This window comes from Mesorhizobium sp. M0701 (assembly GCF_040320365.1).
GTDB lineage: Bacteria > Pseudomonadota > Alphaproteobacteria > Rhizobiales > Rhizobiaceae > Mesorhizobium.
Genome location: NZ_JAMYPO010000036.1, coordinates 1 through 55,713 on the forward strand (window position 1 = coordinate 1; position 55,713 = coordinate 55,713).

Sequence of the window (55,713 nt, forward strand, 5' to 3'; positions counted from 1 at the left end):
CCCATCAGCCATCGCATCAAGAAATGCGCCTGGAACGACGACTATCTCATCAATGCCATCACTCATATGCGATAGCCCTGCCCTTAAGGGGGAGATGCCCGGTAGGGCAGAGGGGGGCGCTACGGAGTGCAAGGCCAATAGGGACCACGCTCACCGGCTGTTCTTCACCCGCCTTGCGTGGTGTTGGTGCCGAAATCGACCTTCGGCGGCTGCATCTTATCCTCCTCGATGGTGAAATTCGCAAACGGCTGGTTGCCGCGGAACCACAAGGTCGCCCAGATCACCGACGGGAAGGTCCTCAGCGTCAGATTGTACTCTCTCACTGCCTGGATATAGTCGCGGCGGGCGACCGTGATCCGGTTCTCGGTGCCTTCGAGTTGTGCTTGCAGCGCCAGAAAGTTCTGGTTGGCCTTGAGATCGGGATAGTTCTCCACCACCGCCAGCAGGCGCGACAGCGCGCTGGTCAGGCCGGCCTGGCTGTCCTGGAATTTCTTGAAGGCTTCCGGATTGTTCAGCGTTTCCGGCGTCACGGTCACCTGCGTCGCCTTGGCGCGCGCTTCGACCACGGCATCGAGCGTGTCCTTCTCGTGCGCCGCGTAGCCCTTGACCGTGTTGACCAGATTGGGGATGAGATCGGCGCGGCGCTGGTATTGATTCAACACCTCGCTCCATGCGGCCTTGGCGTTTTCCTCAGCTGTTGGAACGGTGTTGTAGCCGCAGCCGGCAAGCAGCGGCAGCATGACGGCCATAACCAGGAACGCAGCTAAATTACGGAAGATTGGCGGCGAAGAAAGGCGCTGGGCAAGCATGATAAGTCCCCTCGATAGCATTGGCAGGCGAAGCATTAGCACAATCCTTGCGTAAGAAAATGACTTCGGCCGAGAAGTGTTACTGGTTTCTGCCATTCGCCGTCGGGCCCTGTGACAGACGAGGCGAACGGGTTAAGCTCGGCATAAAACGGGACATCACCATGGCGAAACGCCACGACAGCGACGCGGAATCGCGCCGCATCATCGAACGGGTGGCGCGCGAGACCGACCCGGGGGGCACCTCGTTCCTTGCACGAACCACTAAAGGCGCGCGCGACCACGTGACCGCGGCCGATGCCGACCGGTCGGACCCGATCGAATATTGGGGCACCCGCATCGGTCGGGCAGCGGGCTTGCTTATTGCCATCGGCCTGTTGATCTGGCTCGTGTTTTTCGTCACCAGGGGCAGTTAGGAAAATCAATGAGTGCCGAAAAAACCGAGGCGCCGCGCGCGGTCATCGTCGTCTCCAGCCATGTCGCCCGTGGCTCGGTCGGCAACCGTGCCGCCGTCTTTGCGCTGGAGACGCTCGGCTTTCCGGTTTGGGCGGTACCGACCGTCATCCTGCCCTGGCATCCGGGCCATGGCCGGGCCACCCGCATCGTGCCGCCGCTGGACCAGTTCAAGGCGCTGATGGCCGACCTCGAGCGCGCGCCGTGGCTGGGCGAGGTCGGCGCCGTGCTGTCCGGCTATCTCGGCGAGGCTGGCCAGGCCGAAGCCGTCGCTTCGCTGGTCGGCGCAGTGAAGGCGAAGACGCCGGACGCCCTCTATATCTGCGATCCGGTGATGGGCGATTCGGGCGGGCTCTACGTACCTGAGCCGACCGCAATCGCCATGCGCGACCGGCTGATGCCGATCGCCGATATCGCCACGCCCAACCGCTACGAGCTGGAATGGATGGCCGGAGCGCCGCTGCCCGACTTGAAATCGGCAATGGCTGCAGCCCTGCAGGCTGGCCCACCGGCCATGCTGGTCACATCGGCGCCGGCGATGATGGCCGGCGGCACCGGCAATTTACTGCTCGCCGGCAGAGAGGCACTGCTTGCCGAACACCGGCTCATCGACAAGCCGCCGAATGGGCTCGGCGACCTAACGGCGGCCGTCTACCTGGCGCGGATCCTGTCCGGCCAGCCGGCCGCCAAGGCGCTGCAATCGACCACGGCGGCGGTCTACGAGATCCTGGCGCGGACCGCCAAGCGCGGCGGCGACGAGTTGCAGCTCGAGACCGATGCCCAGAGCCTGTCGCACCCGATGGCGATGGTGCAGCTTCGCCATCTCCTGCATCCGGAACGGGACCGCCGGGCGTGACGCAGGCCGAAGACGCCGTGCCCCAGGATGGTGCGCCCAAGGACGTTGCGCCCGACGATGTTATGCCCTGGGGTGTTGTGCTTGTCGGCGTCGACGGTTGCAAGGCCGGCTGGATAGCCGTCCGCCGCGATCCCGGTGCGGCACCGTCGACAGCCGTTTTCCCAAGCTTCGCGGCGTTGCTCGACCGACTGCCCGCCGACTCGTTGGTAGCGGTCGATATGCCAATCGGCCTGCCCGATTTCTCCCAAAGAGGCGGTCGCGGCCCGGAGGCGCTGGTGCGGCCGCTGCTTGGGGCCCGGCAGTCCAGTGTCTTTGCCACCCCCTCCCGCGCCGCGCTCTACGCGGAGATCGAAGCCTTCACCACGGTCGACGCCTGGTACGCCGCACATCGCAAGGCAAGTGAGGTAGCCAAGACGACCTCAGATCCGCCGCGCGGTGTCTCGATCCAGGCCTTCGGCATCTTCGCCAAGATCCGTGAGATCGATTCGCTGCTGATCGCGCGCCCCGAACTACGCAGCCGCGTGTTCGAATCGCATCCGGAAGTTGCCTTCTGCAAACTGAACGGCGACCGGGCGATGCGCCTGCCAAAGAAGATCAGGGGCAACATCAATCCGGCCGGCATGGCCGAACGCAAGGCGCTGCTTGCCCGGCATGGCTATAGCCAGGATTTTCTCGACCAGACGCCGCCGCGCGGCGCGGCCGCCGACGATTTCCTCGATGCCGCGGCGATGATGCTGGTTGCCGGACGCATCGTCAAAGGCGAGGCAATGCCGTTTCCGGATCCGCCGCTCGCCGATCGTTTAGGCATTCCCGTCGCCATCTGGGCCTGAGGACCAGGGCGTCAGGAGCGTGATCTGAGCGCCTCGTTGAGTGCCCACATATCCTTCTCCTCGGGCGCGGTCTCCAATCCGAGCACGGGAACTTGCTTACGCAAATGGTCGTGGTGGGTGCGCACGCCATATTCGAGATCGGAGAGGTAAAAACCTCCGAAGGCTTCGGACAGCATGGATTCGTTGGACCATATCGAAAGCTTCACGTCCTCGGCCAGCGTGTCGCGGTCGATGCGGTAGGATAGGTAGCGGGCTGCCGCCTGTTCCCTGGTCTCGTCGCGATAGCGGTAGATGGCGCCGCGCAGCAGCGTCTCACCCGTCGACAGCGGAAATTCCTGATAGAACTGCACCGATTCCGGCATGATCGACAGCACGTTGTTCGGGAAGATGCCGTAGTAGATCCAGGCCTTGCGCAGGTGTTCCGGCAGGTGCTTCGCCTCGGGTGCGAGCTTGATGTACTGCGCGACGCTCCAGCGCCGTCCGGCATGCGGATTGTAGGTGGCGAACGAGCGCGACACGCCGTTGACGAACGGCTCGTCGAAATAGGTCGCACCGTAAAGGTCCTGCAGCGCCGGATGCGCCATGGCGACGTGGTAGCCTTCATTGTCGACATCGCGCACCGACTTCCAGTTGACCGGCGTCTTTTGGGTCCAGATGCCCCAGGACGGCACCATCTCGGCGACGCCGTAATGGGCAATCTCGGCTTCGATCGGCTTCAACAGCTCGGCCACCGATGGCTGCGGCCCACCCTTGCGGAAACGGATGAAGATGAAGCCCATCCAGATTTCGAGCTCGAGCGGCATCAGGCCGAAATCGGTCTTGTCGAGGTCGGGGAAGGAACGGGGGCGGGCAGCACCGCGCAGCGTGCCGTCGAGATTGTAGACCCAGCCATGAAAGGGGCAGACCAGCGCATTCTTGCAAGTGCCTTGGCTGTCGGCAACGACGCGACTGCCGCGGTGGCGGCACATATTGTTGAAGGCGCGCACAACGCCATCCTTGCCGCGCACGATCAGCGCCCGCTCGCCGACCACATCCATCGTGAGATAGTCGCCGGCGTTCGGCACGTCGCAGACATGGCCGGCGATCTGCCAATGGTTGCGGAAGACGTGCTCTTTCTCGAGTTCGAACAAGGCGTCGGAATGATAGCTCCAGCCCGGCAGCCCCCGCCGATCCCAATCGTTGGGGATTGCCACGTCACGCAGATGCGGGTTCATAAAAGGCTCTTCATTTATTGAATGATCGTTCAATAAAAGCATATTTTCCGTTGAAATGCAATGGCTTGGAAAAACGGGGCGAATTCTTGACGGGAAATCGAGCGGGATTCGAGAGCCCAGTCCGAACGATCGAAGCCGGGAAAATCCCGGGAATTCCAGACGTTAATCCCCTTACGCTTGTTGAGCGCCCGACGCTCTGTGGGCCTGGAAAGGCGACGTGGATCTGGTGCCGTGGGTAGCGGAAAACGAGAATGCCACCGGTGCTGCCAGCTACGCCGGATCGGTTTGCCCAGGAATGGCCGCGGGCTTGGTTTCATGCCGGTTACACAATCGTTAATCCATCACCGTTAGCCGGTTACAAGGTGCGATTAAGTTCGTTTCAACAGGGAAAAGAAGAAGACCGAAGGAAACGACGATGCGTACGAAAATCCAGATCACCGATACCGACCTTCGCCAGCAGGGTCCCCAGCGTAACGACCGACGCCCGAAGCTGGCGCTGCGCCAGCGCGCCAGTGATCATCCGATGGCGATGTTCATGCTGCTGGCGGCTGCCGCATTTGCCGGCATGGCGTTGACGCCGACCGTCGGTCCGGCCTTCGCCTCACTGAACCCGCCGGCCAACCTCATCGATGGCGCGACAACCACCACCAAGACGGCGCGCCTGCCGATGCCGGAGATCGATTTTGCCTGCAAGGGGCAGGCCTGGGGCGCCGAGAGCCTGGATTGCCTGCGTGTCATCGCTGCCCAGTCGGGCAAGGCACGACCGGTCCGCATGATCGCCAATACCGCCCCGTTGGCTGATACGCCGAACGTTTTTTGATTTTTTTGCGAGCGCCCTCCAGCACTCCAGTCAGGCTCCCGCCGCAATGTCGGCCGGGAGCCTTTTTCTTCCGGGGCGAGATCGCGGAGTCTAGCCGCCCAGAGCGGCCTGCTCGGCAATGGCCGAGAGCACGCCGCGCACATCCAGCGTGCTGAACGGTTTTTCGAGGATCGGCGGTCGCTGCTGCGCCGGCAGCGCTTCGATCTCGCCTTTCGCGCCGATCAGATCGCCGGTGACAAGCACGAAGCGCCGCGCCAGACCCGGCATTTCGGCGAGTAGCTCGCGATAGGCGGCTATGCCGCTGCTGCCGGGCATGCGCAAATCGGAAAACACGATGTCCGGCGGCACATGGCCGCTCAGCGTCGCGGCGGCCGAGATCCAGGCCGGCACGACCCGCGACTTGATGCCCATCAGCTCCAGAATATCGGACAGCGACGCGGCGACATCCGGCTCATCGTCTATGATCAGCGCGTGACGCAAGCCGCTGGACCGCGACGGAGCTTCGCCGGCGGCGGCCGCGCCGGCAGCGATCGCCGGCAGCTGCACGACAAAACGCACACCTCTCGGCGAAACCTCCTCGAACCAGATATTGCCATTGTGCCGCTCGATGATCGATTTCGAGATCGACAGGCCGATGCCGGTACCGACACCGACCGGCTTGGTGGTGAAATAGGATTCGAATATGCGTGAGCGTATCGCTTCCGGCACGCCTGGCCCGTTGTCCTCGACCGAGAATCCGGGATTGCCGCGGTCGCTGCGAAACGTCCGGACCTTGATCCTGCGGTCGCCGGCAACGCCGGCCAAGGCGTGCTGGCTGTTGATGAGGAAGTTGGCGGCCACCTGCGTCACGTGATCGGCATCGGCCATGGCCAGCAACGGGCCGCCGGCGAAATCGGTGTCGATGATGATGCCGCTCGACCGTGCACCATAGGCGGTCACTTCGAGTGCGGCGCGGATCACCTGGTTGAGGTCGGTTTCGGCTTGTGCGGCCGGGTGCAGGCGGACCATCGACAGGAAGCTCTTGACGATACGGCCGCAGCGCTCGGCAGCGGCGCGCACCTTTTCGGCGCGCACCTTGGTCTGGGGATCGGCGGCGAATTCGTGCAGCAGCGTCGACTGGGCGACAACCACGGCCAGCGGATTGTTGAGCTCGTGCGAAACGCCGGCAAGCAGCGAGCCCATTGCCGCCATCTTCTCGTTCTGGTGCAGTTTTTCGCGCTGGCGGTTGATTTCCTCCTCGGCCCGCAACTTGTCGCGCAGGTCGCGGATGGAGCCGAAGATCAGCTGGCGATCGGCGACCCGCATCTCGGTTGCCGTCAGCTCGATCGGAAAAACCTCGCCGGCGGCATTCTGGGTGACCGTTTCAAGCCGTTGGCCGACCATCGGCGCGCCGCGGCCCGACATGTATTCGGCACCCGACGCATAGCCCTTGCGGTAATATTCCGGCACGACCGTATCGAGCAGGTCCTTGCCGAGGATATCGCTGCGCCGATAGCCGAACATCTTCTCGGCGGCCGGATTGAATTCGATGATCGAGCCGGTCTCGTCGATGACGATGATGGCGTCGAGAGAGGCCTGCAGCATGGTGCGGCGAATGACGTCGCTGGCATGCGCGTCGGAGGGCGACCGTTCGATGGCATCGCCGATGGCGAGTGCCACCATGTGCAGCGCCGCCTCTTCCTGGTCGGTCCATTCGCGTTCGTGGATGCAGTCGTTGACCGCCAGCGTGCCCCACAAATTGCCGTGCGAAAAGACCGACACCGACAGGAATGACTTGATGTTCTGCTTTTCGAAATCGGTCCGCAGAAAGCCTTCGAGATCGCGTGTGTGCCCGGCGAAGATCTTGCCTTGACGCTCGTCCTCCGCCAGCCGTTCCAGCAATGGGTCCGAATCGACGACCGACTGCACGATGACGGTAGGTGATGCCAGCTCGCCGCCAAACCGGGGGGCGATCCAATAAGCGGCGACCGACTGGGCGAAGCCCTGGCCGGGCAGTTCGCGCAGGCGAAACAGGATGCCGCGGTGACAATCCATGGCTTCGCAAAGCGTTTGGAGAATACCTTCCATCTCGCGCTGCCAATCGCCGGCTTCGCGCAGCCGGCGAACCACATGCACGGCCGCCATCGCCGCGCCCTGCCTGGCGCCCTGCGTGTCCGCGCCTGCTGTTTCAGCCGTCATGGTCATTTCCTGGCCGTGGCTTGCTCAAGCCGCCAGGCCTCAGTTATTTTCACCGACCGGCAGCGAGAAGATATAGCCTTCGCCGCGCACCGTGCGCAGGAATTTCGGATTGGCTGGGTCCGCTTCGATCTTCTTTCTCAGCCGCATGATGCGGATGTCGACGGCGCGGGACGATTCCGGGTCCTCGACGAAACCGATCGCCTCGGAGATCGCCGCCCGCGTCAACAGCCGGTTGGCGCGCGTCAGGAACACCTCCAGCACGTCGAACTCGCTCTTGGCCATGTCGATGACCGCGCCGTTGGCGCCGGTGACGAGCCTGCCGTCGAGATCGGCGTGAAAGGGTCCGAAGCTCACGGACCGGCGGCCGCCGGATGTTTCAGCCTTGGCCTTTTGTGGCTCGGTCGGCTCCGGAACGCGGCGCAGCACGCTGCGCACCCTGGCCAGCACTTCGCGCAATTCGTAAGGCTTGACGATGTAGTCGTCAGCGCCGAGCTCCAGTCCGACGATGCGGTCCAGCGCGGTACCGGCCGCCGTCGCATAGATGATGCCGATCGGCATTTTCGACCGCATCCAGCGGCCGAGCGACAGGCCGTCCTCGCCCGGCATGGCGATGTCGAGAATGGCCAGATGGAAGGACTGGGTTTCCAAAAGGTCGCGCGCCGCCGCCGCACTTTCGGCCGTGGCCACATCATAGCCGCTGGCGCCGAGATACTCGGCGACCGCATCCCTCAGGTCGGGCTCGTCCTCGACAATGACAATTCGTGCCCGCACGATGCTTTCGCTCCCGCTTTCAGCGGAAAGTAGATTGGGTATAAACATGATGTCCAGCACTCTTCTTGGGTTGCCGTATGCGGGGTAGAAAAACATGGCTGCACGATCCGTTATCGCGCTTGTTTCCGTCGCTGAAGTAATTGCGACCGATCTCGCCGATCATCTCGAGCGGCGCGGTCATGACGTCCGCGCGGCGCGACAGCCGTGGGAGGCCGAATCGCTGCTTTCGGAAAAGGGTATCGATGTCGTGGTTGTCGGCGACAGCGTCAGCCAGGCAGAGGGGCGCGACCTGCTCAGGCGACATGGCGGCGAAGGTGGACCGGATTTCATCCTGATCTGCCGCCCGGCCGATCTGGTCGACAAGGTTCTGGCGCTCGAACTCGGCGCCGCCGACGTCGTCGAAAGCCCGCTCAATGTCAGGGAGCTTGCCGCTCGCGTAGGCGGCCTTCTGGCTCGGCGCGGCAGGAGCGCCGGGGAACTGATCGTGCTGGAGAACGCGACCGTCGATCTCCGATCGGCCATCGTCATGCACCGCTCGGGCACGGAAGAACAGCTGTCCCCCGGGCAGGTGGCGCTGCTCAGGCTGTTCCTGGCCAGCCCACGCAAGGTGCTGACGCGGGACGACATCATCGCCGCCGCGCCCGCCGAAAATGCCGAAGCCTTCGATCGGTCGATCGATTCGCGCATCGTGCGGCTGCGCCGCAAGCTCGATACCGAAACCATCACCACCATACGGGGTGCGGGTTACCGGTTCGATCCGCCGACGCAATTCGCCGATTGAAGGCAGGACGGCCACCCTCTTGTCTTGAGCATCGGGTTTTCCCAAAACCGGTTTCCACTTTGGGGTCCGATGCTCTTCAGCGCACCACGAGAAGCGACGGGCCGGACGGCATGTCACCGTTCGTGCTGACCTCGCCGGCATGGGCACGTTCCTTCAGCAGCACGGTGGCGAGGCCGGCAATGCCGAGCAGCCCCTGGACGTAGAGCAGGGCGGAAAGCACGGAAGCGGCGAATTTCGTTTTCATCCTGTTCGTTCCTCAAAATTGGAATTTGCGGGCACCTCAGGGGAACCCCCGAAGCGCCCGCGCCGCCAGCGGAGCCCCCCGTTGCGGCGCGGGCCTTCGGTCCTCTCGGCTGCAAGTTGCCGGAGGCGCCGCGCATCCTCAACGGCCCTAAGCCGCCCCCGCCAGAGGGGCTTGAGCCGGTCGACGCGCAGGCTGGAAACTGTCCAGACCAATCCAGACCGTAGCGAAAACAGTGTTGGCTTCCGATCGTTCGTTGACCGCTGTTTTCGTTAGGTCAACTTTGCCTGTTCGCTGTATCCGGATCATGCCGCCGAGGCTGCGCTTTGTTGCAGCTCGGTTTCGGAGTCAGGTGAATTCCTATCAAACGAAAGGCAATCGCGTATTCACGCCGCGGTTTGGCCGATCCGCCTAGGCAAACACGCCACCGTCATAACGACGTCGTGCAACTGCAAGCTGCTTTGCACGGACCTTTTCTGTTAATCAGGGGAAACAGAACCGAAACACAAACGAGCATTTAGCGAAATCGGCTTGAAACATGACGCCCCGATAAGCCGGTCATCGAATTGAGCCGGCCCCGACCGGCAGAATAGGGGAGACATCATGTACACTGCCATTTCCGCCAAGCTCATCAACATCGCCGCCGCCGTCATCACCGGGGCTGCCTTGCTTGTCAGTGCCGGCAACGGCGCAGCCCACGCCGCCGCCAACAAGATCGTCGCGCGTGTGTCGCTATCGCAGCAGACCATGGAAATCCTGGTCGACGGCCGGCCGACATTCGCCTGGAAAGTCTCGACCGGCGACAGGACGCACGTCACGCCGACCGGTTCGTTCAAGCCGACCCGCATGCATGAAATTTGGTATTCGAAGAAATACGACAACGCCCCGATGCCGCATTCGGTGTTCTTCAGCGGCGGCTACGCCGTACATGCGACAAGCGCCATCAAGCGCCTCGGCCAGCCAGCCTCGCATGGCTGCGTGCGTCTGCATCCGGACAACGCCGCCGATTTCTACCAGCTCGTCGAGGTCTTCGGCCCGGCCAACACCAGCATCGTCATCGTTAAATGAGCGATGCTTCGTCGCTCTCAGGAAAGGGCCGGATATTAGCGCAATCTAATCCGGCATTACCGGCATCAGCTTCGGATCCGGCTTTTCAGCGTGATGCGGCAGGTCCTTGCTGGCGATAAAGGTGTAGAACATCGGCACCACGAACAGCGTGAACATGGTTCCGACCAGGATGCCGGTGAAGATCACCAGGCCCATCGAATAGCGTGCCGCGGCACCAGCGCCGCTGGAGATGATCAGCGGCACCACGCCGAGCGCCATGGCCGCCGTCGTCATCAGGATCGGCCGTAGCCGCACCCTGGCCGACGCGATGATCGCATCGCGCCGCCGCATGCCGTGCATTTCACGCTGCTGGTTGGCGAACTCGACCAGAAGGATGCCGTGCTTGGTGATCAGGCCGATCAGCGTGATCAAGCCGACCTGGGTGTAGATGTTGAGTGTCGCGGGTGGAATGCTGAACTGCAAGCCGCTGATCATGAAAATCAAATTGAGATTCGGAATCATGTTGAGCGGCAATATGGCGCCGAAGATCGAGAGCGGCACCGACATCATAATGATCAGCGGATCGCGGAAGCTTTCGAACTGCGCGGCCAGCACCAGGTATATGACCAGCACCGCCGCCGCGAAGGCGATCAGGATGGTGTTGCCCTGTTCCTTCTCTTGGCGCGATTGGCCGGAATAATCGATAAAGAAAGTGTCCGGCAGGCTCTCCTTGGCGATATCCTCGATTGCTTTCAAACCGTCGCCGGTGGTGACACCAGGCAGCGGCAGGGCGGAAATTGTTGCGGAATTCAACTGATTGAACTGCTCGATCACAGCAGGCGACGCGTTGGTCGAGATCTTCACCACCGCCGAGAGCGGCACCATCTCGCCAGACACACTGCGCACGAAATACTCGCCCAGCTTTTCAGGGTTGTCGCGAAAGCTCTGCGGCACCTGCGGGATGATGTCGTAGCTGTTGGATTCGCGGTCGAACTGCGCCACCTCGGCACCACCGACCAGAAGCGTCAGCGTCCGGCCGATGTCGGCGATCGGCAGGTTAAGCGCGGCGGCGCGGTCGCGGTCGATCGTCACCGTCACTTGCGGCGCGTCGTAGGACATTGAATTCTGCACGGCGAGGAAGCGACCGGAGGCCTGCGCCTTGTTCTTGATGTCCTCGGCCGCCTCGTACACTCGGGAGGCCTCGCCGGTCGAGCGCACCACCATTGTGATTGGCAGGCCGCCGCCCGAGCCGGGCAGCGTCGGCGGCGCGAAGACGAAAGCATCGACGCCTGCCACCTTGGCAAGGCGGGCAGTGATGTCTTCCTGAAGTTCCTTCGAGCTGCGCGCGCGCTCGGCCCAGTCCTTGAACGCAAAGCCGACGAAAGCGCTGTTCGTCGGGCCTTGGAACGCGACGGCGGAGAACCGCGCCCTGGTTTCGGGGATATCATTCACCAGCCCGAGAATCTGGTTCACATAGGTCTCGGTGTAGTCCGAGGTCGCATAGCGCGGCGCGTTCACAATAGATAGCAAGAAGCCCTGGTCTTCTTCCGGCGCCAGTTCGCTCGAGGTCTTGGTGAACATGAAACCGGTCGTGGCGACCAGCGCGAGGACGATCATCAGCGTCACCGGGCGATATTTCAGCGAGCCGCTGACCAGCCGCTCATAGATGTGTTCGACGCGCCCGAACGTATTGTCGACAATGCGCTGGAAGCGGCTGTGCGACCCGGACCTCAGGATACGTGCCGACATCATCGGTGTGATGGTGAGGGCGACGACACCCGAAAGCACCACCGAGCCGGCAAGCGTCACCGCGAATTCGCGAAACAGCGCGCCGGTCAGGCCGCCGGTGAAGGCCAGCGGCGCGAACACGGCGGCCAGTGTTATCGTCATGGCGACGACGGCGGAAGAGATCTCCCGCATGCCGTTGAAGGCTGCCTGCATCGGTGACAAGCCGTCTTCCTCCATGTGGCGGTGGATGTTTTCCACCACCACGATGGCATCGTCGACGACGAGGCCGATCGCCAGCACCATGGCCAGCAACGACAAAAGATTGATCGAATAACCCAAAGAAAACAGCAGGAAACAGACGCCGATCAGCGACAGCGGAATGGTCACGATCGGCATCAGCACCGAGCGGAACGAGCCGAGGAAGAGCAGAATAACAACGATGACGATGGCGACCGCCTCGCCGATGGTCTTGAACACCTCCTCGATCGACGCACTGATCTGCTCGGTTGAATCGTAGACGATCTCCATCGTCATGCCTTGCGGCAGCGTCTCCTGGATGGTCGGCACGATCTTGTGGATTGCCGCCGCCGTGGTCAGCGGATTGGCGGCCGGCGTCGGAAAGATGGCGAGAAAGATGCCGGGCTTGCCGTTGAAGGTGACCCTGGTGTCGGTGTTCGCCGCGGCGAGCTCGACGCGGGCCACGTCGCGCAGTCTCACGACATTGCCGTCCTTCGAGCGGAGCGGAAGGGCAGCGAAAGCCTCCGGCGTCTGCAGGGTCGAGCGAACCGTGATCGAGGAAGCCACATATTCGTTTTCGGTATCGCCGGGCGCGGAGAGGAAATTCGATTCGTTGATGGCGGTCAGCACTTCCGCCGCCGTCACGCCGCGCGCCGCCAGTTTGATCGGGTCGATCCAGACACGCATCGAGTATTCGGCGGCGCCGAAAATCTGCACGTCGGCAACACCTTCGACCGTCGAGATACGCGGCCGCACGACGCGCTCGATATATTCGGTGAGTTGTTCCGGCGTCATGTTCGGGTTCTGCATCGAGATGTACATCATCGCGAACTGCTGGCCGGTGCCCTTGACGATCACCGGGTCTTTGGTTTCGTCCGGCAGATCGCCGCGAACGCTCTGCACCTTCGACAAGACTTCGTTCAGCGCCACGTCGGGGTCGGAGCCGAGTTTCATCTGCACTGTCACGGTGCTGGATGACGGCCGGCTCGCCGACGTCACATAATTGATGTTTTCGGTCGACGCGACGGCACGAGCGATCGGCGCGGAAATGAACCCCTGGATCAGGTCGGCGCTGGCGCCGGGATAGGCAGTGGTGATGGTGATGGCCGTTTCTTCAACCTCTGGATACTGCCGGATCGAAAGGTTGAAGATGCCTTGGAAACCCAGAAGCAGGATCATGCAGGCAAGCACGGTCGAAAGGACCGGGCGGCGGATGAAGAGGTCGGAAAAGCTCATTGCTGGGCTGCCTGCTGGTTCCCCGGCTTGCTCGGATCGATCGTGTTGTCGACGGCAACGGACATGCCGTTGGAGAGCCGGTTCTGGCCGGCGGTAACGACTTCGTCGCCTGGCGCGATGCCCTCCAGGATCTCGACCAGGCCGGCGTTGCGGCGGCCTGGCTTGACGAACACCTGGGCGAGCACGAGCTGCGGCTTCTGTTCTTCCGCTGCCGGTTTGGCTGGGGTAGCAGCCGGCTTTTCGTCGGGTTTTGCCGCGGGTGCTTCGGCCGCGGGCTTGGCAGCATCTGCAGCCGGCTTTTCTTCCGGCTTTGCCTCGGGCGCCGCGCCGTTGGCTTCGGCGGATTTGGCCGGGCGCACCACGAAGACGAAGTCGCCGTACAGGCTGGAAGTCAGCGCCGTCTGCGGCAGCGCCAGCACGTCGTTCTCCTCGGGCAGTTCGACGCGCACCTGGACGAACTGGCCGGGCGTCAGCTTGCCTTCGGGATTGCCGACCTCCGCCCTCACGGTCACCAGCCGGCTGGTCGGGTCGATCTTCGGATCGATGCCGCGGATGCTGCCGGTGAACGGCATGTCGCCGCCGCCGACGCCCAACCGCACCGTCTGTCCGATCTTCAGCTGCGGAAGCTGCTGCTCCGGCACGGTGAAATCGACACGCATCGTATCCATGTCCTGCAAGGTCACCACAGCGGTGCCGGGTGTGAGATACTGGCCAAGGTCGATTTTCGGAATACCGACGGTACCCTTGAAAGGGGCCGTCAACTGCTTTTGGTCGAGCACCGCTTGCAGCTTGTTTACCTGCGCTGCGGAGACCGATGCTGCTGCCTGCGCCGTGTCGAGCGTAGCGTCGGTGCCGACCCCGCGCTTCTGCAGCTCAAGAGCGCGCATCAGCGTCGTCTGGTCGGATGTGGCTTGCGCCTTCGATGCCACGAGGTCGGCTCGCTCGACTTCATCGTCGAGCTGCAGCAGCACGGCGTTGGCGGCGACCTTCTGATTGGCATGGAACAGGATGTCCTTGACGATGCCCGCGGTTTCGACGGTGAGGTCGACGCCGCGTACGGCACTGACAGTGCCGATCGCCTCGATGCCGGGCGTCCAGGACATCGGTTTGACGATGACCGTCGACACGGTCGCGGCCGGCGGCTTCATGCTGGCGAAGAACTGTTTGGTTGCCATGTCGTGAAACAGGTTGAAGCCGACGATGCCGCCGCACACCAGCACGAGCAGAATGAAGGCGATGATGAAGCGCTTGATCACGAACAGTCCCTCGGCCACGGCCCAGCATAACGGTCGGACGACCGGAACACATACCTGTGCCTGGTCCCAATTTCAAATGACGGCGATCTTACTGTACCGTCTGGACGGTCTTGTCAATTCCGCCTAAGCTAATGAATGGGGAACGCTTGATGAAGGCCCGCAGAGCAAATTCGCGCGAGAAGATCCTCGCCGCCGCCGCCGCCGTGGCGCGCGAGACGGGTCCTGGCAGCCTGTCGCTGGATGCGGTCGCCAGCCGTGCCGGCGTGTCGAAGGGTGGTCTTCTCTACAATTTCCCAACCAAGGCGAAATTGATGCAGGCGCTGGTGGAGGATTACCTGCGCGCCTTCGAGCAGGCGCTGGAGTCCGCCCGCACGGCCGGCGTCAACGGCGAAAGCCCGCTTGCAACTTATATCAAGCTTTCGGCCGAGCATGCCGAGGAATCGAAACCGTCGGCGTCCTGGATATTTTCGGCGATTGCCGAGGATCCCGATTTCCTGACGCCGATAAAATCGTTCAGGCGGCAGGTGTTCGAGCGGCTGAAGGAGGAGACGCCGAATCTCAAGGCGCTGCTGGTCTGCTACCTCGCCATCGAAGGGCTTCGCAGCATGAACCTGTTCGGTTCGGACATTCTCTCCGCCAAAGAGCGCAGGCTGCTGATATCGACCCTGCTGGACATCGCGGAATAGTCGAACCGCCAATCTGCGGTTCTGAGCCGATTAATGGCGGCGTTCGTTCACCTGTGTCAAAATACGGGCTGGCACGTCGAAACCACGCCATCCCGCCTTCCGAAAATCGGTTCCGATTTTCGGGCCGATGCGCTAGAGCCTTTTGGGATTGAACCGTGCCTTTAACCCGGAAAGGCTCCCACCGCTGCCCATGCCCCATCTTCCCGAGCATCTTCTCACCGGCTACCGCAGTTTCATGAGCGGCCGCTATCTCACCGAAAGCGGCCGTTATCGCTCGCTGGCGCGAGAGGGCCAGGCACCGGAAACGATGATCGTCGCCTGCTGCGATTCGCGGGCCGCGCCCGAAGCGATCTTCGATGCCGGGCCGGGCGAGCTGTTCGTGCTGCGCAATGTCGGCAATCTGGTGCCGCCCTATGCGCCAGACGATCAGTTCCACTCGACATCGGCGGCGCTCGAATTTGCGGTGCAGAGCCTCAAGGTCAAGAACATCGTGGTGATGGGCCACGGCCGCTGCGGCGGCATCCGCGCGGCACTCGACACCACGGCCGCACCCTTGTCGCCGGGCGATTTCATCGGCAAGTGGATGAGCCTGATCGCGCCCGCGGCCGAGACCGTATCGTCGAGCACCTTCATGACCGCGACCGAGCGCCAGACGGCATTGGAGCGCATCTCGATCCGCTATTCCATCGCCAATCTGCGTACCTTCCCTTGCGTCTCGATCCTCGAAGGCAAGGGGCGACTGTCGCTGCACGGTGCCTGGTTCGATATTTCGACCGGCGAGCTTTGGGTGATGAACAAGGAAACCGGCGATTTCGAGCGGCCGGAGACGGAGTAGGAGACGAGGCATGATGCGAGCTCGGTTCGCGTTCGCGGCGGCGGCACTGCTTTGCTCGGCAAATGTCGCCCGTGCCGACGATAGCGCGATCATAGACCGCTGGTATTCGGCACTGCTGATCGCCGACCGCACCGAATTGTCGGACCTGCTTGCCGACAACGTCCGCATCAAGCTCGACGACCTCGGCGTAGTGCAAAGCAAGCAGGAATTCATCGCCTCGATCGCCGAGTGGCAAGGCGCCGTCGCCGGGGCCGAAATCCGCCATCGGATCGAGAAATCGGAGGGCGGCGTCACCACTGTCATCGCCTGCTATGATTTTCCCAGCAACGACATGCTGATGCAGGAGACCTTTGCGGTCGCCAACGACCAGATCACCGCCAGTTCGCAGGCCGCGATCGCCGAAAACTGCGACAGCTACTGACGGAACCATGAACGGGACCCGCTGTTGCGCGCAACCGGCCGGCGCCTTACATCGGTGGCGATCCATCTTCTCCCGCCACTCAGCGAAAGTTTGCCCATGCCGTCCACCGTCGACCTCGCCGCCCATCCGCTGACCGCATGGCAAGGGCCGCTCGGCCTGCCCGATTTCACACGCATCGGAGACGGCGATTTTTCTCCGGTCTTCGACGCGGCCCTGAAGGCGCATGAGGCCGAGATCGGAGCGATTGCCGGCAACACCGGGACGCCGACGATCGAAAACACGCTTGCCTCGCTCGAGCTTGCCGGCGAGGCGCTCGACCGTGTCTCCTCGATCTTCTGGTGCCGCGCCGGCGCCCACACCAATGAGGCGATCCAGGCGCTGGAGCGCGACATCTCGCCGAAGATGTCGCGGCACTTCTCGGCGATTTCGATGAATGAGCGACTGTTTGCCCGCATCGACGATCTCTATCAGCGCCGCGAGGCTTTGAAGCTCGATGCCGAAACGCTGCGGGTCTTGGAAAAGACCTGGAAAAACTTCGTCCGCTCCGGCGCCAGGCTCGACGCCGAAGGCAAGAAGCGGCTGGCCTTGATCAACGAGGAATTGTCCTCGCTCGGCACCAATTTCGGCCAGAACGTGCTTGCCGACGAGCGCGACTGGGCGTTGTTCCTCGACGAGGCCGACCTTGCCGGCCTGCCGGAATTCCTGAAAAGCTCGATGGCGGAAGCCGCCGAGATGCGCGGCCAGAAGGGCCGCTACGCCGTCACTCTGTCGCGTTCGATCTACGAGCCGTTCTCGACCTTCTCAGAACGCCGCGATCTGCGCGAGACGGCGTTCCGCGCCTTCATCATGCGTGGTCAGAATGGCGGCGCCACCGACAACACGGAAGTAGTGCGCGACATGCTGCGCCTGCGCGCCGAGAAGGCGAAGCTGCTCGGCTATCCTTCCTACGCCGCATTGAAGCTCGACGATACCATGGCCAAGACGCCGGAGGCGGTGCACACGCTGCTCGATCCGGTCTGGGAAAAGGCGGTGGAAAAGGCCGCAGGCGACCAGGCCGAATTGCAGCGGCTGGCGGCCGAGGCCGGCAGCAACGAGAAATTCGCCGCCTGGGACTGGCGCTTCTATCAGGAGAAGCTGCGCGCCGAGAAATTCGCCTTCGACGAGGCCGAGCTGAAGCCGTATCTGCAGCTCGACCGCATCATCGACGCCTGTTTCGACGTGGCAACACGATTGTTCGGCATTTCTTTCGAAGAAAAGAAGGGCATTGCCACCTGGCATCCGGACGCACGTGTTTTCGTGGTGAAGAATGCCGACGGCAGCGAGCGCGGCCTGTTCCTCGCCGATTATTTCGCGCGGCCCTCGAAGCGCTCCGGCGCCTGGATGAGCGCGCTGAAATCTGGTTATAGGCTTGGCCCTGGCTCGAAGCCGGTCATCTACAACATCATGAACTTCGCCAGGCCGCCGGCCGGCGAGGCCGCCTTGCTGTCGGTCGATGAAGCCAAGACGCTGTTCCACGAATTCGGTCATGCCCTGCACGGCATGCTGACCGACGTCACTTGGCCGTCGGTCGCTGGCACCTCGGTCAGCCGCGATTTCGTCGAACTGCCTTCGCAGCTTTACGAGCACTGGCTGACGGTACCGGCGGTGCTGGAAAAACATGCGCTGCATGTCAAGACCGGCAAGCCGATGCCAAAGGCGCTGCTCGACAAAATGCTGGCGGCGCGCACCTTCGGCGCCGGTTTCGCCACGGTCGAGTTCACCGCCTCGGCGTTGGTCGACATGGCCTATCACGCCCGCCCGGATGCGCCGGACCAGCCGCTTCGTTTCGAAGCCGAAACGCTCGAAAAGCTCAATATGCCCGACACCATCGCCATGCGTCACCGCACCCCGCATTTCGGCCATATCTTTGCCGGCGATGGCTATTCTGCCGGCTATTACTCCTACATGTGGTCGGAAGTGCTTGACGCCGATGCTTTCGCCGCCTTCGAGGAAACAGGCGATCCCTTCAACCCGGCGCTGGCCGAGCGGCTGCGCAAGAATATCTACGCCGCCGGCGGCTCGAAGGACCCCGAAGAACTCTACACCGCCTTCCGCGGCAAGATGCCTTCACCGGAAGCGATGATGGCCAAGCGCGGGCTGGTGTGATGCATGCCCGCTCTTGTCACCGGTTCTCTTTCCATCCTGATTGATCTCGGCCGCCGTCATGGCGTCGGGTTACGCACCGCCTGATCCGGTTTCCGCCGGTCCCGTTCGGCCTTTTTGGCTGCGGCCGCGTCGTTGAGGTGACTGCACTTAATGCGGTCTCCATCGTTCCGGCCGAAGGAGCCGCGTTCATGGCGGTGCTACGGGCTGTGCGGGGCAGGCAACGACAGCTTGCCCGCTATGCTGATCGGCCGCTGCCGCATCTGGATCGCGCCTTGCGACGACCGCTACGGAAACTCTCAGTCGCGAAGTGGCAGCCCCGCCAATGGAAGGCGGGGCTGGTAAGTTTGATTGTCTCGGCGAAGGTTTTTGCCGAGGCGATTGGCCTAGGCAGGCACAAAGCCAAAATAGGCTTTGTAGGAAGCCCCCTCGCCGGAAATCAGGGGCGTTTCCACTTTGAACCCAATCCCGCTGAAGGTGGTATTGTTCGTACGTGCCGCGAGCAACACCATCTGCTTTGCGGAGATGGTCACTGTCGCGCTCCCGATCCTGTCATCGCCCCAATCGAAGAGATCGCTAATGGCGCCGCCGATCGATGGCATCAAGGATCCCAGGGCGGGGCCGGCTATCGCGGCAATGATAGGTCCTGCCACCGGAATGAGGCCCAAAGCCAGCGTGCCCGCCGTATGGACGCCCATGACGATCTTCTGCACCTCGTCCTTGTATTTGTTGGGGTCGCCAAAATCGTTTTCCATCAGCACCGTGCCGATATTGATGCCGTAGGGCTTGCCTCGATAGATTTCCATAAGGTCGGGTCTCGTATCTCCGGCATCGACGTCGCCATAGACCTGACTGCGCCTGGTGTCGGCGATCTGCGGCGTTGTCACGCTGACGATGACATAGGGTTCGTCCGCACTCGATCCCTGATCCCAGTCGGTCTCGCCGAAGCAATGGAGGCCGGTATAGTGGACGACGACGTCTCGAAGGTCGATCGCGCCGGTGTCGGGCCACCAGTATATGCCGCCGTTTTCAAACAGATTGGCACGGCCACCGTCGGCAAATTCGGTCTCGTCGGTCGTTGGGTACCCCAGATATGACTGTTCCCAGCCCAAGCTTTCCCACTTCTTTCGAATGTCACCGTACACCACGTTGGCTCCTGTGTTCGGTGTCCAGTAGATCGAGCCGGCATTGGCAAAATGGTTGTAGCGCCCGACGCCGTCGGGAGTTCCGGTTTCGTCGGTGACCGGATAGCCGAGAACCGAGCGCTCCCAGCCCATTGCTGCCCATTTGCCGCGAATTGCCCCCCAAATCGCTTGAGCACCGGTGTTCGGTGTCCAGTAGATCGAAGCGGTATTGTTGTTGAAGTGATTGTATCGGCCGACGCCGTCGGGAGTTCCGGTTTCGTCGGTGCAGGGAATGCCCCACGCGAGACCGCCAAGCGCAATCCACTTCCTGTAGATTTCGCCATGGATCTCAAAGGCGTCGTGCATGGCATCGTTGTAACAAATGCATGAGCCGTTCTTGAGATACCAGGCTTTTCCAGTGTCCTTCCTGTCGATCTCGGCGAAGCCGGCGCCTCCAAGGGAGTTGTACTTTTGCTGTATGACAGCTTCGGGCGAGAGGAGCGACCAAGGCCCGATCCTGAGCTGGTCGGAAAGTCTTGTGGCTCCAGCGCGGATGGTGCCGGCACGCAATCTCGAAGTTGCTCTGGCAGTATACGGCATGACCTTTTCCTTCCTGTGAGTGTTGGTATCGGGGGCTTCAGGCCTCCGGCGATCGGTTTTGATCGACGAGCCGAGGTTCCCAGACCGCGACTTACGGACGGCTTACAGAGTTCCGAGCTGCGCCAGAGTAATTCCAGGAAAAGTGTGGAACGGTTTTCCGTCCGGAATTGCGCAAAAATAAAGAGATAGAGCGGTTCGGCGTTTCCGTGAAACGATGAACCGGTCTAGAGAAACGGGCGCACGAGCGAACGCAGCAAAGGCGAGGGCTCGTCATCGCCGGTCGAAGCGAGCGCGCGTTCATAGCGCCGGTAATCCTCGATGGCGCCGGCATGATCGTTCCTGGAGAGGCTCTCCTGGATGAGCGTGCCATGGAGTTTGGCCGATTCCGGGTAGAAATCGAGCGCACGCCGGCACGCCTGGCGTGCCCGATCCGCATTGCCTTGACTCTGCCAGTGTTTGGCGATCCGCACGGCAAGCTCCACAAACCCATCCCGCACCCGGTCGGCCGCGGCATTCGACCAGGCGGGCATCGGGGCATTCGAGAAAAGCGGGCCGACAAAGCCTTCCAGCAGCATCTCCTGCTCCTCGATTGCGCAGTCTCTTTGGCCCGACAGAACGGGTTTCAGCCGGTCTTCCCAATCCTGCAGATCGATCCAGACCTTGTCGGCAGCGAGCCGCAAACGGCCTTCTCTCAGCGTTACGAGTTCGCCTTGCCCGAGCAATTTGCGCAGACGATGCAGCGCCTGCTCCAAGGCCGCTTTGGCCTGGTCGCCGTCGAGGTCGGGCCAGAGCCAATCCTGCAGGGTTTCCACCGAACAGACCTGGTCCCTCGACAGGCAGATAATGCGCAATATGTCGAGCGCGCGGGTAGGTTTGGCACCGGGCGCGACCTCGGCACCATCGATTTCGAGGCGGAAGCCTCCCATCAAGTGGATCCTGAGCGGCCAACGCCACTGGGCGGGTCGGCCAGCGGGCGGGACCAGATATCGCGCCCGAACGACACGGCGGCAGAGATCGACGTCGATCTTTCGCTCCAGCGCATCGGCGACAAGATCGGCCAATAGGTCCGGCAGGTTGAGCAGGATTGCGGAGGGGTTGACCTGGCGCAACGCCTCCATGAATTCAGCCAGACGACTGCCATAGGACGCGCCGCCGTTCCACTTCTGCTCCAGGGCCTGAGCGGCCAGAATGTTGAGTTCGACGCGCTGGCGAGGGCCGCCGCTCAGCCTTTCGACGATCTCCTGGAGTAGCGCAATGGCCTCCGCTGGACGCCGATCGGCCAGCAGGACCTGGTATTTGGTGACGTAATGCGGCCAGCGTTCGATCATCGGCTCATTCGCCCGCTCGATCGCATCCATGAAGGCATCGCAGTCGAGATAAGCCTTGACGAAGTCGCCGTTGCGCGTGTGCATCGCCGCGTGGCAGTCGGCGACTACAGCGACCTGGGTTGTGAACCTGCTGTCCGCGATCTCGTCCAGCCGGGAGACGAGCGCATTGAATTCCGAGAACCTGTTGTGAAGCTTCATCAGCAATTGAAGCTGATAGAGGGCGCTGAACTCGACGCCCCGTAAGGCGTGCCGCTCGCCTATCGCCGTTGCGCGTCGCAACGCATCCTCGGCCGAGGCATAGACAAAACCGCGCCGCGAATAGGGGAAGTAACGGCCGCTGGCCGAGCCAAAGGACACCAGCCACATGCCGAGCACCAGCGGCGGGATATCCGGATGTTCGAGATCGGCGGCAACGCTGTCCACGGCATTGGCAAAAATGTCGCGCTGCCCCGACGAGGTCGCGTAGTCGATGAGCGCTTCGCTTGCCAGCAGGCGCAACTCGACCGAATCCTCGATCGGCAGATGTGTCAGGCGCTGCTGGATATCATTCACGAGGCGCTTCGCGTCATGGACGTCGAATTCGCCAGGTTCGGCGAAATCGACGGCCCGCAGGATGCCGAGCCTGACCATCATGAGTTCCTCCGGATCCAACTCCGGCAATCCCCTGGCAAGAACCTGTGAGGCTCGGCGCGTCCAATCCGCCAGCCCCTCATGCGTACGCCAGCTGGCAGTCTTGACTACGACCGCCCGCGCGACCGTCAGGCATTGGCCGCGCATGTCGGTGTTCTCGAATGCTTGCCATGCCTTGGAGAAGTGCGGTTCGGCCTTCGCATCGTCCGATGCGAAGGCGACGCCCAGCCAATAATGGACCCACCCGTCCATCTGGTCGGGGGGCAGCCTATTGCACCATTCGACGAAGCTGGCCCTGCGCCCTTGCGAGAGAACGCCGTTAGCGCACTCCAGAATGAGCTGGCGTGCCAGCGGCCAGGCGCCCGCCTGCAACGCCAGCACGATTGCCGCGTCGGTTTTGTCTGCCTCGTGCAGGACCTTTGCTGCCTGCTCGCGCAGCCTGGAACGGTCCGCTTCCGTCACGCGCCGGTCCAGTAGGCCGGCAAGGTATTCGCGCAACAAGTCATGCAGCTGGAAGGCGGCGCCGCCCGGACCGTCGCGCGTGATCAGCAGCTGGCGATGCTGCAGCCGCACCAGCAGGCGAGCAGCCTGCGGCGAGCCCAGGAACGCATCGGCAAGCTCCGTGCTGATCTCCGGCAGAACGTTGAGCCTGATAAGCAGATCCTGGTCCTCCGGCGCGATGTCGCGCAGGAAATAACGTCCGACAATCTCCCGAAGGCCGGCGCCTCCGGCAAGGCCGGTCTGCGAAAGCGGGTAGTACATTCCGGCGTTGGCCAGCAGGAGAAGGCCCACCGCCCAGCCGCGCGCCTCCGAAATGTCGCCGACCTCGGACGGCGATTGCGAGCGGGCGGTGATGAGGTTGCGAGCCTCCGCAGGCGAAAACTCCAGCAGTGTTTGGTTGAGGACCGGCAACTGTCCCGACAGCACGAGGTCGGTGACATCGCCCTCGGGCAGCATCCGCGATGTGCAGATGCAGCGGACGGTGTTGGGGCGTTCGCGCAACAGGATCGCCAGCGTCCGGCGAAAGCCTGGCGCATCGGCACGATGCAGATCGTCGAGGACCAGGATCGTGCCCGGATCAAGCCGCGAGAAATAGGTGCGGAAGAACAGCCGCGCGAAATCGTCGGAATTGTCGGCATATTCCGGACCAAACACCGGCATGCCGGCATGCCTGCCGTCGAGCGACAGCGTCAGATAGTGGAAAAGGCGCGCAACGTCCTGGTCCTCGGTGTCGACCCGATACCAGTTGTACGCCGATTCGCCCTGCTTCAGGCCGCCTTGTTCCGGCCCGCTGTGTTCCAGAAAGTCGATCACCGCGGTGGTCTTGCCGTATCCACCAGGCGCAGCCAGCCAGCATGCACCGCTGTCGAGGGCCTGCGACAGCAGCGCCACTACGCGCGGACGGCTGACAATTCCCACTGGCCGGGGTGCCGAGAGCTTTGCTATCTCGCGCGGCGCGTCCCGGAGGGATTTATCCATTGTGAGGACTCTCGCAGCGCAGTCGCCTCGCGAAAACAGGCAATCGGTTCGCCCGCAACAACAAATCGCCGGCCGGCGTTGTGCTCGCCTGACGTGCCGTGCTCGCCGGCAAGGTCGCGGTTATCCCTTGTGCGACATGATATGCGAAACCCCGACACTCACGTCGGCGGTGTGTCTTGCCATCACTGCGTTCATTCGCATTGCAATCGTCGCATAGCCGTTTCGTTCGTGGTCGGTAACTTCCGAGGGCTTGAAGAGCCAAGGAAGGGGTGCAACCTGCGCGTCCGCGAAATTGGCCGGCAGGTTCGATGGCAACGCTTTTTTCCCTAAAGGCAGCTCTAGCCCAAGGTCGCTAAATTCGTCCTCGAGACTGGCGTGCAGATGAGAAAGCACCACATAGATCGCCAGCTTTGATCTAGTCCTTTCTGTGTTGTTTTGATTGTACTCTTGAAGAATCTCATCGAACGATGGCGATACGTCGCTTTCCGCAGCGGTAGCTCGTGTTGCAACAGCACCGGCCAGGGCAGTCGCTGCCATTCCTGTAAGACCTACAAAATCACGCCTTGTCGTGCTGGTCATGGTGAATTCCCCTCGGTTTTGAAGACGGGCCAAGTCTGGCAAGGACGAGGCGCAGTAGCAATAGGCCGCATACGCTACTGGTGTAGAAGGCCTTTACGTCGCCGATGTGAATCCACCCGGCAACGATAGTGCCAAGCCGGCAGAGGCCCGCGATGCATTCGGTTGCTTCAGCTGAGGATAGCCATGGACTCCAAGCGGGTCTTCGGCATGCAACCAGGCAAGGGATTCTAAAAATCCGCTGGTGGAGCTGAGGAGGATCGAACTCCTGACCTCGTCATTGCGAACGACGCGCTCTCCCAGCTGAGCTACAGCCCCGTCCAGCGGATGGGGCTTTTATCGGCCGCTGCGGTTTCCTGTCAAGGCTGCGCTTGCTGCCGAAATGCCGTTCGGCCGTTCGTCCGGCTTCGCGATGTGGCGGAAGACGGCTCTTGCCGCTTTCACCTACAGTGGCTACATGTCGGCAGCAATCGGAGACCGGCATGATCGCCCTCATTCAGACCATTGTCATGGCGCTTGACCTTTACTGGTGGATCATCATCGCCTCGGCGATATTTTCCTGGCTCTACGCCTTCAACGTCGTCAACTCCCGCAACCAGTTCGTCGACACCATCAGCAACATGCTCTACCGGCTGACCGAGCCGGCGCTTCGGCCGATCCGCCGCTTCATGCCCGACCTCGGCGGCATCGACATCTCGCCGATCATCCTGCTGCTGATCCTGTTCTTCATCCGGCAGTTCCTGCTCACCACCGTACTTTCGCTGGTCGTCTGAGGGCGTCGATGAGCGCGCCGTTTCGCACGCGCGCCGACGGCATCGACCTGTTCGTCCGGCTGACGCCGAAAGCGGCGATGGACAGGCTGGACGGCATCGAAACATCGGTGGATGGGCGAAGCTATCTAAAAGCCCGCGTCCGCGCCGTGCCGGAAAACGGAGCCGCCAATCGAGCGCTGGAAAGGCTGGTAGCTAAGGCGCTTGGCGTGCCGGCATCGGCCGTCTCGATCGCCGCCGGCGGCACAGCTCGGCTGAAGACGCTGCGCGTGCTTGGCGATCCCGCGGCGCTGGCGAACGCATCGATACGCTGGGCACCCCTGCGCCATGATCTCGGCTCGCTCACTTACCCCGCAAAAAAAGGCCGGGCTGCAAAGCCCGGCCAGATGTGAAGGTCGAAAACCTTCAGAGGGGAACGCGCCGGACGAATGGGAGGAAACATCCGACGCGCATTGCATATGGGTTGGTGTCGACGACGTTTCAATGAGCCCGGGGGAACCACCTTCGCGATCAGGCTTTTAAACATTTCGACTATCTGATCAGCAGCTCGACGACGTCGATCCGTCCTATCGCGACTGATGCGGCAGGACACCCACCGCAACCCGACCGGAAAGCTCAATTATGACCGCCACTCGAGTCCTATTCTTCGATGTTCTGGGAACCGTCGTTGATTGGCGCAGCGGTATCGCAAGGGAGGCCGGCGCCTTCCTCGCGCGAAATGGTGTACAGCAGGTCGATCCCGGTGAATTCGCCGATGCGTGGGCGTCGCGCTATGACGCCTCGACCGAGGCGGTGCGGACGGGGCACCGGCCTTTCGTTTCACTTGACGTGATCAACAGGGAGAGTCTGGACGCCACCCTCGTCCAGTTCGGGCTGGCCCCGTCCGAGCTGCCGACCGCCGAACTTGAGGAACTCAACCTCGCCTGGCACCGGCTGGAGCCGTGGCCCGATTCGCTGAAAGGCCTTGCGAGGCTAAAGGAACGCTTCATCATCGTGCCTTTGTCAGGAGCCAATACCCGGCTGTTGCTGGATATGGCCAAGCGCGCCGGCCTGCCTTGGGACACCGTCCTTGGCTCGGATGTGTTCGGCACCTACAAGCCTGCGCCGCAGGCTTATCTCCGCGCATTGGAGATCCTGGAGGTGCGACCTGCGGAGGCCGTGTTAGTCGCCGCGCATAATGACGACCTGGCTGCGGCACGAAAATGCGGTATCGGAACCGCCTTTGTTGCTCGGCCAAAAGAGCATGGCCCGGCGCAGACGACCGATCTCTCGCCTCTTGAGAGCTGGGACTTTGTGGCCGACGACCTTGTCCATCTCGCCCAAGTTCTCCCGTAGGCCGAGGGCAAAAAACCTAAGCGATGTCGTCGCGGATGCAGGCCTTCAGATGGCCCTCGGCTGTCGCCCTCAGCGGCGGCACAGCCCCGGCGCAAGCCTCCAGCGCAAACGGGCAACGGGTTCGGAAAACGCAGCCCGACGGCGGGTTTGCCGGGCTTGGAATATCGCCCTTGAGCACCTGCCGGCCTTGCCTGGCCAGCGGATCGAGCGATGGAATGGCTGACAGCAGCGCGCGTGTGTAGGGATGCTGCGGCCGGGCATAAAGCTCGGCCGCCGGCGCAACCTCCATGATGCGCCCGAGATAGAGCACGATGACCGTGTCGCAGATGTACTCGACGACAGCCAGATCGTGCGAAATGAACAGCATAGTCAGGCCGAGCCGGAGCTGCAGGTCGCGCAACAGATTGATGATTTGCGCCTGGATCGAGACGTCGAGTGCCGAGACCGGCTCGTCGGCAACGATGAATTCCGGCTCGAGCGTCAGCGCCCGGGCGATGCCGATGCGCTGGCGCTGGCCGCCCGAAAATTCATGGGCGTAGCGGTCATAGGCGTCGACCGGCAACTCGACCGCGGCAAGTGCCTTCTCGGCCTTCGCCCGCCGCTCGGACTTCTTGCCGATGCCTTGAATGTCCAGGCCTTCGGTGAGGATCTGCCCTATCGTCATGCGCGGCGACAGGCTGGCGAAGGGATCCTGGAAAATATACTGCATCTTGCGGCGCTGGCGGCGCAACTGGGCGGCACCCAGCCTGGTGATGTCGGTGCCGTCATAGTTGATTTGGCCGGATGTCGGCTCGATCAGACGCAGCACCGAGCGGCCGATCGTCGTCTTGCCGGACCCGGATTCGCCGACCAGGCCGACCACCTGGCCACGCCTGATATCGAAGGAAATATCCTCCAACGCCCTTACGACGGGTCCGCGCGAGAACGCTGTCGGCGCAAAATGCTTGGTCAGGTTTTTGACAGCGAGGAAAGGGGCGTCGGCCATCAGAGCTCCTCCCAGCGCAGGCAGCGGCTTTGCTGGGTCGGCGTCGCCCCAAACAATGGAGGGACCGCGGCGCGGCAGGCAGCGATAGCCATCGGGCAACGCGGCGCGAAGGAACAGCCCTTGGGTAGCAAGGCGAGCGACGGAACATTTCCGGCAATGGTCGGCAGCGGCGTTCCCGCCGCCTTCAGCGCCGTGGCCTGGCCGAGCCTCGGCACCGAGCGCATCAACCCTGCCGTATAGGGATGACGCGGACGGGTGAACACTTCGCTCACCGGACCAGTTTCGACGATACGCCCGGCATACATCACCGCCACCCGGTCGGCGATTTCGGCGACGACGCCGAGATTGTGGGTGACGAACAGGATGCCCATGCCGCGCTGCGCCTGCAGTTCGGCCAAAAGATCGAGGATCTGGGCCTGTATGGTGACGTCCAGCGCGGTCGTCGGCTCGTCGGCGATCAGCAAGCCTGGATCGCAGGACAGGGCCATGGCTATGGTGGCACGCTGGCGCATCCCGCCCGAAAGTTCGTGTGGATATTGCCGCGCCCGCTGCTTCGGATCGGGAATGCCGACCTGTTCCAGCAGCCGCACCGCGTCTGCTTCTGCCTCGCGGTGCGATTTGCCGAGATGGATGCGGATCGGTTCGGCGATCTGCTCGCCGATCGTGTAGACCGGGTTGAGGCTGGTCATCGGCTCCTGGAACACCATGCCGATCTCGTTGCCGCGTATCTTGCGCAGCGACTCGGCATCGAGGCTGGTCAATTCGGTGACCGTGCCGTTCTTGCGCCGCAGCGCAATCGACCCCTCGGCGATATGTCCGACCCTTTTCGGCAACAGGCCGATGATCGACAGGCTGGTGACGGATTTGCCGGATCCGGATTCGCCGACGAGCGCCACCGTCTCGCCGGAGCCGATCGTCAGGTCGACATCCGTTACCGCCGCGATGTCGCGCCCCGCGATGCGGAACACCGCGCGCAGGCCGGAAATCGAGAGGATCGGCGCGACACTCAGCGGAGCAGCCCCACGTCGCGAAGGATCATGTCGACCTTCGCGGTTTCTTCCTCGTTCAGGCTGCGTTGCGGCCGCGCCATGGTGTTCGAGGCGATGATGCCGAGGCTCTTCATCGCCGCCTTGAAGGCGCCGACGCCGGCCGAGCCGGCGCTGGTCCTGCCGAGCGAGATCCAGACGATCTCGAACAGTTTCAACAATCGCTCCTGCTCCAGGCGGGCTTCGGCATGCTGGCCCGCCTGCGTCAGCTTCCACAGCCTGACATAACCATGCGGGTCGACATTGGCGAGGCCCGGCACGACGCCATGCGCACCCATCGCCAGCACGCTGTCGACCAGGATCTCGGAGCCGGTCATGCCGAAGAAGCCGGGGTCGTCGGCCATGTCCTTGAGCACGTAACGCAGATTGCCGTCATCGCCGCTGGAATCCTTGATGCCCGCGATGGCGCCTTCCCTGGCGAGGCCGACCGTGGTCTTGCGCTCCAGCTTGACATGGACGCAGACCGGGATGTCGTAGGCGATGACCGGAATGTCGATCGCATCCTTGATATAGCGGAAGTGGTCGCCGATCTCCGGCTGGCTGGTGCGGGTATAAAACGGCGCGGTGACGACGATGGCGTCGGCGCCGGCCGATCTGGCGATCCGGGCGTGGTTGATGACGCGGTCGGTAGTCGGGTCGATTACCCCAGCGAAGATCGGAACCCGGCCGTTATTGACCTTGACCGCGTGCTCGAGGATGGCCCTGCGGCCCGCCTCGTCGTGGAAGACCACCTCGCTGGTCGAGCCGAGCACGAACAGCCCGTGAACACCACCGTCGAGCAGGTTCTCGATAGTGCGGGTGAACGACGGGAAGTCGATGCTGAAATCGGCATTGAGCGGGGTGACGACAGGTGGCACGACGCCGGTAAACAGGGGCATTTTGATAAACCTTTGAGGTCAGTTGAGATCGGAGCGGGGGTCGAATGCGTCGCGCAGGCCGTCACCGATGAAGTTGATGGCGAGCACGGTGAGCACCAGTGCGGCGCCCGGGAACATCCATTGCCAGGGGTAATTTTCAAGCACGACGGTGGAGCGGGCGAGATTGAGCATGTTGCCCCAGCTGGCTTCTGGCGGTGCGATGCCGAGGCCGAGGAAGGACAGGCCGGCCTCGAGCAGGATGGCGTTGGCGATCTGCAAGGTGGCGTAAACGACCAGGATATCGATGCAATTGCGCAGGCCATGCCGGAACAGCAGATGCGGCAGCCCCGCGCCCATGCCGCGGGCGGCAACGACGAAATCGCGCTCGCGCAGTTCGAGCAGCCGGGCGCGCACCATGCGCGACAGCACCGGCCAGGAGAGCAGCGAGATCACCAGTATGGTCGGGGCGATGCCGGTGCCGGCAATCGAAGCCAGCACCAGCAGGAAGATCACCGGCGGCAGCGTCATCGCCAGATCGACCAGGCGCATCACCGTGCCGTCGACGAGGCGCCCGCCAAAGCTGGCGACGGCACCGACCAGGAAGCCGATGACGGTGGAGATGGCGACCGAGCTGACGGCAACCAGCAATGAGATTCGCCCGCCTTGCAGCAACCGGGCCATGACGTCGCGCCCGACGCCGTCGCTGCCCAGCCAATGAATGGCCGACGGCGCCTTGTTCATTGCTCGGAGGTCGATGGTGTTAGGACCGAACGGCCACCACAAAGGATACGTCGAAACCGCCAGCAGGATCGGGATGACGATCAAAAGCCCGGCACGCGCCGCGCGGTTTTCGAAAAAGCGGTCGAGCGCGCGGCGAAGCGGGCCTTTGGTTTGCGGCACGGCTGTCGTATCCGGCGCAGTGATTACCATCACGCCACCTGAATGCGCGGGTCGACGACGGCATAGACGACGTCGGTCAACAGGTTGACCAGGATGACGCAAACGCCGATCACCAGCGTGGCGCCCATGATCACCGGGTAGTCGCGGGTGCCAACGGCATTGACCAGAAGCAGTCCCATGCCCGGCCAGTTGAACACGCTTTCCAGGAAGATAGCGCCGCCGATGGCGATGCCGACAGTCGAGCCGATTAGCGTGATGACCGGCAAGAGCGCGTTGCGGGTCGCGTGCTTGATGATAACCCAGAACTCGCGCACGCCCTTGGCACGCGCCGTCCGCACGTAATCCTGGTTGAGCACTTCCAGCAGCGAGGCGCGCATGTAACGCATGATCAGCGCGGCATGGCCGACGGACAGCAGGCAGGCGGGCAGGACGAGGTGCGCAAGCACATCCGTCGCCGAGAACGGCGCACCGGCGGTCTGCATGCCGCCGGACGGCGCCCAGCGCAGCAGCACCGAGAAGAAATAGAGACCGAGCAGCGCTGTCAGAAAAGCCGGGCTGGAGATACCGATAAACGACAGCACCGACAGCGCGATGTCGGATGGTTCGTTACGGCGCACCGCGCTGAAAATGCCGGCGGAAATGCCGAGCACGATGGCGATCGCCAGGCCCGTACCCATCAGCAGCGCCGTCGGGCCGATGCGTTCCATGACCAGTGGCAGCACGGCAACGCCGCTGCGCTGGATCGAATAGCCGAAGTCACCGCTCAGCGCCGCGCGCAGCCAGGCGAGATACTGCACGGGAAGCGGCCGATCGAGCCCGAGCCGTTCGCGCAGGCCCTCGAGGTCGGAAGCCGACATGGGGACCGATGGGTTGATATAGGCGTCGATCGGATCGCCCGGCGCCAGCCGCAACAGGATGAAGATGAGGACGCTGAGCGCGACCAGCATCAGCAATCCTGTGGCGCTGCGGCGGGCGATGAAGCTCAACATGGGCTTTCCGTGGCGGTGGCAGGCGGCGCCAAAGTGGTCCCGCCTGCTCGCTTGGTTGCGGGCTTCTTACTGGATGTCCCAGCGCTCGGGGTGAGCTGCGTAGGGGCCGCCGCCCGGCGCCGGCGTCCAGACGAAGTCATGCAGCTTGTTGGAGGCTACGCCATAGCGGTTGGCCACCCACAACGTCGCCCAGGGTAGCTCCTTGTTCATGACCTTGCAGACCCCCTGCCAGGATTGATCGAGCTTGGCCGGATCGGTTTGGCCTAGCGCGGCGTCCAATGCGGTGCTCAGATCGTCGAACTCGATGCGCATGGTGTTGAAGCCTGCCGGCGGGATCTGCGACTTGTTGAGGCCGGGATTGAGGCCGGCCGGGTTGGGGCCGTTCTGCAGGCCGGCATAGACCATCGGAAAGGCGTTCCAGTCCGGCGTGCCTTGCTTGTAGACGATGCCGTTGTAGGTCGGCGTATCGACGACCCGCGGCACCACATTGATGCCGACCTCGGCCAGCATCGACTGGACAGCGGCCATCACATTGGCCGCTTGCGGCGAGCCGTAATAGGTCAGCAAGGTGATCGGCTTGTCGCCGTTGATCTTGTCCCAGCCGGCCTCGCTCAGCAGCGCCTTGGCCTTTGCCGGATCGTAGGCATAGGGTTCGAGGCCTGCGGGAACGAGATGCGGCGCGACATAGCCGCAATTCGCTGGCTCGGCGGCACCGCCGTAGAGGCTGTCGATGATGGCGTTGCGATCGATCGCGTACATGATCGCCTGGCGGACACGGATATCCCTAAACAGGTCGACCTTCTGGTTCAGGCCGATATAGTTGACCACGTACGAGGCACCTTCGATCACCTTGAAATTGCTGTCGCTCTTGAACGATGCCGCATCGTCGGGCTCGACATAAGTGAACTGGATTTCGCCGGCACGGAGCGCGGCAACGGCCGCCGCCGGCGACTCGAAATAGCGGTTGATGAGCACGTCTACCTTCGGCTTGCCGCCGCGATAATCGTCATCGGCTGCCAGTTCGACATATTGGTCGCTCACGTATCGTTTGAACTTGAACGGGCCGGTGCCGACCGGAGTGGTCGACCACCAGGTGCTTGTCGCCAGCGATTCCGGCGGCAGAGCGGCCAGGGCATGCTCCGGCAGGATCATCAGCTGCGAGAGGATGGATAGAAACGAGCCGTTCGGTTTCGATAGCTTCACCACTGCGGTGTGGTCATCCGGGGCATCGACCGAGGCGATGTTGGCGAGGCGGGCGGCAAACAGGCTGCCGGAGGCCTTGTTCTTGGCAAGCTCGAGGGTGAACTTGACGTCCTTCGAGGTGAACGGCTTGCCGTCATGCCAGGTCTCGTTGACCAGGTTGAACGTATAGCTCAGCTGGTCGTCGCTGATCTTGTAGTCCTTGGCGAGGTCGCCTTCGATATCGGCCAGCCCGGCATTGTAGATGACCAGCGGTTCAAAATAGGTGCTGAGCCAGGTGTAGCCGCCGGTCGCCACCAGCGGGTTGAAGTTCTTGGGAAAACCGCCGGGACCGACGTCGAAGCCGCCCGCAATGGTCTTGGCGCTTTGTGCCTGGACACTGGTCAATGGGGCAATGCTGGCGAGCAGCAGCCCGGCGACTGAGAATGCGATGGTCCTGATACGCATGGTTTCCTCCCTTGGCATAGTCAGGTTGTTCTTCAGCTTGTTCGGTTTTTTGCGATAACCTGCTGGATCCCCCGGTAATGGTCGTCGAGCCGCCGACGCGCCTGGTCGACGTCCTTGGCCGCGACAGCCTCGACGATCTCATGATGGTCGCGCCATGTCGCCAGCGGCGTCGGATTATCGAGATTGGTGAAATTCGAGGCCTTGTTGAACGCCGTCCAGAAGATGTCGATCAGCGCGCTCAGCATGTGATTGTTCTGGCAGCGGAACAGCAGCTGATGGAATTGCTGGTCCTCTTCGGCGAAGCTCTCATGGCGCTCGGCACGTTGCCGCATGCGCTCGGTCAACTGGCGCAGCGCCTCGATGTCCTCGGCACTGATCATCTCGATCGTCTTGGCGATGAGGCCGGTTTCCAGCACGCGACGGATTTCGCGCAGCTCTTCGACATCGCGCAGCGAATCCTGCAAACCGTAGGCCAGGTTATCCAGCAGCGGCTTGAACGAGAACTCCTTGACGAACACGCCGATGCCGCGTCGCGTCTCCAGGATGCCGATCGATTCCAGCGCCTTGATGGCTTCGCGCACGGAGTTGCGGCCGACGCCGAGCCGCTGCGCCAGGAACGTCTCCGGCGGCAGGGGATCGCCTGCCTTGAGCTGGTTGCTTTCGATATAGGCCCTGAGGCTTTCCTGCACGGTGACGTGAAGCAGCGGTGGTCTGCTCAACGGTTCGATCGACTTCAGTTCCGCCATCCCACTGCTTTCATCATCCGCTGAAGCTTGCCCGCCGCTTGTCGTATAAGCACTTGTAGGATATCCTGCAAGCCCATAACAAACCTGCTGCCTCCGTATGAAGATTACCCTCGCCGGCTCGAGCCACTGGCACGCCGAAATACACCTCGACGCCGCACGCTTTTATGGCACGGAGATCGCCGGTATCTGGGACGAGGATCCTGGCCAAGCGCAAGCGTTCGCCGCGCACCACGACCTGCCGTTTATCGAAGATTTCAAGGAGATACTCTCCAGCCCGCCGGATGTGATCCTGTTGATGGGGCACCCTTCGATGGTGCCGGCGCGGGCACGTGCGATCATCGCGGCAAGGATACCGCTGATCCTGGAGAAGCCGGCGGCCAGCCATACGAGGGAACTGATGGCGCTGCGCGACCTTGCCAGGCAGCACCAGGCTTTTGTCGCTGTTCCCCTGCCCAACCGTTTCGGGCCGGCCGTTGCCGGCCTTGAACGGCTGCGCCGGCAAGGTCGCGCCGGCCCCGTGGCGCATTGCCAGTTCCGGCTGGTCAACGGCCCGCCGCAACGCTACATCGCCGACGGTGTCGCCTGGGTGCTCGACCCGGCGGTTGGTGGCGGGGGTGCATTGAGGAATCTCGGCATACACGGCGTCGACGCGGCACTCAGCCTCGCAACCGGCAAGCTCGGCCTGAAAAGCGTTTCGATCGCGAACCGCATCCATCCCGGCCCGGTCGAGGATCACGCACTTCTGGTGCTGGAAGACGAGGCCGGCGCGCTGTTCATCGTCGAGGCCGGTTACACCTTTGCTTCGATGCGCCCCGGCGGTGACTTCGAGTGGCGTATCGTCAGTGCCAATGCCACCCTCATCGATCATGGCGACCATGTTATCTGCGCAACGCTCGACGACGCGGCAATCGTCGACTTGCCGGTCGAACTGCCGGCAACGCGCTATCGTCTGTTCATGCGCGATACGCTTGACCGGCTGGCCAGAAAGGCGCCTCCGCCGGTGTCCATCGAAGATTATGTTGCGGCGATGTCGCTGATCGACGCCGCTTATCAAAAGGCAGGACCATGATTGGAATAGGAATTATCGGCGCCGGCGATTTCGGCGCAGCCCATGCGCGGGCAATCCCTGAGGTTGGCGGCATTCGCCTCGTCGCCGCCTCTCGAGGAAATGCCGACGCACTGCAGCAATTCACCGCTGAACATGGCGGCCGCGGCTACGCGGACTGGCGAAGGCTGCTGGACGACAAGGAGGTCGATGCGGTCCTCATTGCCAGCCCGCACCATCTCCATGCCGAAATGGCCATCGGCGCGGCAAGGGCCGGCAAGCATATCCTGCTCGAAAAACCGATGGCGCCGACGGTGGCTGCCTGCGATGCGATCAACGCCGCCGTGGCCAAGGGTGGCGTCAAGCTGATGGTCGCCCACCTCATGCATTTCGCCCTGCCCTGCATGGCGGCCAGGCAAATTCTGGAGGAAGGCGAGCTCGGCCGGCCTCTCGCCGGATCGAGCTGGATCATCAAGCTGTGGATGGAGCACAATCGCCGCGACTGGCATCTGCGCAAGGCGACCGGCGGCGGCATGCTGTTGACGGCCGGCATCCACGCGGTCGATCGCCTGGTCTGGCTGATGGATGATGATGTCGTGTCGGTGAGCGGCATGCTCGGCGCCAAGTTCCATGACCAGGAAGCAGACGATACCGCCTTGCTCGGACTGCGCTTCGCCGGCGGCGGCATCGGCCAGGTGCAGAGCGTCGGGTACCGCACCGGCGCTACGACCTACGCCATGGACCTTATCTGCGAGCAGGGAACGCTGCGCATCGACATGGACCGCGGCACGATGCTTGGCCGCGATACGGTCTGGACCGAGCTGCCCGGTTCCTTTGAGCCGAACTGGATGCATAACGCGCTGGTGCGCGAATGGAGCGCAATGCGCGATGCCATTGCCGATGACACGCCGGTGCCGGTCGACGGCATCTATGCGCGCAAGATCATCGCCATTATCGAGGCTGCCCTCGCGTCGAACGAAACCCGCCGCGAACACGAGATCGCCGGTGGACGCTGACCTCGACGACCATCTGGCCCGCTTGCCCGCACACGCACCGCGCGGCATCTGGGGCGCGGTGATGCTGGCCATCGACGATCGCGGAGCGATCGACTGGCAGGCGACGGAAGAGACGATCGCCCGGCTCTGCGCCTCAGGCGTCGATGGCGTCTATTCCAATGGCACCGCCTGCGAATTCCATTGCCAGACCGAGCCCGAATTCGACCGGCTTTGTGAGTTGGTCGCAACCATAGCCGGCCGCGCGCGCCTTCCTTTCCAGATCGGCATCAGCCAGTCCAATCCGCGCGTCGCGCTGGAGCGACTGACGCGGGTAGCCGGACTTCGCCCGGCAGCGGTGCAGTTCACGCTGCCCGACTGGTGGCCGCCCAGCGACGACGAGGTCATGCGCTTTGCCGGCGGCCTCTGCGACGCCGCGCCTGAAACGCCGCTGGTGCTCTACAATCCGCCGCACGCCAAGCGCCACCTGACGCTCGACGGCATCGCCAGTCTGCGTGCGGCCGTGCCATCGCTGGTCGGCGCCAAGCTGCCGGGCGGCGACGCCGGCTGGTATGCCGACATGCGCCGCAAACTGGACGGATTTTCCGTCTTCGTCCCCGGCCACACGCTGGCAACAGGCTATGCTGGAGGGGCCCATGGCAGCTATTCCAACGTTGCCTGCCTCAACCCGAAGGGCGCGATGATGTGGTGGCAGATAATCCGCACCGACATGGCCGCCGCTGCCGAGGTCGAGGCCCGCATACAGGCCTTCCTCGCCGCACATGTCCTACCGTTTCGCACCCGTTACGATGTCAGCGATGCAGCACTCGACAAGGCGATGGCGGCGGCCGGCGGCTGGGCGCCGCTCGGCCCGCGATTGCTCTGGCCCTACAACTCGGTTCCCGACGAGGAGATCCCGACGCTGGCCAAGGCCGCTTACGCGACCTTCCCCGAATGGTGGTAATGTTCGATTTTACGAAACCGGTTTAGTAAAGCGGTTTACAAGCGCAATTTCCTGTGCTGAAATCCTCGCCTATCGGGAACGCTGAGCACAGTCGCCTCATGAAGAAACCCACCGCATCGACGATCCGGAATGTCGCGCATGCGGCTGGCGTCTCGGTCACCACCGTGTCGCGCCATCTGAACGGCCGCATAAAGCTGCCGGCGGAAACCAGCGAGCGCATCAGGGCAGCGGTTGCGGAACTGGAATATCGGCCCAACGCCATCGCGCGGCGCCTCAGCAAGGGCCGCAGCGAAACCATCGGCTTGATCGTTTCCGACATCTCCTACCCATTTTTCGCCGCCATCGCGAGTTCGGCGGAAGAAGAAGCAAGCCGGCTCGGCTACAGCCTGGTGATGTTCAACAGCCGCAACATGGCCGCCAAGGAACTGGGCTTCCTGTCGCGCATCGACGACGCGCAGGTCGACGGTATCCTGCTGATGACCAACCACCCGGACGACGGCGCGCTGGTCCAGAAGATCAATGCCTGCAGCAACGTCGTCCTGGTCGACGAGGATGTGCCCGGCGCCATTGCGCCGCGCCTGTTTGCCGATAATCGTCGCGGCGCCAGGCTGGCGACCGAGCATCTTCTTGATAATGGCCACAACGCGATCGCCTTTGTCGGCGGCCCGCCGGCGCTGCTCAGCAGCAAGGAGCGGTTCGGAGCCTTCGAGGAATGCCTCGAGCGCACAGGCGTGAAGCTGGATCCAGACCACGTCTTTTTCGGCGACTATGACGAAGAGTCCGGCCTGCGCGCCATCCTGCGGTTCGCTGCGCTCGACAATCCACCGACCGCAATCTTCGCCTCTGCCGACATGCTGGCGCTGGGGATTTTGCAAGGCTGCCGCAAGCTCGGCATCAGTGTGCCCGCCGATCTGTCGCTGGTCGGTTTCGACGACATCCGCAATGTCGACCTGCTTGATCCGCCGCTGACGGCCATCCGTCAGTCCGCGGAGGAATTCGGCCGTCGGGCGGTCGGCCTGCTGATCGACCACATCAACGGTGCCGAGATACCTGATGCGGCGCCGGTCGCGGTGAAGCTTGTCGTGCGCCACTCCGTGGCCGCGCCTCGTAAGGCACATTGGAAACTGACTGGAAACGCCTCGGCGGAAAACCGATCGCTGACGAGAGTGGGAACCTAGGCCATGATCCGAACCGAAGGTCCGCGTCAGCGAAAAGTGGGAACCGGTTTTCGGAAAGGTCATGGCCCAGAAAGACAACAGAGACGGATCAAATCCGCGAAACCTGCAGTCAACATCAACAATGGGAGAATGAACAATGACAATCTCGCATTTCGCACAAGACGCGGCTGAGATCGCGCTGGAAAAATTCACGCGCGGTGAAATCGATCGCCGCTCGTTCCTCGTCGCACTCGGCGGCCTCGGCCTTGCGGGCGCCTTGAAGCCGGGCATCGCCTTGGCCGATGCCTCCGAAATCGTCGTCTGCAACTGGGGCGGTGCGGCGGCGGATGCCTTCGCCAAAGCCTATGGCGACCCCTTCACCAAGAAGAGCGGCATGAAGGTGGTGATCGACGGGGCGGGGCCTGCGATCGGCACGATCCGGGCCATGGTCGAGTCCGGCAAGGTCATCTGGGATGCCACCGACGGCGGCATGATCGATTCGCTGACGCTGGGCAAAGGCAATCTGGTCGAGAAGATCGACTACACGATCGTCGACAAATCGCAGGTGCCGGAGAATTTCGCCGGCGAGTTCGGCGTCTCGAATTATGTCTATTCGAACGTGCTCGCCTATGACGCCGACGCAACCAAGGGTGCAGCACCCACCGGCTGGGCCGACTTCTTCGACACGGCAAAGTTCCCCGGCAAGCGCACCATGTGCAAATGGATCCAGGGCCAGCTCGAATTCGTGCTCATGGCGGACGGTGTCGCGCCCGCCGACCTGTATCCGCTCGACGTCGACCGGGCATTCAAGAAGCTCAAGCCTATGCTCGCCGACATCATCTTCTGGGAAGGCGGCGCTCAGACCCAGCAATTGTTCCGCGAGGGCGAGGTCGTGATGGGCAACATCTGGCACACCCGCGCCAATCTCCTGCACAAGGAAACGCCCGACAAGTTCAAGTGGATCTGGGAGCAGAACATCCTTTCGGCCAGCGCGTGGTCGGTTCCCAAGGGCAATCCCGCCGGCAAGAAAGTGTTCGAATTCATCAATTCGACGCTCGATCCGGCCGGCCAGCTGGTGCTGCTGCAGATCATGGGCAACGGGCCTTCCAACCCTAAGACGCTGGCCTTGATGACGCCGGAGGACGCGGCCGTGAACCCGACGACGAAGGAGAATGCTGCCTCGCAGATCATGCTCAATCCCGCCTATTACGCGGAACACGAGACCGAGCTCCAGAACAAGTACCTGGACTTCATCTCGAGCTGAGAGGGGCGAGCCGACAGGGAAGGGCTGCCACCGGCAAGGCGGCGGCCCTCATCCGATGCGAATTTGATCCAATGCGAAATTTCAAGACAACAGCCCTGCTGCTGACGGTTCCCGCCAGCCTGGTGGCGATCGGCCTCTATGCGGCGCCGATCCTGCAGGTTCTTGCGTTGAGCCTGACCGAGCCGAAGCCGGGTTTTGCCAATTACCAGAGCCTGTTCGCCAATGCCGCGGTCGGCCGCGTCGTCATGACGACGCTCAAAGTGTCGGTCATGACCACGGTGCTGACCGTGCTGGCGAGCTACATCGTCGCCTTCGCCATCATCCATATGTCGGCCGGCTGGCGCCGCATCTCGCTGTTCCTGGTGCTGGTGCCGTTCTGGATATCTGTGCTGGTCAGGGCGTTTTCCTGGATCACCATCCTGCGGCGCCGCGGCGTCCTCAACAGCGCGCTGACGGGTACGGGCGTGATCTCGACGCCGCTCGACCTTGTCTACAACCTTTTCGGCGTCACCATCGGCATGGTGCACTACATGATGCCGTTCGCCATCCTGCTGCTCTACGCCAATCTGTCCGACATCGACCGCCGCATCATGCAGGCGGCACGCTCGCTGGGCGCGCGGCCGGCAACGATCTTCTGGCGCGTCTGGCTGCCGCTTAGCCTGCCCGGCATTGCGCTGGCGACACTGTTCGTCTTCGTCTTCTCGCTTGGCTTCCTCGTCACGCCCGCCCTGCTCGGCGCCGGCAAGACCCTGATGATCGCCGAATACATCTCGGTGCAGATCTCGAGCACCTCGCGCTGGGACCTGGCAACATCGCTGTCGACCATGCTGCTTCTGGTGGTCGGCATCATCGTCTTTGCCGCCATGCGCAGCCCGGCGCTGCGCGCCGCCTTCGTCGCGAGGCCGCAGCAATGAAGCCCCGGCGCATCATCGAAGTTGGCCTGCCGCGCTTGCTGGCCTGGTGCCTGCTCGGCTTCCTGTTCGTTCCGATCCTGGTGGTGATCCCGGTCGCACTGACCGACCGCGATTATCTGTCGCTGCCGCAGGACGGCATTTCGATGCAGCATTTCGCGGCGCTTGCCGACTGGAGCAAGGGCTGGCTTCCCAGCATGCTGACCAGCGCCGGCATCGCGCTCGCCTGCGCCGCGATTGCCACGGCGCTCGGTGTCGCCTTCGCCGTTGGCGCCTGGGCGGCAGGAGGCTGGTGGCCGTCGTTGATGCGCATCCTTCTGCTGTCGCCGATGATCGTGCCGCCGATCATCTACGCCGTCGGCATGGTCAAGCTGTGGGCGCGGCTGTCGCTGCTCGACAGCTACACCGGCGTCATTCTCGTGCATGTCGTGCTGGCCTTGCCGCTGACCGTGCTGGCCATCGGTGCCTCGCTCTCCAATCTCGACCAGAAGCTGGTGCAGGCGGCGAGAAGCCTCGGCGCCAGGCCGATGACCGTGTTCGGCAAGGTGATCTTGCCCAACATCGTTCCGGGCGTTGCCGCCGGCGCGCTGCTCGCCTTCGTCGCCTCCTGGGACGAGATCACGGTGACGCTTTTCATCACCGGGCGCGCCGTCGTCACGCTGCCGCGCCGCATCTGGACCAGCATCCAGGATGCGGTCGATCCGGCGCTGGCGGCGATCGCTACCGTCCTGCTCGTCATTACCGTGCTGGCGCTTGCCGCACGCGCGCTGACCGAACGCCGGCACCAGAGATCCTAGTTCAAGCACCCCGCCGCCGGGAACAATCGAAAGGAAAGGAAGGCCTATGAGCACCGCAATGAGCGACAACGAATACCGCGAGAACAAGTTCTTCAGCATATTCGGCTCCGTCCCCGAGCCGGGCTTCGATACGGCTGAGGAACAGATCCCGGTATGGGGCCGCCATTGGGGTTGCTCGAACGATGTCGGCCGGTTGCGCGCTGTGCTGATGCACAGGCCCGGCGACGAGCTTTCCGTGGTCGAAAACAAGCCGATGCCTGAAATCGGCGGCTTCGGCGATCCGGAAAAGGGTTGGTACTGGGTGGGCCGGACGATGCCCGATTTGCCCGCCATGCAGCGCGCCCATGACGAGTTCACCAATTTGCTGCGTTCGGAAGGCGTCGACGTCATCCTCGTCGACAAGGCCGCTCCTGGAGCGATGAAGCAGATCTACACCCGTGACAGCGTCATCGGCATTCCGGGCGGCGCCATCGTCACCCGCCTGGCCCGGCGGGTGCGCCGCGGCGAGGAACTGCCGGTGACGCGGGCGCTGGCCAAGGCCGGATGTCCGATCCTCGGAACCATCCACGGCTCGGCCGTCTTCGAAGGCGGCGGCTTTGCCTTCATCGATGCCAAGACGGCCGTCTGCACGGTGAGCATCGCCTGCAATCCGGAAGGGGTGCGGCAGGTCGAAAGCATCCTCGCCGGCCTCGGCGTGACGCTGATCAAGGTGCCGATGCCGGGATACCGTATTCACATCGACGGCGCCTTCATTATGGTCGACGTCGAGACGGCGATCGTCAATGTCAACGAACTTCCTTACCCGTTCATCGAATATCTGGACAAGCGCGGCATCAAGATGATCGAACTGCCTCCCGAAGACAGCGCCATGTCGCTCAACTGCCTGGCCGTCGCGCCCGGTCGCGTCATCATGCATGGCAGCCGCTCGAAGCGCTTGGCGGACAGGCTCGATGCCGCCGGCATCACCGTGCTGACCTGCAACTACGAGACGGTCGAGCTTGGCGGCGGTGGCCTGCATTGCTCGACGGCGCCGCTGATCAGGGACCCGATCTGACATGGTCCCGAACTGATATGGCCCGAAACTGATATGACCCCGGACTGACATGGCATTGCTGGTCATCGACGATCTGGCAAAGACCTACGACAAGGTCACTGCGCTGACCGGGATCAACCTCTCGGTCGAAGCAGGAGAGTTCGTCACCTTGCTCGGGCCTTCCGGGTCCGGCAAGACGACCTTGCTGATGTCGCTGGCCGGCTTCACCACGCCGAGCAAGGGCACGATCAGCCTCGACGGCAGGGATATCACCCGTGTCGACCCGGAGGACCGCAATTTTGGCTTCGTCTTCCAGGGTTATGCGCTGTTCCCGCATCTCTCCGTCGCCAACAACATCGCCTTCTCGCTTAGGGTCCGCAAATGGGAGAAGGCAAGGATAGCCACGCGGGTGACCGAGATGCTGTCGCTGGTCGGCCTGGACAATCTGGCCGAGCGCAAGCCGCGCGAACTGTCGGGCGGCCAGCAGCAGCGTGTCGCCATCGCTCGCGCCTTGGCCTTCGGGCCGCGCATCCTGCTGCTCGACGAGCCGCTTTCGGCGCTCGACCGTATGCTGCGCGAGACGATGCAGAAGGAGTTGAAGCGGCTGCATCGCGAGACCGGGGTGACCTTCGTCTACGTCACCCACGATCAGGAAGAGGCGATCGCGATGTCCGATCGTATCGCTGTGTTCAATCATGGCCGCATCGTCGAGATCGGACCGCCGCGCGACCTCTACAAGAAACCGTCGACGCGCTTCGTCGCCGGTTTTCTCGGCGAGAACAATTTTTTGACCGGCCACCGCGCCGATGACGATGAGACGATGGTCGAGGCGTTCGGCGCGCGCTTCGGCTTCCCCCTCCGAAAGGGCAGCCGCGAGCGGCCCGGCGATCGCCTGACGGTATGGGTGCGCCCCGAGGAGATCCGCATCGGGCAGGCGTCAGGCGATGAGATCGGCTTCCGGGCGACAGTGGTCGAGAATTCCTTTGTCGGCGCGCTCGAACGCATCGTGCTCCGGACGACGGCCGGCGAAGAGATGGTCGCGACGCTGCGCTCGGAAGCGACCGTCGCGGTCATGCCCGGACAAACTGTCGATTGCCGGATACATCCCTCCGCAATCGGCGTCCTGCCGAACGAAATCTCGATGCCCTGACCTCCCGAGAGAGCCCCATGATCAAGGCGACACCTTTCGATTTTCCCTATGACGGCAGGCTGGTTGCCGAACATACGGCCCTCGTCGTCATTGATCTGCAGGAGGATTTCCTGTCGACGACAGGCTATTTCGCCAAGCAGGGCTACGATCCGAGCCCGCTGCGAGCCATCCTGCCGACGGTCAGCCGGCTGATCGCGGCAGCCCGCGCGGCCGGTCTCAGGATCATCCACACCAGGCAAGGTTATCGGCCGGATATGGCCGACATGACGCCCTACGAGAAATGGCGGCGCAAGCGGGCCGGCCTCGAAGGAACCGAAATCCTGCTGCGCTCCGGCCCTGGCTTCCAGATCGTTCCGGAGATCGACGTCGCGCCTGAGGACATCATCGTCGACAAGACCTGCAACAGCGCCTTCACCTACACGGATTTCGAGCATGTGCTGCGCGCGCAAGGCATCACGCATCTCCTGTTTTCGGGATGCACGACCGACGTCTGCGTGCACACGACCTTGCGCGAGGCCTGCGACCGCAATTTCCAGTGCCTGACCATCTCGGATGCTTGCGCCAGCGGCGACCAGAAAGCGCATGAGGCAGCCCTGCACATGGTGACGGTCGAGAACGGCATCTTCGGCGCGCTGACCGATTCAGCCGCCGTTATCGCGGCGCTTTCGCAAATCTCCGGCAAGGTGCACTGATATGCTCGAAGAGACCGCCGGCACAGCCGCCGCAACCCAGACCGACCAACTTTACGTTTCGCTGATGCGCTTGACGGACAAGGGGCTGGCGGAACTGGCCGGCAGCCCCGATCGCAGGAAAGTCAGCGAGGAGCGCGTTGCAGCACTCGGCGGACGATCGGTCGCCTTCTATGCCACGCTCGGCGCCTATGACTTCGTCCAGATCTTCGAAATGCCAAGCAACGAGGCCATGCTGCAATATGTGCTGACGGCCCGGCGCGACGGTTTCGTCGAACCGCTGATCCTGCCGGCATTCGACCCGCCGGCTTTCGGCGCGATTGTCGGACGGGTCCTGAGATGACCGGCGCTTCAGCCGGCGCGTGCTTCCGGGGTCGGGCGCGATGCAAACGCGCCGGGTTGGGAGACATCGGCCTCGCGACGCGCCAGCGAATTGCGCAGCAGTGCGATCGCCTCGCGGCCGGCGGTCGCAATCTCGCGTGGCCTGTCGACGCCGACGATCATGAACTCCGTGATCCCCAAAGCGGCGTAGGAAAGCAGCGAAAGCGCGACCTGCGCCGGCGGCCCGGCAAGTTCGAGCGCCTTCTGGCAGGAAGCGGCCGGTTTGTCTTCCGAACGGATTCGGACGGGAAGCGCGAAACGCAGCTTGCCGGCCCGGCCGTGTTCGGCAGCAGCGCCGCGTACGCGCTCCATTGACTGGTGGATTTCTGCAAGCGAGCCAGGTGCCAGCTCGAACACGTCCGCATGCCTGCCCGCGACCCTGAGCGCAGTGCCCGACTGCCCGCCCATGCGGATGGTCACATCGGCACCATGCGGCCCCTTGCGCGGCACATAGCCGCCTTTGATGCTGTAAAAGGTGCCTTCATGGTCGAACGGCCTGTCGTTCGACCACAATCGCTTCAGCAGCACCAGATATTCATCAATGCGTTGCCAGACCACTGTGTGGCCGGCCGGACGTGCCTCGGCATCGTCGTCGCTCAGCGGCTCGCTGAGCATCCTGAGCGACAGCCGGCCACCGCTTCTCGCGTCGAGGGCAGCGAGTTGTCGCGCCGCCACGGTTGGTTCGATCACGCCTGCCCAATGCGTGAGCACGACCTCCAGGGACGAGGTCCGGTCCAGCGTCTGGGCGGCAAGGTCCATATTGGTCAGCAGCCCGGCCTGGTCGTCGATGACGATCCTCTGGAATCCAGCATCCTCGATCAGTGACAGCTTCGTCGCGGTCTCGACAAAGTCATAGAAAAAGCTGGCGTCGGCAGCGTGGATCTTACCGGGAACATGCGTGAACTCGATCGGCATTGCCATCTCCTCCATCACGTTGGAATCAGGGCGCGCAAATGCACACCGGCATTCGGTTCATCAACTCCGGAATTTCTGCAAACGGCAGGCCGCTATCCCGAGGAAGCCTCGATGATCAGAGCCTTGACAATCAGGGGATCAGCCCCAGTACCACTGCCCCGGTGAATACAAACGCAAGGGCAAAGACGAGATAGGCGAAAGCGCCGGCATAGGCCGGCCGCCAAACCTGGTCGGAACCCAGCCTTTGGCCTTTGCGGGCAGTCTGAGCGTTCTGGCTATAGGACATATCGACCTCCGTCTCGGCGCTTAATCTATAAAATCAGTAGACTTTGTCGAGTGCTATTTTCGCGCGATCCTTAGAACAATTTTCTCCAAATGATAGACACATTAGTGCTTTTACTGCTTAGCGCTGCCTTTTGCGGCATGCCGGGGTGACGGCAGGAAACGTCAGGTCCACGTGTCTGTGGCTCCTTGGCCATCCAATGGATGAGGGATAGCATCGCTTTAGCGGAAAGCCGCGACGTCACGGCAAGGCAGCAGGGAGCAAAATGGGGACAAGACTGGCCGGCAAGGTCGCCATCATTTCGGGCGGCGCGACGGGAATGGGCGGTGCGGCCTCGGAGCTTTTCGCGGCCGAGGGCGCCAAGGTGGCGATCGTCGACCGCAACGGCGAAGCGGCGGCGGCTACCGCAGCGGCAATCAGGCAACGCGGCCATGTCGCCGAGCACTGGGTCGCCGACGTATCGGATGAGGCGCAGGTCGAAGCGGCGGTGAAGGGCGCGACGGAAAAATTCGGCCCGGTTACGGTTCTGTTCAACCACGCCGGCACCATCGTCATCAAACCCTTCCTGGAGACCACGCTGCAGGAATGGGACTGGCTGCATGCCGTCAATGTGCGTTCGATGTTCCTGATGACGCGCGCCGTGCTGCCCGGCATGATCGCCGCCGGCGGTGGTTCCATCGTCTGCACCTCGTCGATCTCGGCGGTGGCGGCGACGCCGATGGAGGTGCTTTACGACACCACCAAGGGCGCCTGCCACATGTTCGCGCGCGCCATCGCCGTCGAGTTCCGCGACCGCAACATCCGCTGCAATGCGGTCTGTCCAGGCTTCATCAGGACACCGCATGGCCTGCGCGAGGTCGCCGATCTCGACACACTCGGCGTCGATGTCTCCGACGCGGCAATGGCGGCGCAACAAGGGCGGATCGGCGAGCCGGAAGAGGTCGCGAAGGCAGCCCTGTTCCTGGCCAGCGACGAGGCCAGCTTCGTCAACGGCGCCCATCTGTTCGTCGATAACGGCTTCACCGCGATGTGAAAGGCGAAGCGCCGCTACCGCTCTTCGCGCCGGAACGGCTTGAGCAGCGCCGACGGGGCCACCGCATTGCGCGACATCACCGCCATAGCGACGATGGTGAAGATGAACGGCAGCATCAGGAAGGCCTCGTAGGGGATATGGCCAAGCCCGCTCGCCTGCATACGCAACTGCAAGGCGTCAACGAAGGCAAACAGCAGTGCCGCGCCTGCCGATCGCCACGGATCCCAGCGGCCGAAAACGACGAGCGCGATTGCCACCCAGCCACGCCCCGAAACCACACCGAAGGTGAAGGCGTTGAATTGCGCCATCGACAGGAAGGCACCGGCCAGTCCCATCAAGGCACCGCCGAGGATCACCGCCTGGAAGCGTGTTGCAATGACGCTGACGCCGGCAGAATCGGCGGCACGCGGGTTTTCGCCGACCATGCGCACCGACAGGCCCCAAGGTGTGCGGTAGAGCACGAAGGCGGCCAGCGGTATGGCCAGCATCGCCATGTAGACCAGCGAAAACTGGTTGAACACCGCCGGCCCAAGCACCGGTATGTCGGACAGGATCGGGATCGGCAGCGTCTCGAACCCCTTGATGTTCGGTGGCACCGATTGCTGTCCGAAGATCAGCCGGTAGAGGAAATAGGCAAGGCCCGACGAGAACAGCGTCACGCCGATGCCGCAGACATGCTGGCTGAGGCCGAGCGCTACAGTGAACAGCGCGTGCACGGCGCCCATCAGCGACCCGGTCAGCACCGCCGCGAGCACGCCGAGCCAGAGGCTGCCGCTGAGGCTCGCCGCGGTGAAGCCGGTCATTGCCGACAAAAGCATGATGCCTTCGATGCCGAGATTGAGCACGCCGGCGCGCTCGGAGAACATCTCGCCCAGCGTCGCAAAGGCCAGCGGCGTGGCGATGCGGATGATCGCGGCCAGGAAGCCGACCTGGAAGATCTGTTCCAGCACCACGCTCATTTGGCTATTCCCACGCGACGGAGGCGATAGGCGGTGAACAGCAGCGCCACCAGCATGGCGAGCAGCGCCGTTCCCTGGATGACATCGCTGAGGAAGGCCGGAACGCCGGTCGCCCGCGACATCGCCTCGGCGCCGGTCATCACCGCGGCAAGGAAGATCGCCGCCGGCACGACGCCGAGCGGATTGAGCCTCGCCAGCATGGCGACGACGATGCCGGAATAGCCATAGCCCGGCGAGATGTCGCTCATCACCTGGAAATGCACGCCGCCGACCTCGCCGACGCCCGCAAGGCCGGCCAATGCGCCAGACAACAGCGCCGTCGAAATCAGCACCCGCCCAACATTGATGCCGCCATAGCGCGCCGCCTCGGGGTTTTCGCCGGTGACCCTGATGCGGAAGCCGAGCGTGGTGCGCGCGACCACGAGCCAGATGACCGGTGCGGCGACCAGCGCCGCGACGACCCCGAGATGCAGCCGCGTGCCTTCGAGCAGCACCGGAAAATTGGCCGTATCCTCGATCGGCGGCGAGATCGGGTAGCCGCTGAAACTGTCCTTCCATGGCCCCTCGATCAGCGCCATCAGTGCGTAGAAAATGACCGAGTTGAGCAGCAGCGAGCTGACCACGTCATCGACCCTGAATTTTACCCGCAGCGTGGCGGGGATCAGGGCGACGGCCGCGCCGGCGGCAGCGCCCGCCAGCGCCATCAGCAGCATGGCGAGCGGCCCCGGCATCGGGATTGCACCGATGGCACAGCTCGCCACCGCACCAGCCAGCAATTGCCCTTCGGCGCCGATATTCCAGAATTTGGCGCGGAAGGCGACTGCCACGGCAAGTCCCGTGAAGATCATCGGCGCGGCACGCACCAGCGTTTCGGTGACGGCGTAGCTGTCGCCCAGCGACGCCGAAAACATAACGCCATAGGCCTCGATCACGCCGGCGCCAGCCAGTGCAATGAGGCCGCTGCACAGGATCAGCGTCGCGCCGATGGCGAGCAGCGGCAGCGCCAGATTGAACCAGGCGGGCGTTGAGGTGCGGGCCTCGAGACGGAACATCAGGCATGGCCCTCCGCTCCGGTCATCATCAACCCGAGTCTGGCGATGCTGGCGTCGGCGCTGTCCAGCGTGCCGACGATGCGGCCCTCATACATCACCGCGATACGATCCGAGAGCATCAGCAACTCTTCCAGATCCTCGCCGATGACGACGATGCCGCAGCCCTTGGCGCGCATGTCGAGGAATTTTTCGTGGATGAAGCGCGCGGCGCCGATATCGAGGCCGCGAGTCGGCTGCGAAACGATCAGCACCTTCGGATCGAAGGCGAGTTCGCGCGCCAGAAGCGCCTTCTGCAGATTGCCGCCGGAAAGCGCCCCGGCGCGCGTCATCGGCCCGGGGCAACGTATATCGTAGGCTTTGATCTGTGCCTCGGCGAAGGCGCGGATCGCATCCGGCTTGAGCAGGCCGTTGCGGCTGAACGCCGCCGTGCCGATGCGCGGCAGCACCATCGAATCGGCGAGCGGCAGATTGGTGACCAGTCCGGTCGTCATGCGGTCTTCCGGTATGCGGCCGAGGCCGAGCGCCTGGACTGTGCTCGGCGAGAACCGCGAAACTGTTTTGCCGGCTATGGTCATCTTCCCGGCATCGGGCGCACGCACGCCGGAGATGACCTCGGCAAGCGCGCGCTGGCCATTGCCGGAGACGCCGGCGATGCCGAGGATCTCGCCGCCACGAACCGACAGCGAAACATCGCGCAGCGCCATGCCGGAATGATGCGATGTCGAGATACCGTCGAGGGTCAGCACGGCCGCACCCGGCATCGACGGTCCTCTGGCCGGAGGCACGATCTCGTGGCCGCACATCAGCCGCGCCATCTCCGACGACGTGGTGCTGGCCGGCGCATCGACGCGGCCGGCAACGCGCCCATGCCGGAGCACGACGCAGCGATGCGTCAGCGCTCGCACCTCGTTGAGCTTATGCGAGATGAAAATGATGCCGAGCCCTTGTGCCGCCATCGAGCGCAGCGCCGAAAACAGCCCGTCGACCTCGGTTGGTGCCAACACCGCCGTCGGCTCGTCGAGGATCAGCAGCCTTGCGCCGCGAAACAGCGCCTTGACGATTTCGAGCCGCTGTTGCTCGCCGACCGACAGCGCCGAGACGGGGAGGTCCGGGTCGAGCGTCAGCCCGTGCTGGCGGCCGATCTCGGCGAGCCGCGCCAGCCCGCCGGCGCGGTCGATCCGGCCCGATCTGCCGGGAATGCCGATCAAGAGGTTCTCCAGCACCGAAAGCCGCGGTGCGAGATGAAAATGCTGGTGCACCATGCCGATGCCGGCGGCCAGCGCATCGGCCGAACTGTTGATCGCCACCGACCGGCCCTGCACCAGGATCTCGCCGGCATCGGGCGCATAGGCGCCGAACAGCACGTTCATCAGCGTCGTCTTGCCGGCGCCGTTTTCGCCGAGCAGCCCGAGGATTTCACCCGGCGCGACACTGAGATCGACGGCCTCGTTCGCCTTGACGGCGCCAAAGCTCTTGGAGATGCCGCGCATTTCGATGAGAGGGGCAGGCGTTGACAAGGCGGGATCCTGGTGGCGTTGACGCCGATATCCCTCCCCCTTGAGGGGAGGGTGCCGAGCGAAGCGAGGCGGGAGGGGTCCCCTCAGCTGCCTCGACGTTTAGACCGAAAAAGATGGAGCGCGTCGCCGAGGACCCCACCCGGCCCTGCGGGCCACCCTCCCCTCAAGGGGGAGGGATGCGCCGCTCAGTCTGAGACCGGCGTATTCTCATCGACGTCGACGCGGAAATTGCCGTCGAGGATCTCGGCCTTCTTCTTCTCGACCAGTTCCTTGACCTCGGCCGGCAGCGTCTTGTCGAACTTGTGGTAGGGCGCGAGGTAGGAGCCGCCCTTGGCCATGCGCGAGAAATCGCCGTAATCCTGCGCGGTGAAGACGCCGGCCTTGACCAGCTTGATCGCCTGCTCGACGGTCGGATACATATCCCAGACCGGCCCGGTGATCACCGTGTCGGGGCCGAGGCTCGACTGGTCCGACATGTTGGAAATGGCGAGGATCTTCTTCTCCGCCGCCGCTTCGATGACGCCGAAGCGCTCGGCATAGATGACGTCGACGCCTGCGTCGATCTGGGCGACAGCCGCTTCCTTTGCCTTTGGCGGATCGAAGAACGAGCCGATGAAGGCGACCTTCTTCTTGATGTTGGGATTGACCTCTCTGGCGCCGGCAAAGAAGGCGTTGACCAGCCGGTTCACTTCCGGAATGCCCATCGCCGCGACGGCGCCGATCGTGCCTGACTTCGACATCTTTCCGGCGATCATGCCGGACAGATAGGCCGGCTCATGGATCCAGTTGTCGAAAACGCCGAAATTCGGCTCGGCCGGCCCGGCGCCGGAGCCGAACAGGAAGGCGGTCTTCGGGAACTGCTTGGCGGTCCTGCGCGATTCGCGCTCGGCGGCGAAGGCATCGCCCAGCACCAGCTCATAGCCGCCTTGCGCATATTCGCGCATGACGCGGCTGAAATCGGCGGTCTGCACCTTCTCCGACCATTTGTATTCGATGCCGAGTTCCTTCTCGGCCTTCTGCAGGGCAACATGGATCTGGTTGTCCCACGGCTCCTCGATCGGCGTGGCGAAGATCGCCGCCACTTTCAGCTTCTTGGTCTTGGCAAAGGCGCTGCCAGGCAGCATCGCTGCCGCTAGGCCGAGCGCGCCCAGCTCCAGCACGTTGCGTCGCGAAAGCCCTTCGCGTTTCGATTGGATTCTGCTCTTCCCGTTGTCCATTGCATGCCCCTCTGATTGGCGCCGTGTCGAGCCGGCTCTCTTCTCTGGAATATCGGCGAAGGAACTATGGAGCGGTGCCCGGCTTTTGTCCACATGGTCAAATTTGAGTGGGCGGAACGCGCCATTAAATGGCCCGGCAAATCGACGCTTGCTCACAATCTCTCCAGCGCCACCGCGATCGCCTGGCCGACCCCGATGCACATGGTGGCGAGGCCGTAGCGGCCGCCGCGTTCGCGCAGTTCCAATGCCGCCGTGCCGGTGATGCGCGCTCCGGACATGCCGAGCGGATGGCCGAGCGCGATGGCACCGCCATTCGGGTTGACGTGCGCCGCATCCTCGGCAATGCCGAGCTGGCGCAGCACGGCGATGCCTTGCGAGGCGAAGGCCTCGTTGAGCTCGACGACATCGAACTGTTGCGGCGTCAGGCCGAGCCGGGCACACAGCTTTTGCGTGGCCGGCACCGGGCCGATACCCATGATGTGCGGCGCCACGCCGGCGGTGGCACCGCCCAGAATACGGGCGATCGGCGTCAGCCCATATCTTTTCGCGGCGGCTTCCGAGGCGATGATCAGCGCCGCGGCGCCGTCATTGACGCCCGAGGCATTGCCGGCCGTAACCGTGCCGCCTTGTCGGAACGGCGTCGGCAACTTGGCCAACGCTTCGATCGACGTGCCCCCGCGGGGATGCTCATCTCTGTCGACAACGACCGGATCGCCCTTGCGCTGCGCGATCGTCACCGGCGTGATTTCCTTTGCCAGCCGGCCATTGGCTTGTGCGGCTACAGCCTTGTCCTGGCTGCGCACGGCAAATGCGTCCTGGTCGGCGCGGGAGACAGCGAACTCTTCCGCCACGTTCTCGCCGGTCTCCGGCATCGAATCGACGCCGTATTGCTTCTTCATCAGCGGATTGATGAAGCGCCAGCCGATCGTGGTGTCGTAAATCTCGGCATTGCGCGAAAAGGCGGTCTCTGCCTTCGGCAGCACGAACGGAGCGCGGCTCATCGATTCGACGCCGCCTGATATCATCAGCTCCGCCTCGCCGGCCTTGATGGCGCGGGCAGCAATTATCACCGCATCCATGCCCGAACCGCAGAGACGGTTGACGGTCGAGCCCGAAACCTCCTTGGGCAGGCCGGCCAGCAGCAGCGCCATGCGCGCCACATTACGATTGTCCTCGCCGGCCTGGTTGGCGCAGCCATAGACGATGTCGTCGATGGCAGCCCAGTCGATGTTTGGATTGCGCTCGACCAGCGCCTTCAGAGGGATAGCGCCGAGATCGTCGGCACGGACCGCCGACAACGAACCGCCGAAGCGTCCGATCGGCGTGCGGATGTAGTCGCAGATATAGGCCTCGGCCATTATGCAGCCTTCCCGTTTGCGCTGATGGTTTCTGCTCGCGACCCAGCCATGTTGGCCGCATTCTCCTTGAGACGAAAGCACATCTCGCCGCCGGCCGTTAGGCCAAAGAGAATTTCAGCTGCCGCCCGCCGGGAGCGGCGGATCAGCCGATGCTTTCTCCACCGTCGATCACCAGCGCCTGACCGGTCATGAAGGACGAGCGGTCGGAGACGAGGAACAGGATCGCTTCGGCGATTTCCTCCGCGCTGGCCCAGCGCTGCATGGGAATTTTGGTGCGGACATAGTTCTCGATCGCTGCCCGCCCGCCCATCTGCGCGATGAACGGCTCGTTGAAGGGCGTATCGACCCAGCCGGGGCACAGCGCGTTGATGCGGACATTGTGTTTGGCATAGTCGAGCGACATCTGCCGGGTCATCGCCACCACTGCATGTTTTGACGTTGCGTAGGCGATCATTTCGCGGTCGTAGAACACACCCGAATTCGAGGCGGTATTCAGGATCACCCCGCCGCCTTGCGCGATCATCGACGGCATGACCAGCCTGGCCGCGAGGAACTGCGCCCGCACATTGATCCGCCAGGAGGCATCCATGCCGTCGGCGCCGACTTCGGTCAGCGTGCCGCCGACCTGGATCCCGGCATGATTGTGCAGGATGTCGATCCGCCGATGCCGGCCCAGCGTTCCCGCAATGAGCTGCTCGACCGCCGCATCCTCGCCGACGTCGGTGGCGACGGCCTCGGCCCGACCGCCGGCCGCACGAATGTCGGAAGCGGTTGCTTCCCCCGCCGCCTGGTCCCTGTCGGCGATCACCACGAGCGCGCCTTCCCTGGCCATCATCATGGCGCCGGCACGCCCGATCCCCGACCCGGCACCCGTCACCACGGCGATGCGATCTCTCAGAATCATGTTTTTTTATCTTTCAGTGTGATGGTTTTCGTTGCCGCAGTTGCCATTGGGCAAGCACCACGAGCAAAACGGAGGCGACGAGCACGATCGTCGCGATGGCATTGATCTCCGGCGTGACCCCGCGCCGGATCGAGGCGAAGACATAGATCGGCAATGTCGTCTGTGCGCCGGCGACGAAGAAGGCGACGATGAAATCGTCGAAGGAGAATGTGAAGGCGAGCAGGAAGCCGGCGATCACCGCCGGCATGATCTGCGGCAACACGATGCTGCGGAACGTCGTCAGCGGGGTGGCGTAAAGATCGCTCGAGGCCTCGACCAGATTGCGGTCGAGGCTGCCGAGGCGCGTGCCGACAATCATCGCCACCAGCGCCATCGAAAACAGCCCGTGCGCGGCGATGATCGAGCCATAGCCGAGCGCCAGGCGCGGTGGCTGGTCGTTCGGCCACAGCGAAGCGACAAACGGGTTGACCACCCCGAATAGCTGGACCAGCGCGACCAGCGTCGAGATGCCGATGACGACACCAGGAACGACGATCGCAGCACCCAAAAGCGCATCGAACACGGCTCGCGTCCGCACGCCGACACGCGCCAGGCCAAGCGCGGCGGCCGTGCCGCACAGCGCCGCCAGCAAGGCGCTGGTCGTGGCGATGAACAGGCTGTTCTTCAGCGCTTCGACCAGGAACGGGTTTGCCAGGGCCTTGCCGTACCATTGCACCGAGAAGCCAGTGAACTCGCTGGCGTGGTGGCCGGCGTTGAACGAAAACAGCACCACCAGCGCGATCGGAAGGTAGAGAAAGGCAAAGACTGCAACGACGAAGGCACGCATCAGATCAGGTCCACCCGGCGGGCACCCGAAAGCCGGGTCGAAATGCGGTTCGCGGCAAGCAGCACGACCACTGAAACCGCCACAAGTGTGATGGCGATTGCCGATCCGAATGGCCAGTTGCGCGATTGCAGGAACAGATCGACCAGCGCGTTGCCGATGAAGAAGACCTTGCCGCCGCCGAGTAGCGTCGGGATCAGATATTCGCCGAGCAGCAGGATCATGACCAGCGAGAAGCCGGTCATCACACCTGGCAGCGACAGCCGCAGCGTCACGCCGAGGAATGTCGAGATCGGCGTCGCGCCGAGATCGGCGGAGGCCTCCAGCAGCCGGCGGTCGAGCCGCTCGAGGCTGACATAGATCGGCAGGATCATCAGCGGCAGATAACCATAGACGATGCCGAGCAGAACCGCTCCCGGCGTGTTGATCAGCCGCACGTCCTCCATCCCGACATAGGCCAGCAGAGCTGGGATGCCGCGCCCGCCAAGCACATACATCCAGGCATAGGTTCGCATCAGCAGGCTGGTCCAGAACGGGATGACGACAAGCGCCAGCAGGATCAGCCGCCACCGTTCGGGTGCGCGCAAAGCGAGATAATAGGCGACCGGATAGGCAACGAGAAGACAGGCCAGTGCGCCCGCCGGCGCCAGCACCATGGTGTTCCAGAAGGCGGTCGCCCGCGCCGGAAGATTGGCAAACTGCGCCAAGGTGAAAGCGGCCTGATAGCCGCCTTCCGGCGCCCGCTCGCCGACGCTGAAAACGGCAATCGCCACGAACGGCAAAACTAAAAACACCACCAGCCACGCCGTTGCTGGACCGAGCAGCAGGGCGGTCAGGAGATTGTGACGGAGGACGTTGCTGCGCATTGAAAAAACCGCCCGGGTGCCGGCGGACATCTGTCCGCCGGGGAGTTGCCTGCATCGAGCCTGTGGCCTGCCCGGTTCAAGCCGACTTGAAGCGTGCCATCAATTCGGCCCGGCCCGGATCGGTTAGCGTCGCAGCCGCACCGAATTCGAGCGGCTTCAGCAGATCCGCCGCCGGATAGAGGATCGGATTGTCCAGCACCTCCTTGGGCAGCAGCGCATTGACCCGCGCATCGGTGGAAGGCGCACCGTTGGCCAGGTGCTCCTTGACCGCGACTTTCGGGTTCATCAAATAGTTGAGCAAGGCATAGCCGGCAGGCTTGTTCGGCGCATCCTTGGGTATTGCGTAGAAGTCGGTCCAGATCTCGCCGCCTTCCTTGCCAAGCACGTAGGCGATTTCGGGGATGTCGCGGTGGAGCTGCGCCCCGTCATTGGTCCAGCACATCGTCATCCACGCGTCGCCGGCACGCATCGACGGCTGGTAGTCGCTAGAGACCGCGAACAGATGCGGCTTGACCTTCAGCAGCAATTCCTCCGCCTTGGCGAGTTCCTCCGGCCTCAGCGAGTTGAACGAGAAGCCGAAATATTTCAGCGCGTTGCCGATCGTGGTCAGCTGGTAATCATGAACCATGGTCCGGCCGTCGCCCTCCGCCATGGCCGTGTCCCAGAATTCCTTCCAGCTCGTCATCGGCTTGGTCAGTTTCTTGGTGTTGACTGCAAATCCGGTGGTGCCCCAATTCTTCGGCACAGCGTAGGTCACCCCGTCGATGGTGCCTTCCCCAGTGAAGCGCGGGTCTTCTTGCGAGCCGTCATAATTGGCAAGCTTGGCCATATCCAGCGCTTCGATGATGCCAAG

General features: G+C 63.2%; 52 protein-coding genes, 1 tRNA gene and 1 pseudogene (1 of these 54 only partly in view). 25 read left to right on the plus strand and 29 right to left on the minus strand.

Features of this window, described 5'->3' with window-relative positions:
- Positions 1 to 164: 164 nt before the first annotated feature.
- Positions 165 to 809 (minus strand): LemA family protein, encoded by a 645-nt coding sequence (locus NKI24_RS26455; RefSeq protein ID WP_352451249.1) that lies wholly within the window; start codon positions 807 to 809, stop codon positions 165 to 167.
- A 161-nt stretch (positions 810 to 970) separates the two neighbouring features.
- Between NKI24_RS26455 and NKI24_RS26460 the strand changes: the two genes are divergently transcribed.
- The 3 genes from NKI24_RS26460 to NKI24_RS26470 all read left to right on the plus strand — a co-directional run bounded on the left by NKI24_RS26460 (position 971) and on the right by NKI24_RS26470 (position 2,945).
- Positions 971 to 1,222, plus strand: coding sequence for a hypothetical protein (locus NKI24_RS26460; RefSeq protein ID WP_352742851.1), 252 nt, complete (start codon positions 971 to 973; stop codon positions 1,220 to 1,222).
- Between the two features lie 8 nt (positions 1,223 to 1,230).
- Positions 1,231 to 2,115 carry a pyridoxal kinase PdxY gene (pdxY, locus tag NKI24_RS26465; RefSeq protein WP_023678143.1) on the plus strand — a complete coding sequence of 295 codons (885 nt, stop codon included), beginning with the start codon at positions 1,231 to 1,233 and terminating at the stop codon, positions 2,113 to 2,115.
- 62 nt (positions 2,116 to 2,177) lie between these two features.
- Positions 2,178 to 2,945 (plus strand): DUF429 domain-containing protein, encoded by a 768-nt coding sequence (locus NKI24_RS26470; RefSeq protein WP_352749717.1) that lies wholly within the window; start codon positions 2,178 to 2,180, stop codon positions 2,943 to 2,945.
- A gap of 11 nt (positions 2,946 to 2,956) precedes the next feature.
- On the opposite strand, the gene NKI24_RS26475 is transcribed toward NKI24_RS26470, so the two are convergent.
- Positions 2,957 to 4,159 (minus strand): aromatic ring-hydroxylating oxygenase subunit alpha, encoded by a 1,203-nt coding sequence (locus tag NKI24_RS26475; RefSeq protein WP_352681841.1) that lies wholly within the window; start codon positions 4,157 to 4,159, stop codon positions 2,957 to 2,959.
- Between the two features lie 415 nt (positions 4,160 to 4,574).
- Here NKI24_RS26475 and NKI24_RS26480 point away from each other — a divergent pair, with 415 nt between their 5' ends.
- Complete coding sequence (locus NKI24_RS26480) at positions 4,575 to 4,979, plus strand: hypothetical protein (RefSeq protein WP_352681843.1); 405 nt, start codon at positions 4,575 to 4,577, stop codon at positions 4,977 to 4,979.
- A gap of 90 nt (positions 4,980 to 5,069) precedes the next feature.
- Here the strand turns inward: NKI24_RS26480 and NKI24_RS26485 are convergent, their stop codons facing one another.
- Both NKI24_RS26485 and NKI24_RS26490 read right to left on the minus strand, forming a co-directional pair.
- Positions 5,070 to 7,157, minus strand: coding sequence for a PAS domain S-box protein (locus tag NKI24_RS26485; protein ID WP_352749647.1), 2,088 nt, complete (start codon positions 7,155 to 7,157; stop codon positions 5,070 to 5,072).
- Positions 7,158 to 7,196: 39 nt separating this feature from the next.
- A complete protein-coding gene (locus NKI24_RS26490; protein WP_198023578.1) occupies positions 7,197 to 7,976 on the minus strand; it encodes a response regulator in 780 nt (259 codons plus the stop codon).
- A 46-nt stretch (positions 7,977 to 8,022) separates the two neighbouring features.
- Here NKI24_RS26490 and NKI24_RS26495 point away from each other — a divergent pair, with 46 nt between their 5' ends.
- Positions 8,023 to 8,709 (plus strand): response regulator transcription factor, encoded by a 687-nt coding sequence (locus tag NKI24_RS26495; protein WP_292663715.1) that lies wholly within the window; start codon positions 8,023 to 8,025, stop codon positions 8,707 to 8,709.
- 76 nt (positions 8,710 to 8,785) lie between these two features.
- Here the strand turns inward: NKI24_RS26495 and NKI24_RS26500 are convergent, their stop codons facing one another.
- Positions 8,786 to 8,953: a hypothetical protein gene (locus tag NKI24_RS26500; RefSeq protein ID WP_352492217.1), complete on the minus strand. Its 168-nt coding sequence runs from the start codon at positions 8,951 to 8,953 to the stop codon at positions 8,786 to 8,788.
- A gap of 600 nt (positions 8,954 to 9,553) precedes the next feature.
- On the opposite strand from NKI24_RS26500, the gene NKI24_RS26505 reads away from it, so the two are divergent.
- Entirely contained in the window at positions 9,554 to 10,018 is a 465-nt protein-coding gene (locus NKI24_RS26505) for a L,D-transpeptidase (RefSeq protein ID WP_352704894.1), read from the plus strand.
- A 45-nt stretch (positions 10,019 to 10,063) separates the two neighbouring features.
- On the opposite strand, the gene NKI24_RS26510 is transcribed toward NKI24_RS26505, so the two are convergent.
- Positions 10,064 to 13,198, minus strand: coding sequence for an efflux RND transporter permease subunit (locus NKI24_RS26510; RefSeq protein WP_352749650.1), 3,135 nt, complete (start codon positions 13,196 to 13,198; stop codon positions 10,064 to 10,066).
- Entirely contained in the window at positions 13,195 to 14,454 is a 1,260-nt protein-coding gene (locus NKI24_RS26515; RefSeq protein ID WP_502901490.1) for an efflux RND transporter periplasmic adaptor subunit, read from the minus strand. Before NKI24_RS26515 ends, NKI24_RS26510 begins: the two co-directional genes overlap by 4 nt.
- A 149-nt stretch (positions 14,455 to 14,603) precedes the next feature.
- Between NKI24_RS26515 and NKI24_RS26520 the strand changes: the two genes are divergently transcribed.
- The 4 genes from NKI24_RS26520 to NKI24_RS26535 all read left to right on the plus strand — a co-directional run bounded on the left by NKI24_RS26520 (position 14,604) and on the right by NKI24_RS26535 (position 18,541).
- The gene (locus tag NKI24_RS26520; protein WP_352451259.1) at positions 14,604 to 15,140 is read left to right on the plus strand and encodes a TetR/AcrR family transcriptional regulator; all 537 of its coding nucleotides are present in this window, start codon (positions 14,604 to 14,606) and stop codon (positions 15,138 to 15,140) included.
- A gap of 190 nt (positions 15,141 to 15,330) precedes the next feature.
- Entirely contained in the window at positions 15,331 to 15,975 is a 645-nt protein-coding gene (locus NKI24_RS26525; protein WP_352451260.1) for a carbonic anhydrase, read from the plus strand.
- 13 nt (positions 15,976 to 15,988) lie between these two features.
- Positions 15,989 to 16,396, plus strand: a complete 408-nt coding sequence (locus tag NKI24_RS26530; RefSeq protein ID WP_352451322.1) for a nuclear transport factor 2 family protein — start codon at positions 15,989 to 15,991, stop codon at positions 16,394 to 16,396.
- Positions 16,397 to 16,486: 90 nt separating this feature from the next.
- Positions 16,487 to 18,541 (plus strand): M3 family metallopeptidase, encoded by a 2,055-nt coding sequence (locus NKI24_RS26535; RefSeq protein WP_352749723.1) that lies wholly within the window; start codon positions 16,487 to 16,489, stop codon positions 18,539 to 18,541.
- Positions 18,542 to 18,924: 383 nt separating this feature from the next.
- Here NKI24_RS26535 and NKI24_RS26540 read toward each other — a convergent pair whose 3' ends face one another.
- From NKI24_RS26540 to NKI24_RS26555, 4 genes are all read right to left on the minus strand, one after another.
- A complete protein-coding gene (locus NKI24_RS26540) occupies positions 18,925 to 20,262 on the minus strand; it encodes an LGFP repeat-containing protein (protein WP_352749654.1) in 1,338 nt (445 codons plus the stop codon).
- A gap of 224 nt (positions 20,263 to 20,486) precedes the next feature.
- Positions 20,487 to 23,699, minus strand: a complete 3,213-nt coding sequence (locus NKI24_RS26545; protein WP_352749657.1) for an AfsR/SARP family transcriptional regulator — start codon at positions 23,697 to 23,699, stop codon at positions 20,487 to 20,489.
- 120 nt (positions 23,700 to 23,819) lie between these two features.
- The gene (locus NKI24_RS26550) at positions 23,820 to 24,278 is read right to left on the minus strand and encodes a hypothetical protein (RefSeq protein ID WP_352742840.1); all 459 of its coding nucleotides are present in this window, start codon (positions 24,276 to 24,278) and stop codon (positions 23,820 to 23,822) included.
- A 239-nt stretch (positions 24,279 to 24,517) separates the two neighbouring features.
- Positions 24,518 to 24,593, minus strand: a tRNA-Ala gene (locus tag NKI24_RS26555).
- Between the two features lie 164 nt (positions 24,594 to 24,757).
- Between NKI24_RS26555 and NKI24_RS26560 the strand changes: the two genes are divergently transcribed.
- The 3 genes and pseudogenes from NKI24_RS26560 (at position 24,758) to NKI24_RS26570 (ending at position 26,380) form a co-directional block, all read left to right on the plus strand.
- Positions 24,758 to 25,048, plus strand: coding sequence for a YggT family protein (locus NKI24_RS26560; RefSeq protein WP_023678162.1), 291 nt, complete (start codon positions 24,758 to 24,760; stop codon positions 25,046 to 25,048).
- 8 nt (positions 25,049 to 25,056) lie between these two features.
- Positions 25,057 to 25,347, plus strand: a pseudogene (locus NKI24_RS26565) (DUF167 family protein); the annotation flags it as partial.
- Between the two features lie 319 nt (positions 25,348 to 25,666).
- Complete coding sequence (locus NKI24_RS26570) at positions 25,667 to 26,380, plus strand: haloacid dehalogenase type II (RefSeq protein ID WP_352749660.1); 714 nt, start codon at positions 25,667 to 25,669, stop codon at positions 26,378 to 26,380.
- A 16-nt stretch (positions 26,381 to 26,396) separates the two neighbouring features.
- Here NKI24_RS26570 and NKI24_RS26575 read toward each other — a convergent pair whose 3' ends face one another.
- From NKI24_RS26575 to NKI24_RS26605, 7 genes are all read right to left on the minus strand, one after another.
- Positions 26,397 to 27,365: an ABC transporter ATP-binding protein gene (locus tag NKI24_RS26575; protein WP_352749663.1), complete on the minus strand. Its 969-nt coding sequence runs from the start codon at positions 27,363 to 27,365 to the stop codon at positions 26,397 to 26,399.
- Positions 27,365 to 28,375 (minus strand): ABC transporter ATP-binding protein, encoded by a 1,011-nt coding sequence (locus NKI24_RS26580; protein ID WP_352749726.1) that lies wholly within the window; start codon positions 28,373 to 28,375, stop codon positions 27,365 to 27,367. Before NKI24_RS26580 ends, NKI24_RS26575 begins: the two co-directional genes overlap by 1 nt.
- Positions 28,372 to 29,289 carry a dihydrodipicolinate synthase family protein gene (locus NKI24_RS26585; protein ID WP_352749666.1) on the minus strand — a complete coding sequence of 306 codons (918 nt, stop codon included), beginning with the start codon at positions 29,287 to 29,289 and terminating at the stop codon, positions 28,372 to 28,374. The genes NKI24_RS26580 and NKI24_RS26585 overlap by 4 nt, the downstream gene beginning before the upstream one ends.
- 18 nt (positions 29,290 to 29,307) lie before the next feature.
- A complete protein-coding gene (locus NKI24_RS26590; protein WP_352749669.1) occupies positions 29,308 to 30,198 on the minus strand; it encodes an ABC transporter permease in 891 nt (296 codons plus the stop codon).
- Entirely contained in the window at positions 30,198 to 31,157 is a 960-nt protein-coding gene (locus tag NKI24_RS26595; protein ID WP_023678169.1) for an ABC transporter permease, read from the minus strand. The genes NKI24_RS26590 and NKI24_RS26595 overlap by 1 nt, the downstream gene beginning before the upstream one ends.
- 66 nt (positions 31,158 to 31,223) lie before the next feature.
- On the minus strand, positions 31,224 to 32,804 hold the full coding sequence (locus NKI24_RS26600; protein ID WP_352749672.1) for an ABC transporter substrate-binding protein: 1,581 nt from the start codon (positions 32,802 to 32,804) through the stop codon (positions 31,224 to 31,226).
- A gap of 32 nt (positions 32,805 to 32,836) precedes the next feature.
- Entirely contained in the window at positions 32,837 to 33,550 is a 714-nt protein-coding gene (locus tag NKI24_RS26605) for a FadR/GntR family transcriptional regulator (protein WP_031212077.1), read from the minus strand.
- A gap of 97 nt (positions 33,551 to 33,647) precedes the next feature.
- Between NKI24_RS26605 and NKI24_RS26610 the strand changes: the two genes are divergently transcribed.
- The 11 genes from NKI24_RS26610 (at position 33,648) to NKI24_RS26660 (ending at position 43,895) form a co-directional block, all read left to right on the plus strand.
- The gene (locus tag NKI24_RS26610; protein WP_352749674.1) at positions 33,648 to 34,619 is read left to right on the plus strand and encodes a Gfo/Idh/MocA family protein; all 972 of its coding nucleotides are present in this window, start codon (positions 33,648 to 33,650) and stop codon (positions 34,617 to 34,619) included.
- On the plus strand, positions 34,616 to 35,611 hold the full coding sequence (locus NKI24_RS26615; RefSeq protein ID WP_352749677.1) for a Gfo/Idh/MocA family protein: 996 nt from the start codon (positions 34,616 to 34,618) through the stop codon (positions 35,609 to 35,611). The genes NKI24_RS26610 and NKI24_RS26615 overlap by 4 nt, the downstream gene beginning before the upstream one ends.
- Positions 35,601 to 36,551 carry a dihydrodipicolinate synthase family protein gene (locus tag NKI24_RS26620; RefSeq protein ID WP_352749679.1) on the plus strand — a complete coding sequence of 317 codons (951 nt, stop codon included), beginning with the start codon at positions 35,601 to 35,603 and terminating at the stop codon, positions 36,549 to 36,551. Before NKI24_RS26615 ends, NKI24_RS26620 begins: the two co-directional genes overlap by 11 nt.
- 98 nt (positions 36,552 to 36,649) lie before the next feature.
- The gene (locus NKI24_RS26625; protein WP_352451285.1) at positions 36,650 to 37,729 is read left to right on the plus strand and encodes a LacI family DNA-binding transcriptional regulator; all 1,080 of its coding nucleotides are present in this window, start codon (positions 36,650 to 36,652) and stop codon (positions 37,727 to 37,729) included.
- Positions 37,730 to 37,865: 136 nt separating this feature from the next.
- The gene (locus tag NKI24_RS26630) at positions 37,866 to 38,972 is read left to right on the plus strand and encodes an ABC transporter substrate-binding protein (protein WP_352451286.1); all 1,107 of its coding nucleotides are present in this window, start codon (positions 37,866 to 37,868) and stop codon (positions 38,970 to 38,972) included.
- Between the two features lie 71 nt (positions 38,973 to 39,043).
- The gene (locus tag NKI24_RS26635) at positions 39,044 to 39,886 is read left to right on the plus strand and encodes an ABC transporter permease (RefSeq protein ID WP_352451287.1); all 843 of its coding nucleotides are present in this window, start codon (positions 39,044 to 39,046) and stop codon (positions 39,884 to 39,886) included.
- A complete protein-coding gene (locus NKI24_RS26640; protein ID WP_352451288.1) occupies positions 39,883 to 40,680 on the plus strand; it encodes an ABC transporter permease in 798 nt (265 codons plus the stop codon). Before NKI24_RS26635 ends, NKI24_RS26640 begins: the two co-directional genes overlap by 4 nt.
- Before the next feature lie 58 nt (positions 40,681 to 40,738).
- Positions 40,739 to 41,734: a dimethylarginine dimethylaminohydrolase family protein gene (locus NKI24_RS26645; RefSeq protein WP_352749686.1), complete on the plus strand. Its 996-nt coding sequence runs from the start codon at positions 40,739 to 40,741 to the stop codon at positions 41,732 to 41,734.
- Positions 41,735 to 41,783: 49 nt separating this feature from the next.
- Positions 41,784 to 42,863 (plus strand): ABC transporter ATP-binding protein, encoded by a 1,080-nt coding sequence (locus NKI24_RS26650; protein WP_352451290.1) that lies wholly within the window; start codon positions 41,784 to 41,786, stop codon positions 42,861 to 42,863.
- A 17-nt stretch (positions 42,864 to 42,880) separates the two neighbouring features.
- Positions 42,881 to 43,555, plus strand: coding sequence for a cysteine hydrolase family protein (locus tag NKI24_RS26655; RefSeq protein ID WP_352451291.1), 675 nt, complete (start codon positions 42,881 to 42,883; stop codon positions 43,553 to 43,555).
- A gap of 1 nt (position 43,556) precedes the next feature.
- Positions 43,557 to 43,895, plus strand: coding sequence for a GYD domain-containing protein (locus NKI24_RS26660; RefSeq protein ID WP_352451292.1), 339 nt, complete (start codon positions 43,557 to 43,559; stop codon positions 43,893 to 43,895).
- Positions 43,896 to 43,903: 8 nt separating this feature from the next.
- Here NKI24_RS26660 and NKI24_RS26665 read toward each other — a convergent pair whose 3' ends face one another.
- Both NKI24_RS26665 and NKI24_RS26670 read right to left on the minus strand, forming a co-directional pair.
- Positions 43,904 to 44,848 carry an LLM class flavin-dependent oxidoreductase gene (locus tag NKI24_RS26665; RefSeq protein ID WP_352451293.1) on the minus strand — a complete coding sequence of 315 codons (945 nt, stop codon included), beginning with the start codon at positions 44,846 to 44,848 and terminating at the stop codon, positions 43,904 to 43,906.
- A 130-nt stretch (positions 44,849 to 44,978) separates the two neighbouring features.
- On the minus strand, positions 44,979 to 45,134 hold the full coding sequence (locus NKI24_RS26670; RefSeq protein ID WP_023678176.1) for a hypothetical protein: 156 nt from the start codon (positions 45,132 to 45,134) through the stop codon (positions 44,979 to 44,981).
- Between the two features lie 262 nt (positions 45,135 to 45,396).
- On the opposite strand from NKI24_RS26670, the gene NKI24_RS26675 reads away from it, so the two are divergent.
- Positions 45,397 to 46,164 carry an SDR family NAD(P)-dependent oxidoreductase gene (locus NKI24_RS26675; protein ID WP_352749690.1) on the plus strand — a complete coding sequence of 256 codons (768 nt, stop codon included), beginning with the start codon at positions 45,397 to 45,399 and terminating at the stop codon, positions 46,162 to 46,164.
- Between the two features lie 14 nt (positions 46,165 to 46,178).
- Here the strand turns inward: NKI24_RS26675 and NKI24_RS26680 are convergent, their stop codons facing one another.
- The 9 genes from NKI24_RS26680 to NKI24_RS26720 all read right to left on the minus strand — a co-directional run.
- Entirely contained in the window at positions 46,179 to 47,123 is a 945-nt protein-coding gene (locus NKI24_RS26680; protein ID WP_352749693.1) for an ABC transporter permease, read from the minus strand.
- Positions 47,120 to 48,175, minus strand: a complete 1,056-nt coding sequence (locus NKI24_RS26685) for an ABC transporter permease (protein WP_352456283.1) — start codon at positions 48,173 to 48,175, stop codon at positions 47,120 to 47,122. Before NKI24_RS26685 ends, NKI24_RS26680 begins: the two co-directional genes overlap by 4 nt.
- Entirely contained in the window at positions 48,175 to 49,665 is a 1,491-nt protein-coding gene (locus NKI24_RS26690) for an ABC transporter ATP-binding protein (RefSeq protein WP_502901491.1), read from the minus strand. Before NKI24_RS26690 ends, NKI24_RS26685 begins: the two co-directional genes overlap by 1 nt.
- 212 nt (positions 49,666 to 49,877) lie before the next feature.
- Positions 49,878 to 50,909: a BMP family protein gene (locus NKI24_RS26695; RefSeq protein ID WP_352451297.1), complete on the minus strand. Its 1,032-nt coding sequence runs from the start codon at positions 50,907 to 50,909 to the stop codon at positions 49,878 to 49,880.
- Positions 50,910 to 51,061: 152 nt separating this feature from the next.
- Positions 51,062 to 52,267: a 3-oxoadipyl-CoA thiolase gene (gene pcaF, locus NKI24_RS26700; RefSeq protein ID WP_352456285.1), complete on the minus strand. Its 1,206-nt coding sequence runs from the start codon at positions 52,265 to 52,267 to the stop codon at positions 51,062 to 51,064.
- A gap of 142 nt (positions 52,268 to 52,409) precedes the next feature.
- Entirely contained in the window at positions 52,410 to 53,171 is a 762-nt protein-coding gene (locus NKI24_RS26705) for an SDR family NAD(P)-dependent oxidoreductase (protein WP_023678183.1), read from the minus strand.
- A 13-nt stretch (positions 53,172 to 53,184) separates the two neighbouring features.
- Positions 53,185 to 53,997 carry an ABC transporter permease gene (locus tag NKI24_RS26710; RefSeq protein ID WP_352451299.1) on the minus strand — a complete coding sequence of 271 codons (813 nt, stop codon included), beginning with the start codon at positions 53,995 to 53,997 and terminating at the stop codon, positions 53,185 to 53,187.
- On the minus strand, positions 53,997 to 54,860 hold the full coding sequence (locus tag NKI24_RS26715; RefSeq protein ID WP_352451300.1) for an ABC transporter permease: 864 nt from the start codon (positions 54,858 to 54,860) through the stop codon (positions 53,997 to 53,999). The genes NKI24_RS26710 and NKI24_RS26715 overlap by 1 nt, the downstream gene beginning before the upstream one ends.
- 76 nt (positions 54,861 to 54,936) lie before the next feature.
- Positions 54,937 to 55,713: the 3' portion of an ABC transporter substrate-binding protein gene (locus NKI24_RS26720; protein ID WP_352451301.1), read on the minus strand. It continues 387 nt past the right edge of the window; 777 of the gene's 1,164 nt are visible here — the last part of the coding sequence; its start codon lies beyond the right edge, outside the window; its stop codon occupies positions 54,937 to 54,939.

What these genes read in the sequence shown, in the direction of transcription:
- NKI24_RS26695 (WP_352451297.1), bottom strand. Translation starts at nt 50,909, where the DNA reads ATGGACAACGGGAAGAGCAGAATCCAATCGAAACGCGAAGGGCTTTCG.
- NKI24_RS26675 (WP_352749690.1), top strand. Translation starts at nt 45,397, where the DNA reads ATGGGGACAAGACTGGCCGGCAAGGTCGCCATCATTTCGGGCGGCGCG.
- NKI24_RS26510 (WP_352749650.1), bottom strand. Translation starts at nt 13,198, where the DNA reads ATGAGCTTTTCCGACCTCTTCATCCGCCGCCCGGTCCTTTCGACCGTG.
- NKI24_RS26480 (WP_352681843.1), top strand. Translation starts at nt 4,575, where the DNA reads ATGCGTACGAAAATCCAGATCACCGATACCGACCTTCGCCAGCAGGGT.
- NKI24_RS26690 (WP_502901491.1), bottom strand. Translation starts at nt 49,665, where the DNA reads ATGCGCGGCATCTCCAAGAGCTTTGGCGCCGTCAAGGCGAACGAGGCC.
- NKI24_RS26485 (WP_352749647.1), bottom strand. Translation starts at nt 7,157, where the DNA reads ATGACGGCTGAAACAGCAGGCGCGGACACGCAGGGCGCCAGGCAGGGC.
- NKI24_RS26680 (WP_352749693.1), bottom strand. Translation starts at nt 47,123, where the DNA reads ATGAGCGTGGTGCTGGAACAGATCTTCCAGGTCGGCTTCCTGGCCGCG.
- NKI24_RS26685 (WP_352456283.1), bottom strand. Translation starts at nt 48,175, where the DNA reads ATGTTCCGTCTCGAGGCCCGCACCTCAACGCCCGCCTGGTTCAATCTG.
- NKI24_RS26500 (WP_352492217.1), bottom strand. Translation starts at nt 8,953, where the DNA reads ATGAAAACGAAATTCGCCGCTTCCGTGCTTTCCGCCCTGCTCTACGTC.
- NKI24_RS26715 (WP_352451300.1), bottom strand. Translation starts at nt 54,860, where the DNA reads ATGCGCAGCAACGTCCTCCGTCACAATCTCCTGACCGCCCTGCTGCTC.
- NKI24_RS26595 (WP_023678169.1), bottom strand. Translation starts at nt 31,157, where the DNA reads ATGTTGAGCTTCATCGCCCGCCGCAGCGCCACAGGATTGCTGATGCTG.
- NKI24_RS26705 (WP_023678183.1), bottom strand. Translation starts at nt 53,171, where the DNA reads ATGATTCTGAGAGATCGCATCGCCGTGGTGACGGGTGCCGGGTCGGGG.
- NKI24_RS26540 (WP_352749654.1), bottom strand. Translation starts at nt 20,262, where the DNA reads ATGCCGTATACTGCCAGAGCAACTTCGAGATTGCGTGCCGGCACCATC.
- NKI24_RS26575 (WP_352749663.1), bottom strand. Translation starts at nt 27,365, where the DNA reads ATGGCCGACGCCCCTTTCCTCGCTGTCAAAAACCTGACCAAGCATTTT.
- NKI24_RS26650 (WP_352451290.1), top strand. Translation starts at nt 41,784, where the DNA reads ATGGCATTGCTGGTCATCGACGATCTGGCAAAGACCTACGACAAGGTC.
- NKI24_RS26520 (WP_352451259.1), top strand. Translation starts at nt 14,604, where the DNA reads ATGAAGGCCCGCAGAGCAAATTCGCGCGAGAAGATCCTCGCCGCCGCC.
- NKI24_RS26615 (WP_352749677.1), top strand. Translation starts at nt 34,616, where the DNA reads ATGATTGGAATAGGAATTATCGGCGCCGGCGATTTCGGCGCAGCCCAT.
- NKI24_RS26455 (WP_352451249.1), bottom strand. Translation starts at nt 809, where the DNA reads ATGCTTGCCCAGCGCCTTTCTTCGCCGCCAATCTTCCGTAATTTAGCT.
- NKI24_RS26490 (WP_198023578.1), bottom strand. Translation starts at nt 7,976, where the DNA reads ATGTTTATACCCAATCTACTTTCCGCTGAAAGCGGGAGCGAAAGCATC.
- pdxY (WP_023678143.1), top strand. Translation starts at nt 1,231, where the DNA reads ATGAGTGCCGAAAAAACCGAGGCGCCGCGCGCGGTCATCGTCGTCTCC.
- NKI24_RS26505 (WP_352704894.1), top strand. Translation starts at nt 9,554, where the DNA reads ATGTACACTGCCATTTCCGCCAAGCTCATCAACATCGCCGCCGCCGTC.
- NKI24_RS26630 (WP_352451286.1), top strand. Translation starts at nt 37,866, where the DNA reads ATGACAATCTCGCATTTCGCACAAGACGCGGCTGAGATCGCGCTGGAA.
- NKI24_RS26655 (WP_352451291.1), top strand. Translation starts at nt 42,881, where the DNA reads ATGATCAAGGCGACACCTTTCGATTTTCCCTATGACGGCAGGCTGGTT.
- NKI24_RS26550 (WP_352742840.1), bottom strand. Translation starts at nt 24,278, where the DNA reads ATGACCAGCACGACAAGGCGTGATTTTGTAGGTCTTACAGGAATGGCA.
- NKI24_RS26525 (WP_352451260.1), top strand. Translation starts at nt 15,331, where the DNA reads ATGCCCCATCTTCCCGAGCATCTTCTCACCGGCTACCGCAGTTTCATG.
- NKI24_RS26590 (WP_352749669.1), bottom strand. Translation starts at nt 30,198, where the DNA reads ATGGTAATCACTGCGCCGGATACGACAGCCGTGCCGCAAACCAAAGGC.
- NKI24_RS26545 (WP_352749657.1), bottom strand. Translation starts at nt 23,699, where the DNA reads ATGGATAAATCCCTCCGGGACGCGCCGCGCGAGATAGCAAAGCTCTCG.
- NKI24_RS26710 (WP_352451299.1), bottom strand. Translation starts at nt 53,997, where the DNA reads ATGCGTGCCTTCGTCGTTGCAGTCTTTGCCTTTCTCTACCTTCCGATC.
- NKI24_RS26475 (WP_352681841.1), bottom strand. Translation starts at nt 4,159, where the DNA reads ATGAACCCGCATCTGCGTGACGTGGCAATCCCCAACGATTGGGATCGG.
- NKI24_RS26625 (WP_352451285.1), top strand. Translation starts at nt 36,650, where the DNA reads ATGAAGAAACCCACCGCATCGACGATCCGGAATGTCGCGCATGCGGCT.
- NKI24_RS26460 (WP_352742851.1), top strand. Translation starts at nt 971, where the DNA reads ATGGCGAAACGCCACGACAGCGACGCGGAATCGCGCCGCATCATCGAA.
- NKI24_RS26530 (WP_352451322.1), top strand. Translation starts at nt 15,989, where the DNA reads ATGCGAGCTCGGTTCGCGTTCGCGGCGGCGGCACTGCTTTGCTCGGCA.
- NKI24_RS26670 (WP_023678176.1), bottom strand. Translation starts at nt 45,134, where the DNA reads ATGTCCTATAGCCAGAACGCTCAGACTGCCCGCAAAGGCCAAAGGCTG.
- NKI24_RS26610 (WP_352749674.1), top strand. Translation starts at nt 33,648, where the DNA reads ATGAAGATTACCCTCGCCGGCTCGAGCCACTGGCACGCCGAAATACAC.
- NKI24_RS26570 (WP_352749660.1), top strand. Translation starts at nt 25,667, where the DNA reads ATGACCGCCACTCGAGTCCTATTCTTCGATGTTCTGGGAACCGTCGTT.
- NKI24_RS26495 (WP_292663715.1), top strand. Translation starts at nt 8,023, where the DNA reads ATGGCTGCACGATCCGTTATCGCGCTTGTTTCCGTCGCTGAAGTAATT.
- NKI24_RS26560 (WP_023678162.1), top strand. Translation starts at nt 24,758, where the DNA reads ATGATCGCCCTCATTCAGACCATTGTCATGGCGCTTGACCTTTACTGG.
- NKI24_RS26660 (WP_352451292.1), top strand. Translation starts at nt 43,557, where the DNA reads ATGCTCGAAGAGACCGCCGGCACAGCCGCCGCAACCCAGACCGACCAA.
- NKI24_RS26645 (WP_352749686.1), top strand. Translation starts at nt 40,739, where the DNA reads ATGAGCGACAACGAATACCGCGAGAACAAGTTCTTCAGCATATTCGGC.
- NKI24_RS26640 (WP_352451288.1), top strand. Translation starts at nt 39,883, where the DNA reads ATGAAGCCCCGGCGCATCATCGAAGTTGGCCTGCCGCGCTTGCTGGCC.
- NKI24_RS26585 (WP_352749666.1), bottom strand. Translation starts at nt 29,289, where the DNA reads ATGCCCCTGTTTACCGGCGTCGTGCCACCTGTCGTCACCCCGCTCAAT.
- NKI24_RS26605 (WP_031212077.1), bottom strand. Translation starts at nt 33,550, where the DNA reads ATGGCGGAACTGAAGTCGATCGAACCGTTGAGCAGACCACCGCTGCTT.
- NKI24_RS26600 (WP_352749672.1), bottom strand. Translation starts at nt 32,804, where the DNA reads ATGCGTATCAGGACCATCGCATTCTCAGTCGCCGGGCTGCTGCTCGCC.
- NKI24_RS26665 (WP_352451293.1), bottom strand. Translation starts at nt 44,848, where the DNA reads ATGCCGATCGAGTTCACGCATGTTCCCGGTAAGATCCACGCTGCCGAC.
- pcaF (WP_352456285.1), bottom strand. Translation starts at nt 52,267, where the DNA reads ATGGCCGAGGCCTATATCTGCGACTACATCCGCACGCCGATCGGACGC.
- NKI24_RS26470 (WP_352749717.1), top strand. Translation starts at nt 2,178, where the DNA reads ATGCCCTGGGGTGTTGTGCTTGTCGGCGTCGACGGTTGCAAGGCCGGC.
- NKI24_RS26635 (WP_352451287.1), top strand. Translation starts at nt 39,044, where the DNA reads ATGCGAAATTTCAAGACAACAGCCCTGCTGCTGACGGTTCCCGCCAGC.